Below are 57,671 nucleotides of genomic sequence, written 5' to 3'. Positions count from 1 at the left end.
GCATGAAGTTGTGAGTGCTGGTGGGGTCGCAAACCATACAACGTATAACGCCAATGGCTTTGGCTACATTAACGGTTCGGCTGTGAGTGCCGTTGTGAATTCTGGTGGTATCGAATTTGTTCAAAGCGGTGGCGTCACTACAGGCACAACGGTTAACAATGGTGGCCTTGAAGATGTTGAGGCAGGTGCTACAGCACACAATGAAACCGTAGGACGTGGTGGCACGCTCAATGTTTTCTCACAGGGTAGCCTGAATGGCGCCAATGTGTCTGGCGGGACTGTGGATGTCAGTTCGGGTGGATCTGCGGCAGATGTCAATGTTGCCAGTGGTGGCCAGTTGAACGTGCAGAGCAGTGCTGTGCTGAGTGGTACGGAGGTTCTGCAAAACGGCGGCAAAGCCACCATATGGGCTGGGGCAGGTGGCATTGTTGATCTGGAAGGCAGCACCAATACAGGGCTGACTTTGGAGGGTGTTGAGACATCTTCCGCCACAACCGTTACGACAGAAGTGACAGGTTTTGATGGAGCTTCTGCGGGAAACTCGGACGGGATTGTGCTTGCCGGGGTTAAGGCAGCCGATATTACGTCCACCAGTTATTCAGCAGATGGCAACTACGTCACCTTGTCGTTTAACGAGGGTGGGTCTGTTACGCTGCACATTGATGATGTCAGCCAGTATGGGTATGCACTTTCTTCTGATGCAGATGGCAATGCTGTTTATGAAGTCTGTTTTTTGCCTGGCTCTATGATCCGCACACCATGTGGTGATGTTGCTGTTGAAACACTGCAACTGGGTGATGATGTTCTGAAATTTGCAGATGGACAAAGCACTGTTCGTAAAGTGACATGGGTCGGTAAGGCGCATGCCACTGTGCGCGCAGGATTGCCGGATGATGAGGCAGGTTACCCTGTGCGTATCCTTAAGAATGCCATTGCAGATGGTGTGCCTTACAAGGATATGCTGATTACATCTGAACATTGCCTGTTCTTTGAAGGCAGGTTTGTGCCTGTGCGCATGCTGGTGAATGGATCTTCCATTTTTTACGATAAGTCCATCATCTCCTATGATTACTACCATGTGGAAACAGAAGAGCACTCTGTGATCACAGCAGATGGCATGCTGACAGAAAGTTATCTGGATACAGGTAACCGCCGTGCGTTCCGTCAGGCTGGTTCTGTCATGAGCTTGGGTGGAAAAATCAAAAGCTGGGAAGATGATGCCGCAGTAGATCTGTGTGTTGACCGTGCTTTTGTGGAACCTTTGTTCTGCAAGTTGGCGGAGCGGGCTGCAAGTGTCGGCGGGCAGCTAGTGGCTACAGCATCGCAGGTTCTGACAGATGAGCCCGACCTGCATCTGGTAACAGATAAAGGTGCTGTTGTGCGTGCCGTAAGGCGCAATGGGCAGCGTTATAGCTTTATGCTACGTCCTGGCACACGCTTTGTGCGTATTGTCTCACGCGCCAGCCGCCCATCTGATGTGATTGGGCCGTTTGTGGATGATCGGCGTGCCATGGGTGTTGCCGTTGCGGATGTGCATCTTGCAACAGCCGGACAGCAGCATGACATTGCAGCGCATCTGATGCAGGATAAGCCTGAAGGCTGGCATGAAACAGACTGGACAGATTGCGCATGGACAAACGGAAATGCCCTGTTGCCTTTGGGGGATCTCCTGATCAGCCATCACATGGGACTGCTGTCTATAACAATCCGGGCCGCCGGATATTATATTCTGGGTAATAAAACGTCAGAAGTTGGCACGCGTTCTGCATAATAAATGACTTACTTCTCCCTTGTATTTAATAAAGTACAAGGGAGAAGTAATCTATGAATATATCTATTAATGTTGAGATATATTTTATGATTGAAGCATCAGAAAATTTTAGGGTGAGTACATCTCAAGGTACCAAATCTCCTTACATCAACCCTTCTGCTTTCCCAGTTTTACATGGGCCTGATGGAATTTTGTTTGATTTCAATCAGGGTGCCCGTATTGTTCTGCCTGCACGTACAGAAGGAAAATGGCGGATTACATTACGTGACCTGGATACAGGGAATATTCTGTTCCAGAATGAAAATACGGGCGCTACCGTACACTCTGCCAAACGCTTTTACGTTTGCTTTGGTATTATTGTTGAAGATATTTTACCTCAAAGAGAAGCCCGCATTGTTTTCCAGCATGAATTGAATTTGAAAAACAAAAAAGTTGTCATTCAATTTCCTGTCGGTACTTTGGGCGATACGCTTGCATGGTTTCCCTACGCAGCACGCTTTGCGCATATCCATCAGGCAAATGTAACCTGCATTCTCTCTGCTTTGATTATTCCTGTGCTGAAAGATGCATACCCAGAATTAACACTTATGTCCCCAGAAATAGCTCAGGAACAAGACATACTGGCAGACAGTTATGCAATGTACTGCATGGGGTTATTTTTTGATGATAAAGAAAATGTTTTTCAGCCAACCGATTTTCGGTTGGTGGGTCTTCATCGCACTGCCGCGTATATTCTAGGTGTTGATCCTGCGGAAGAAGCACCCAAACTTGCTTTGTCCGATGAAACACGCCCGATAGCCGAAAAATATGTCTGTATTGCTGTGCAGGCCAGCACTCAGTGTAAATACTGGAACAATCCCACTGGGTGGATGGAGATTGTTGCCTATCTTAAAAAGCAGGGCTACCGGGTTATCTGTATTGATCAAAAACCTGTACATGGCACAGCTATTGTCTGGAATCATATTTCTTACCGTATTATCAATTGGCATACATGTAATTCCTGTTGGAATGATGAGCGTGAACGCTTTGATCATCATGATTTTCTCTGGCGCCCTCGTCATGCCAATACACCACGTCAGTTTGAGTGTACACGTCTGATTATGTCACAGCAGGTCATCGCTAAAATTAGCACAGCCATCCATCCACTGTCATAAAGGGTAATGCACATTCAGAAATACCATATGCTGAGAAAATTCTTTCTCAAAATCTACTTATTTTATAGGAAGATTACTGGATTACCGTTTGCATATATCTGTCATAGAATAAGGAAATTTTTCTGTTCTAATAGCAATTGTCCGCGATCCATTAACGTGCACTCACTCGTGTTATGTGACAAGCCGGATGGACATCGCACAGAAATGTGACCATGTATTTCCAAATCCTCTGGCTTTATGTGGCATCCTGAATAAACATCTGAAGAGTTATCAAACATTCAATTTCATCTTGATTTTGCTTATAATGCATTCAAGCGCCATAAAGAAAAATTGGGATAAATTAAGTATTTTTAAATATAAGAAAATATTTTATATAATATGAATTCTTCCATATTTTCTTATTCAACGTAAAAAATACAGATTTTTTTTGTAATTATTTGAAGATTGAACTTATATTTTAGGGTATAATCCAGTTTTCTGCAACCTAATTGTCAATTAAGGTTTCGAAATTAGAATATTTTCTAGAAAATATCTTAGAAATTTATGGTGACAAAATTTGCGGAAATTGTATTGAAAATTATGGAACATTTTTTATTTTTTATTCAGTTATGGAGAGAGTGGTGTTAAGATTTCTTCTTGCAATAGTGGCAATATATATATTGTTTAAAATATCAATAATTATTTTCTATTTTATTTTGGCGCACTGGATAATTTTTCTAGTATTAGCTGTTTTAGCCGCTATTGTAATTGAAGCCGCCAGTAGAGATACCGAAAAAGTATCCAATCAGAAACAGGATGCTTCAAAGGAAAAGCCATCTGAAGAAGATAATTCTTACACATTTAAATCATCAACACATCAAAGCCCTACTTCCAAATATGAATTCAGATCGTCTATAGCCCAGAGCACTGTATTTCATGGCAGGGCATCTACGCCTGAGATAATAGATATTGATGATGAGCAATCTTTTCAGGAGGAACCGTCTGCTCCTGAGAAATCGTATGCTGAAAGGAAAGGGTTTGCAGGAGAATGTATTGTTAATAAATACATAAAAGATATTAGAAAAAATAGGGGGATATTAAAAAATATATATATAGAATATAACTCCCCAACAGGTAAAAAAGTAACGCAGATTGATCATATTGTGAAAGTTCCATGGGGAATATTTGTTATAGAAACAAAATACTATAGTGGATATATTTCTCACGATCCAAAAGATGACTACAACTGGGTTCGGCAACCAGATGATCCAGAATCAGATCAAAGATATAAATTTTATAGTCCTCTCCGACAAAACCAGATGCATGTTGATGCTGTAAGATTAACAACGGGTTTAGAAGAAAAGAATATTTTTTCTCTTGTTGTTCTTGCAGGAAAAACAAGATGTGACAGTTATATCGAAAATAGAATTGTCAGGCCGTCCAGATTAAAGGAATATTTGGGTAATGATTGTAGGCCCCCATTATCAGATGTGCCTTATATAGATTATAAGGAAGTTGAAGATGCATGGTCTATTCTTTTGGGGTTTTTGAAAAAACAGTCAGAACTACAAGAGAAGCATAAAAAACAATTAAATTATTAGGGTCTGTTAGGGCTTGTTTCATTCGGCTGCGGCAGCAATGTGGATGGCGGCAAGGAACGATGTTTCTGTTTTTTCGTATCTGGTTGCGAGAGCACACCACTCCTTGAGGCAAGCCCAGAGTTCTTAACGAGATGCTAGTAGGTTCAGAAAACGCTTGTGTTCGTCGCCTATAAGACGACAGTTATGCTTTTTGCCTGCGCCAGCGGGATGTTTGACCGTTGTTGCGGCGGTCGGTTTTTTGAGAGGGGTAAGTCCCACTCTGCGAGCCCATGCTGGCAGATCGCGGCGAGCAGGTTAAAGCGTTTGACGATTGTAGCGCCGCTGTATTTCTAGGCCAGCCGGTTCCAGAAGCCATGGACAGCCGTCGTGCTCAGATCGACAGTGCCTGCTGTGCGATCTCGTCTTGAAGAATAGCGGAGATGTGACCCTTGCGATCATTATCCCGGGTCTGCATCTTCTCGCGCACATGGTGGTCGACCAGTTCACGGATGCTCTGTCGTCCCAGTGGTCGTGTATCTGGAACTGGTCAAGCTCTGGCTGGCAGACGTTCTGTCCAGTCAGCGTCGTATCAGTTTGGCTAAGTAGAAGGTCTGGTAGATATTTTTTCTGTCCGCGATGCGCTTGCTGGCTTGATACTGGCTCTTGCCGCGATATTCAATCTCGACAGGAAGTGGGCGGCCTGTGGCCAGAGCAGCGGTTTTGGCGGAAGTGATGCGATCTTTCGTGGTGAATTTCGCTTGGGCCCAGCATAGCCTTTGCATGGAACCATGTGCTTATCGTCTTTTTTGGTGGTGGCCCCAAAAACCGTCAATTATTCCATGACCAAAACTCTAAGTCATTGGAAAGATTGGCGTCCCGTACGGGATTCGAACCCGTGTTGCCGCCGTGAAAGGGCGCCATATAGTTCAGGAAAACAGCCAGGTAATCTTCTATATCATTGATATTAAGCTAATTTAGTTCATCGCACTTCATTCGAAATCACTGGAGATCATCATCCAGATTGGCTCAATTCTGGCTCATTGGCTCCGGAACGGCAAGGTCTGGTGAAAATTTCGCTGCGAAATATACTGGGGATGGTAGGATATTCCCGTAAGAAGAAAGAGGGTGGAGGAGCAAAAAGTTCACCTTACGACGACCTCTATCCGCCACATGATTTACGCGTTTTTTAGCCTTGGAAATCATACCGAACGTGCTCGGGCTATAATGTGCCTGACGCGTTCCGTCTGCACTCTAACATGACAGACCTCGTCAACATGGATCACTTCGACAGGCGCAACGCCGACATATCGAAAAAGGCGCTCTTCAATCCCTGGTCTGAAGTTTTCTGCCGCCTTGGACACTGATTTGCCCTGGCTGGTCACGGTTCCCGCTACTTCAATATAAAGAGTGGGATGACCTTTACAGAAAAGACTGAAATCAGCTTGCCCCTTGTAGTCCAGTTCTCGAATGAAGGGCTGTATTCTGAGATTGAGCGTAGCAGGAGCTTCCAGAAGCAGCCGCCGATACACGGCCAATTCGACCATGCTGCTAATTTTGTGGCCATTGATGCAAACATCCTGCTGCCACGCTGGTAGATCTGGATGGCGTTCAGTAACTTTCTGGCGAAACAGACGCCAGAGGGTTTTATCAGTATTGTAGCGGGAGACAATTTCCTGAGCGCCATCACAGAATTCAAGCATCTGTGGTGTAGGAGTAACAAGCAGTTCACGGGAGATACGAGCATAGTGGTCTATTTCTGCCGGACGGAAGAACTGCTCTGACAGCCAGTGTGGCATCCGGTTATTGAAGCGGTCATAAGTCATGGGTGATGTCCTGAAAAATTTTATGTCTGTGCAGCAACGAACTGTTCGATAGCGACACATGATGAGTGGGAAGATGAAAAGTGTGATGAGGACGTCTGTCGGGATCAATCCTGCTGCACAGATGGTCCGTCCAGAATGGCTTTCGTCACGCGATTGAATTTCTGGTTGATCACACGCGTAAGGACCACGGCCCCTTCAAGGACAGAGGTGTCAAAGCCATTTCCCCCCAGACACTCGGTCAGGGTAAAGTTCAGAAGGCGATGCAGTGCAGCAATTTGGAAGACATCTGCTTCGATGGCAGACGCTATAGAGTCATGATGTGACATGGATATTTTTTCTCTCGTTCAAAAGGAAGAAGAACGAGGTCTCACTCATTGAAAAAATCAGAAGAAAGGAAAGAAATCCAAAATCCTTTGGGGAATGGAGAGTAAGAAACCTCAAAAAGACGAGGAAAAAATGAGGTTCAATATAAATAAAAACTAAATTCATTAATAATTAGAATAAGTTCTTAACGATATAATGCACTGCTTTTAAATATAAAAAAGCCATCCGAACTGCGGGACTCGAACCCGCTCCTACATGAGGACTCAGGCTTGCAACACCTTGAAAAGACAGCGGATAATGACACGCGGTCTTCTAATTGAATTTTCTGCTTTTGATTTTTGGTCAAACACTCTGGGTGCGTCAAGTCTGAAAAGAAAATAGGGCGTCGAATGGGTGTAAATGCAGTCTGAAATCATGATGTGAGATAACGGGAGCCAGCAGTGCTCAATGGCTACCCATTGAGCAGCAGGCAAGGGGGAATACTTCCCCCGTTGACCCCCTTATTTTTTTGAAATCCGACCGCTTAGGGGAGAGGAAGTGGAATGTCGGCTATTAAGCGCGGAAACTAGCAGAGAGGAATGTCTGGCAATAGAAACAGATTGTAGGAAAAACATCTTTAAATCTCTAAAGTTATATTTGTATATGTAAGTGTTTAGAAATTTTTAGAAAGAAGGCGGTCCGTGGAAAGAGATTCAGCATCATATGCAATGACCTCGAATGCAATGACCAATATGCGGTTATCAATAGGAGATCTCACAAATCGCCCTAACAGGGCTGTGGTGCAGATCTATACGGCGATTGAATTAGTATTAAAGGCCAGATTATTCGAAGAGCATTGGTCTCTTGTCGTCGCTAAAAACCCAGACAAGGACAAGTTTGACGCGGGCGACTTTGTCTCTGTTGCGTTTGACGAGGCCTGTAAACGTTTAGATATCGTTGTCAAAGATCCGGTGCCATCTAACGCTAAAATGTCTTTTGATGCCCTTAGGAAAATCAGGAATAAAATAGTTCACTTTTATACTGAAGACATGATTGGCGATCCACAGGTTGTGAATAACACAAGGGAGGTACTTAAAGAAGCTTGGAATCACCTTCACGGAGTAATAGACGTGACGTGGAGCAAACATTTTCATTTATTCAAAATTGAAATAGAAAGAATAGAAAGTAATAGTATGTTCAAAAGGTGAGTCATTATTTTGGCTTTATATTCTCTGGATGCACAGCCGACACCTTCCAGGTTGGCACTTGGCTTCTGCCACTAAACTCGTCTCCGCCATCATTGGAATTAACTGACGACGAACCCTAACACCAACTACAATGTTGTTGGCTGCGCTTGCTTTCAGAGAATTGCGAAACTCGATGCGACGTCCGGAATGTAAGCGTAAGCGGTGATTAAATGAAACCTTACTTTTCTGCGCTTTAGGGGGGCAACGGGGGAAGATATTCCCCCTTGCTGGCTGTTGAATGGGTAGCCATTCAACACTGCTGGCTCCTTTTTAAAACGTTCCCTTTTTGAAGGCTGTTTCCGGATAGCTTATAGCCTCCACTGTCTGCCTGAGATTGGCGATTGTGATGCCGGTCAGATAGGTCGTTGTTCCTTGGCTTTTATGGGTGGCTTCATGGCCCAGAAGCCTGTCTATCCAGATTTCCCGAATGTCAGTTGTGGCATTTCTCAGTTGTGTGGAAACGGTATGCCGGAAGGAATGAAACGTGATTTCTGCTGGTAGGCCAAGTCGGGTCTTGAGCTGTGAAAAGGCCCGACTGAGTGTGGCCCCTCGGTCTTTTTGTTTAGACCCATCAAGGCCGGGTATGAGGTAGGTGCTTTCCGTGTTGTCCTTGAGGGCTATTATTCCAGCCTCAATGAGTTTTGAGTGCAGGGGAATGACGCGGATGCCAGCTTCGGTCTTGGGTGACCAGCATTCTTCTGCATGGGGTCTGACCAGAAAGCACGGGACACCTTCAACCGTTTGCAGGTCTTCTTTCCGCAACGTGCAGATTTCGCCCAGTCTCATGCCTGTGTAGGCAGCAATAAGGGTCACAAGCCGGAAAGTCGGTTCAGGCACCAAGGAACTATGCCATGAAGCAGAGGCCAGAAGAGCCAGTTCCTGTGGTGTCCAGCTTCTTCGCACGGTCTTGGGGGCACTCTCAAAATGCCAGCCAGACCAAGGGTTCTTTGTCACTATCTCCCTTTGCGCAAGCTGGTTCCATAAGGCAGACAGGCGGAGCATATGGTTCTTGACGCTTTTATTGCTCAGGGTAGGGAGGCCATCGGACTTGGCTCTCTGTGCCTCCTGCTGCAACGTCAGATTGCTTTTACCCTTGCCCAGTGTTGCGGGCAGGGCAAGAAGCAGGTCCCGAAAAGCTCCGGCCTGACTGCCGCCAATATCACTGACAGGCGTATCCCCAAAAGCCCTGATATAAAGGGCAACCGTTCTTTTGGTTGCTTCTCTGGTGTCCGTGCTGGCTTTGGGGTTGCTCAAGACAAACTGCTTAAGGGCATCGGAGAGCATGAGGGCTGGTGGTTTCTTCTTGGTGCTACGAGGCTTTCTGACCACTTTACGGGTCAGCTTCTCCCTCGGTTTCACGGTCTTCCGTTTGGGGGTAGAGGTTGCCTCTGCTTCCTGAGCCATAACCTCAGGCTCCAGCGTCACCGGGCTTTGGAAGGTAAGGAGGGAGGACAGTTCCTTGCCTGAGAACCGGCCCTGCATGGTTCTGGCTTTATGGAAGACTTCACCTGTGCGGGCATAAAGAGCCGCTGCTCTCTGGCGGGCCAGAAACTTGCTTTCGGTTTGCAGGGAGAGGGAGATTTCTGTTTTGCCAAGACAGGCTTGCAGGACGACTGGAACGGCACGGCGGAAGTGGTAGTGAGAGCCGATAAGACGCAGCATGTGAGTTCCCAGACTGGGAAGACAACCGGGAAAGTCCCGTTCACCCATCACCATCCGGTTTTATGGCGTCTTTTCAAGGGGTTGGCGTAAAAGTCTGAGGGACTCGAACCCGCTCGCTTTTGTCGCAACCAATCAGATAACCCATTGAAACAGAACAATAATTTCAGATGAAATCATCCTTCACATGATGACTGCGGGTTCAATCTGCGGGCAAACCTGTGGGGTAGTCAAGAGAGGGATTTATCTGGCCTCGGATGGCAGTATGATGTATATACGACGTATAAACCCCAACTAAGGAAAATCATCATGCAGGGCGTTGTCAGGAAATGGGGAAACAGTGCAGCCATTCGTCTTCCTGCTGGTGTGCTTGAAGCCGTCAGTCTGAAGATCGATCAGGCTGTTGATGTGCGGGAAGAAGATGGGCGCATTATCATTGAGCCAGTCAAAACAGTTCCTCTCAAACTGGAAGAATTAGTGTCAGGCATTACGGCCGAGAACCGCTATGATGAAATGGACTTTGGTCCGTCTGTGGGTGGGGAAAGCTGGTGAGTGCCAAAGGAACGGCTGTCTGGGTTCCTGATCGCGGGGACATTGTCTGGCTTGAGTTTGATCCGCAGACGGGCAGGGAACAGGCCGGGCACCGGCCTGCTATTGTGCTGAGTCCTGCCAGTTATAACGCTAAAGCCGGAATGATGCTGTGCTGCCCAACAACGACCAAAATCAAAGGCTACCCCTTTGAAGTGGCTCTAACTGGAAAAACTGCCAGTGTGGTTTTGTCAGACCAGCTTAGAAGTCTGGATTGGCGCGTGAGAAAGGCAAAGCTCAAAGGAAAAGTTTTACCAGAAGAGCTTGAGGCCATCCGGCAGCGGGTCAGATTGCTGGTCGGGTGATAAAAGTAAGTGTTCAGATAATTTTTCAAAAATAAAAGAAAAACAGGAAGCCAGCCGTGCAAACCAGCGGACACGTTGTGTCGCTTTGATTTCCAAACAGGTCAGGAGAAAGGCTTGCTCTTCCCCGTAGCCGATTTTATCGTAGACGATTGACTTGTTCGTCTAATATCCTCGATAGTGTGTCAGTTGGATAGTTGACGTGACTGCCCGCATGCTTCTGCCTAGGATTGTTGTTATGTGTGATGAAATTGAAGACCCCCGCGTCCGCAGTACCTTAGGATATCTCATTCGGAACTATAATAGTGATGACAATACGGTAGAAGTACATCTTCCGACCGGAGAAAAAAGGTATGTAAACTTTATCAATATTCAAGAAAGTCTTGCAGTTATTCTTGGGGGGCAGATGACCGATAATGGCGATCTTGTTTTAAATTTTTATATTAATTCCGATGACCAGGTTGTAAATGATTTTATTACTATAAAACTTTGGGAAACAAAATGGTGGGTTGGTGAGATAGCATAATAAAAATTGCAACAATAGAGCTATTTTATAATTATATGAATATATTTTCTAAAATATTTAATTTTTTGCATTATACCTACTCATTTTTTTTATTTAGAAAGTCGTCGTTTGATCTTTGTTTTGGATTTATGACGGTTGTGCAGAGAGAAATTTAAGCAATCTGTAAGTTTGAGATGAGGCGTATGCAGTCATTAGGTAAAACCTTATGTTTTCTGCGCTTTAGAGGGTCAACGGGGGAAGGTATTTCCCCTTGCCAGATGTCGAATGGGTAGCCATTCGACACTGCTGGCTCCCTTTTAACTCCCTTTTAAAACGGTATCTTTTTGAAGGCTGTTTCCGGGTAGTTTATTGCTTCTATGGTTTGTTGCAGATTGGCTGTTGAAATGCCGGTGAGATAGGTTGTGGTGCCCTGACTTTTGTGGGTTGCTTCATGTCCCAAAAGGCGGTCAATCCAGACCTCCCGGATATTGGCATCTGCGTTTCTGAGTTGTGTGGAAACGGTATGCCGGAAGGAATGAAACGTGATTTCTGCTGGTAGGCCAATCCGGGTTTTAAGCAATGAGAAAGCTCGTCCCAGTGCTGCACCTCTTACACCCTGTTTCGAGGTTTCCAGACCGGGAAGGAGGTAAGGGCCATTCGTGGTCTCTTTCAGCACCTGCACACCCGCTTCAATCAGTTTTGAATGGACAGGCACCATGCGGGTGCCTGCTTCTGTTTTCGGTGCCCAGCCGGTTTCGGTATGGGGGCGGATAAGGAAGCAAGGGATGCCGTCAACGCTCTGGAGGTCTTCTTTCCTCAAGGTGCAGATTTCGCCCAACCGCATTCCGCTATAAGCAGCAATCAGTGAGACCAGTCTGAAGGTCTGCTCTGGCACCGAAGTGCTATGCCATGAAGCAGAGGCCAAGAGTGCTAATTCTTTAGCTGTCCAGCTTCTCCGGACGGTCTTTTGCCCATTCTCAAAATTCCATCCGGTCCATGGGTTGCGTGAGACCAACTCCCTTTGGTGTAACTGGTTCCACAGGGCCGAGAGGCGCATCATATGGTTTTTTACGCTCTTGCCACTCAATGTTGGCAGACCTTCCTCTCTGGCCCTCTGTGCTTCTTTTTCAAGGCTAAGGCTGCTCTTGCGTTTGCCCAGCGACGCAGGAAGGGAAAACAGCAGGTCACGGAACGCTCCGGCCTTCTCGCCCCCTATGATGGACACAGGGGCATCGCCAAACGCTTGCAGGAACAGGTCTACGGCCCGCTGGGTGGCTTTCTTGGTGTCAGCGCTGGCATGGGGATTATCCAGCACAAAACGTTTCAGAGCACCCGACAGCATAAGGGGAGTAGCCTTGGCGAGTTTAGGTAATTTCTTCACTGTCCGGGGTTTTGGCATCGGTGCGGAAACTGGAGACCTCCAAAAACCCCTTGGTTTGAGAGGACAGATATGATTCTCTTTAATTCTGTCATCTGATGGGGTTTGGCGATGAAACAGCCGGGATTTTTCGATATTGACGACCGCCTGAAGGCGCTTTCGGCCAAGGGAGATGCACTGGAGAAGCTCAGCCATGTTGTCGATTTCGAACGGTTCCGCCCCTTGTTGGTTCAGGCGATCCCGCGTGCGGATGGCAGCAAGGGAGGACGTCCTGCCTATGATCCGGTTTTCATGTTCAAGGTCCTGGTCCTGCAGGCAAGCCATTCCCTTTCTGACGAACGCACGGAATTTCTGATCCGGGACCGGCTGTCCTTCATGCGTTTTCTGGGTCTTTCCCTTGCGGATCCCGTGCCCGATGCGAACACGATCTGGACCTTCCGCGAGGCTCTGACACACGCCGTTCTTGACGGCGCGCCTGCTATTGAAGCCCTGTTTTCCCTGTATGAGACAACGTTACGTGAGGCCGGATTTCTGGCCATGAGTGGGCAGATCATTGATGCCACGGTCGTTGCGGCTCCCAGACAGCGCAACACGGATGCTGAAAAGGCCATTCTGAAGGCCGGCGAGATCCCTCAGGACTGGAAGGACAAGCCAATAAAACTTGCGCAGAAAGATCGGGATGCACGCTGGACGATCAAATACTCTAAAGCAAAACCGGCAGAAGACGGGGCAAAACGGGTTGATTTTGCTGTGCCCGCGTTCGGCTACAAGAACCATGTGGGCATTGATCGGCGCTATGGGTTAATCCGCAAATGGAAAGCAACCGATGCGTCCCGACATGATGGGGCGCAGCTTCCAGCACTCCTTGATCCGAACAATACAGCCAGCGATGTCTGGGCCGATACCGCCTATCGGTCACAGGCCAATGAAGCCCATCTGGAAGAAAAAGGTCTGCGCTCGCAGATCCATCGTAAACGAAAAGCCGGCAAAGCCCTGCCTCGACATATCGCCCGTGCCAACGGGCGCAAATCAAAGGTCCGCTCCCGTGTCGAGCACGTCTTTGCTTACGAGAAGGGACCGATGGCGCTCATCATACGCACGATCGGTCTGGCCCGGGCAACAGTGAAAATCGGCATGGCCAATCTTGTCTACAACATGAACCGTGCATTCTGGCTTCATAAAAAATACGGATCTATCGTCTGATCCAGCCCAGACGACCAGCGTTGTCAGTCCTCAACACGACACACTCCCGATAAAGCTCATCAGTGTCGTAACCAGCCAGCGCATGTTTTACATACTCAGGCTCATAAATAGGGAGTTTTTAGAGGTCTCCAACTGGCACGGCCCCCGTTTCCTGAGCAGATGAAGGGTGATTCACGCTCTGCAAATCCCGCAGTGCAACCCGCAGCCCCTCAAGCCTGCTTAAAGCGTCTGGTTCAGCCAGCACAGAGTGAGCTTGCATGAACAGTTCAGTGGTTCTGGCATGGAGTAAAGAAGCGCGTTTACGGGCTGGAGGGTTCGAAAAACCCGCTGGTTTTGAGGCGCTCTCTGTGATTCCATTTCTTCTGTGTTGACTGGAAGGATAGATAATGAATCAGCCCGGTTTCTTTGATGTTGAAGAGCGGCTTGCTCGACTGAGTGGGCTTGGCGATCAACTCGAAGCGTTTTCCCGGACTGTGGATTTTGAGGTGTTCCGCCCTGATCTGGAGAAGGCTCTGGCGTATTCCGAGGGAAGCAAAGGCGGACGACCGCCTTTTGATCCGGTGCTGATGTTCAAGATCCTGGTGATCCAGACGCTGAACAATTTATCTGATGAGCGGACGGAGTATCTGATCAACGACCGTCTGTCCTTCATGCGCTTCCTGGGACTGGGCCTGTCGGATCGGGTACCGGATGCCAAAACGGTCTGGCTGTTTCGCGAGCGTCTAACACAGGCGGGTGCGATTGAAAGTCTGTTCAATCGCTTTGACGCCACTTTGAGGAACGCCGGTTATCTGCCGATGTCAGGCCAGATCCTGGACGCAACACTGGTGGCTGCTCCAAAGCAGCGCAATACGAACGCTGAGAAAGCCGATCTTCGGGAGGGACGGATCCCACAGGACTGGCAGGACAAGCCGGCAAAGCTGTCGCATAAGGACCGTCATGCGCGCTGGACGTTGAAATTCACGAAAGCAAAACGGCAGGATGACGGAACGATCCCCGCAACGGACCTCGCTATTCCGTTCTTTGGCTACAAGTCGCACATCTCCATCGACCGGAAGTTCCGGTTCATCCGCAAATGGAAAACGACGCACGCCGCCGCCAGTGATGGCGCGCGATTGAGAGAGGGGCTGTTGGATAAAACCAATACGGCCTCAAACGTCTGGGCTGACACGGCGTATCGCTCAAAAGCCAATGAAGACTTCATGGAAAAGCACGGCTTTGTCTCAAAGGTTCACAGGAAGAAGCCGCATCTCAAGCCTATGCCACGACATATCCAGAAATCGAATGCTGGAAAGTCCGTAATCCGATCCCGCGTCGAGCATGTCTTTGCCAACCAGAAATCACAGACCGGGCTGTTCGTCCGAACTGTCGGTATCGCGCGAGCCACAATGAGGATCGGCCTGGCCAATATCGTCTATAATATGCGCCGCGTCCTCTTCCTGGAACGGATCAGCGCGAATGCATAGCAATCCAGCGGGTGATAGCCCTCAATCCGCTCAAAACGCAGATCGAATGCTCCCCCAGGAACCGTCAATCAAATCGCCAAAAGCCCAAAATGACGAGCCAGGCGCATCAACCAACGGTTCTTCGATCCCTCCGGCTTCGTTCTGGTAGCCAGTTTTTAAAGAAACCCAGATTTCCCGCCGGTTTAACGCTGTTCGCAGGGCAGGGGGAACGATACGGCGGAAGTGATAGGTGGTGCCTCTAACTCGGAGCATAAAATCTTCCCTCAGTGGGGAAGGATGATGGAGCAAAGACAGCCTTTGCCCCTCATTCAGCCGAAAAATCGTGCTATTTCAGGTGTCTGTGGTGCGAACTGCGGGACTCGAACCTGCATCAACCCGCAGTGACACTTTTCTAACCCTTTGAAACAGCAAAAAGAATGCGACGTGCTGTCTTCAAGTTGGTAGTTCTTCTTTTAACATCGGTTAAGCATTCTGGGAACATCAATGTTTGAACTATGCGCAGAAATGGCGCATTTTAACCTGACATTAGTTCTTCAAACGTTAAATCTGGATTTTCTTCGAATGAATTTGGAGGGAGTGATGTGAAGTCTACAAAATACTCAACGTTATCAATTTCTATTTGATACGGATAAAAAACCTCTTCAGATGGTTTTTGTCCGGAAGCACGTTCTTGCATGTATGTGGGTGATATAGGTGGGAGATGTCGCGGATTAAAGCAGCGGACAACGGCATCCAATGCCATTGTATTATCCGGGTCATTCATAGGTTGACCAAACCATGCTTCGAAGGCCTTTCCTCTTGTCATTTCGACCGATTGTTCAACAATTGTTTGTATAGCCAGTTTTGTCAGTCGTGTTGCATTGGTAGGAGTAACGTGATTTTCTAAACGGGCAAATGAATCGTGTCTCCTGACCCGAAAACGGCCAACTATTTGAGGCATATTTTCATAATTTTCTAGATCTAATGGCCGTAGGGTAATTTTGTTAATTTCTCTCAGTAATTGCAAATAAATTTTCAATAAGGTGTGCCGTCCAGTTTTTCTTAAGGAGCATAAATCTGTAATTTCTGGTGGAAGTTGGAAAGCGTTGAAATCACCTCTCAGGAGATTGCGAGGGCCAATTATTCCTTTTTCAAGAACACAAATAAAATCAGGCCGCCATGTTATATCTTCTATATTTTCATCAAGTCTTTTAATTTGATCAGAAATGGCTTCAAGGCTTCTGTCAGCCTTATAAGCGACTACTGCGGTGACTGGATGCGGGTATCTTAAGCCTGATTTAAAACCATTTCCTCCCACCGTAAATGGTTTTCTAATAACTATTTTATGGAAAGATTCTATATTTTGATATGCTTCTTGCAACTGGGTACTATTTAAATTTGATTTTATACTGATGGCTCCGTAGACACTTTCAATTGGAAATACAGAATGAGAAGGAGATGACACAATTTTAGGGCAATAAAATGGATCATGAATAATTAAATCTATTTGACCACTAGTAAAATTTTCAGAGTTGATGACTTCTCCTCTGCCGACTGCATATCGGCTTGGCAGTTGCTTACTAAGAAAGTCACTGAATGCATCTTCACGTAAAGTGCCTTTTCCGCCTTGGTGATGGATCTCTCCGCTTTGAACGAATTCGGCCATAAGCTTGTCACTGGCTGCTTTGAATATTTTTCTGACGTCCACTTTATACCTCTTTATATATTGTCTAGTGATTTATTATTTATTTGTCAGGAAGTTTTTCCTGAATCAGCCCAAATGGGCGCGAACTGTTCCGCCTGACGTAGAATATGTTTGACTGCTTCCGCTTCCATATCGGGCGGGTATCCATAGTGACGCAGCAGGCGTTTGACTGAAGTGCGCATCTTGGCGCGGGCCTGCGCCATGACCGTCCAGTCCACTGTGGCATTTTCCCGAATGGTTTTCACCAGTGCTGTGGCGATAACCCGCAGGCTGGGGTCGCCCATGGCGTCCTTGGCGCTCTGGTTCTGGGCCAGTGCGTCATAGAACGCGATTTCTTCCTGTGTCAGACCCAGTTCCTCGCCACGATCGCGGGCAGAGGCCATGTCTCGGGCCATGCGGATCAGTTCATCCAGAATTTGAGCGGATGTCAGGGCGTTGGCATGGTAGCGGGCGACAGCCTGTTCCAGCCGTTGTGAGAAGGCTTCGGCTTCCGTGATGTTGGAGCGGGTTCGGCTGCGTATCTGGCCTTCCAGCAGCTTCTTGAGCGCCTCAATGGCAAGGTTGCGCTGGGGCATTTCCCGCACTTCCTGCAAGAACGCGTCCGAGAGAATGGAAATGTCAGGCTTTCCAATGCCTGCGGCTTCCATGATGTCGATGATGTCAGTGGAAATGACCGCTTTGCTGACGAGTTGCCTGATGGCCAGTTCGCGCTCCTGCGCACTGCGCCCATCGCTGCCATTACTTACGCTCTTGACCAGAGCTGCCCTGACAGCCTCGAAAAACCCTATTTCATCGCGCAATTTGGCGGCTTCATCACTGGCAGAAGCCAGCGCAAAGGCGACCGAGAGCGCCTTGACGGCATCCGGGTAGCGCTTCTGGGCGGCCTTACGCTCTTCGTCATTTTTCGCGGATGCCATGGCGCGTTGCTGCTGGCCCAGAATATGGTCAAGCGCTCCGGCCATGATGGAAAGCTTAGCCTTCGGTGTCGCGCCATCCTGCAAGGCAGGGCGGTAGTCAAAGCCGCCTGGCTGACCGGGATTGAACATGGCTCGCACGACTTCGTAGCGTTCCTGCAAGGCGCGGATGGCCACGCCTTCGTCGATGCCGACCTGTTCGCGGTCTCCGGCGGAGTATTCGCCCAGAGCTGTCTTCAGGTTCTGGGCAAGACCGATATAGTCCACCACCAGACCGCCGGGTTTACCCTTGAACACGCGGTTGACGCGGGCAATGGCCTGCATCAGCCCATGCCCGCGCATGGGCTTGTCTACATACATGGTGTGCATGGAAGGCACGTCAAAACCCGTCAGCCACATGTCGCGCACAATGACCAGCCGGAGCGGGTCATTATTATCCTTCATGCGCTTTGCCAGCAGTTCACGTCGGGCTTTGGACTTCTTGCCAATATGGGGCTGGAACCCGGCAGGGTCGGATGAACTGCCGGTCATGACCACCTTGATGGCCCCTTCATTGTCATCATCACTATGCCAAGCGGGGCGTAGGCGGATGATCTCGTTATAGAGCGCCACACAGATGGCCCGGCTCATGCCCACGATCATGCCCTTGCCTTCAAGGGCAGTGAGACGGTTTTCAAAATGGGTTACAAGGTCTTCGGCTATCCGGCGTAGGCGGGGTTCCGAGCCGACCAGAGCTTCCACGCGAGAGTATTTCTGGCTGAGCTTATGTTCCTCGTTTTCAGAAAGACCTTCGACAATATCGGCAAGTTCGTCGTCCAGCTCTTCCTTGAGGTCTTCATCCAGTTCAATGCGCACAAGGCGGCTTTCATAATAGATGGGGACGGTTGCCCCATCCTCGACGGCCTGTGCGATGTCGTAAATGTCGATGTACTCGCCAAAAATACCGCGTGTGTTTACATCAGCATTTTCAATGGGGGTGCCGGTAAAGCCGATAAAGGAGGCATTGGGCAGGGCATCGCGCAGGTATTTGGCAAACCCGTAGGTCATTTTGCCGGTCTTGGGGTTGAACTTGGCTTCCAGCCCATATTGGCTGCGGTGCGCCTCATCTGCCATGACCACCACATTGCGCCGGTCGGTCAGCATGGGCAGGCTGGTTTCCCCGTCTTCAGGCTGGAACTTCTGCAAGGTGGTAAAGATGACACCGCCTGAGGTCCGCCGGAGGAGCTTCTGCAAGTCCTCCCGACTGTCTGCCTGTTCCGGTGTCTGGCGCAACAAAGCCTGTGCGCCGGAGAAGGTGGCGAAGAGCTGGTCGTCCAGATCATTGCGGTCTGTCAGCACAATGATGGTGGGGTTTTCCATCTCGGGGTGGCGGGCAATTACACCTGCATAGAAGGTCATGAGCAGGCTCTTGCCTGACCCCTGCGTGTGCCAGACTACCCCGACTTTACGGTCTCCATCCGGGGCTGAGGACCGCACAGTCTGCGCCACGGCCTTCCGGCAGGCATGGAACTGGTGATAGCCCGCCAGAATTTTGATGGGGCTGCCGTTCTTCTCGCCAAACAGCACAAAGTCGCGGATCAGCCCCAAAAACCAGTGTGGGGTAAACACGCCCCGCAGAACGGTTTCCATTTCCTCATGGTTTTTGGCGATCAGGTCTTCACCGTTGATCGTGCGCCATGGCATGAAGCGGTCGCGGTCGGCAGTAAGCGAGCCAATCCGGGCTTCTCTGCCATCCGAAATCATCAAGGCTTCATTGAAGCGGAACAGCGAGGGAATAAGGCTGCGGTAAGTCTGGAACTGGTTCCATGCTGAATCCAGCGTCGCGTTCTCGGAACTGGGGCTTTTGAGTTCTACCACCCCAAGCGGCATACCGTTGACGAAGAGAACGAGGTCTGGCCTGCGGTTGGCTTCGTCCTTTTCAATGACGAACTGGCGCACGACCAGAAAGTCATTATTCTCCGGGTTCTCAAAATCCAGCAGGCGTATCCGGTCGCCAGACTGCGTGCCATCTTCGCGCACGATATCCACCGGCACGCCATTGACCAGATAGTCATGCAGGCGGCGGTTTTCGTCCACATGGTCGGGTGTGTCTTCGCGGATCAAAGCCAGAAGGGCTTCATCGCGTGAGGCTTGGGGGTGGTGCGGATTTAGCCTGTCTATGGCTGCTCGCAGGCGTTTTTCCAGAATGACGTCCGATAACGAGGCGCGTTCGGGTTTTTTACCACCGGGGGCAATATCTGGCCCCCAGACAATGGTGTAGCCACATTCGCGCAGAATATCGCAGGCCCAGTCTTCGATCTCGTTTTCGGACAGAAAACTCATGCCGCGTCTTCCACCATCTTTTCGGCATCCCGGATGCTGATTTCGCCTGACATGAGCTTGGGAAGAAGGAGGTCTCGGAGTTGGGCAAGGGTATTGGATTCATTCCGGTTGAAATTCATTTTAGCAAGCAAGGGCTGGGCGGTAAGATCAAACTGACGCATGAGGATATCGGTGGCATGCAATAAGTGCGTTTGCATAACGGCCAAAGGTTGGACTCTTTGATGACTTTTAGATGTGCCTGTGACCATTCCCTGCAAAGTTTCACGAAAAGGTTGACTAAGGCAGGCACAATATATCAATGCAAGCCAATCTTTTTGGAGTGGGTTAAGAACCATGAATTCAGTCGAGCAAATTCGCTGGTAAGGCTCTTCGTGAGCGGTGACCATCCAAACACGTGGTGTTTCAGGATTGAGCTTTGATAAAAGTATAGAATTACTTGATACGGAAAATTTTCCACTCTTAATTTCTTCTCCCTTTACCAAATCGGGCATCATACCTTTGTCGAAAGCTGGCAAGCTGAAATGTAAAAAATATTCATCAGAAAATTGAGCAGGATTGATGGAGGATTTGCTTAGAATGGCCAGATCAGCCAAAGGCCAAGACTGCCACCCCTCAGGATTCCCTTCATCATCCAGCCTATCGGGAAAGAGTTCCCACAGTTCTGGTGCGAGGTAAGGGGCTTCTCCGGCCATTTTTGCCCGTGTCGGGCCAAAATCGACGAACCAGTCGCGAAACAACGCCCGTGCCATGGCTTCCAGCGTTTCGTTCGTCCGGCGGTTGAGGTCTATTTTGTCGTCGAGAGAGCCGAGGATTGAGGCTATGGTGTGTTGTTCATCAAGGGGTGGAAGTTCTAGCTTAAAAGACGGGAATTCTTTTAGTGGAATGCGATCGACTGTTGCTCCATTGATTGTATTTTTCCTAATTTGTTCTTGGAACTGTGGAGACATAAAATAATATAGGAAAAATTTTTCATTGAGAACACTTCTGTCGGTTCGAATAAGCGCCATTCTTCTACCAAGGCAACATACTAATCCTTCTGGAATAATCGCGACTTCGCCCAAGCGGGTTTCATATGAGAAAACAATATCTCCAGCTTCGGGTTTTACGCGCTTTGTCCATTTCTTGAAATCTTCATTCGTTACATGCCTTGTCGATGAAAGATTCAATCTTCCATGATCTAACGAATCAATCCCAAGAAAAATTGCTCCATGATCGATTGTTTTCGGTGTCGCGTGTGGGCCATCGAAAACGTCCGCAACTGCGCTAATGGTAGATAAAGGCCATTTTTTCATAATTATAACTCTAAAATTATCCAATTTTTTCTAATAATATTTTGGAAATCAGTGTCTATTTTTAACCAATCTATTACATCCACTTTCCACGGTAGTTGTGATTCTGAAAAAGCTTCCTCCAGTCGTGCTCGTGTTCCCAAAGATAAGGGTGCATCACCCATAATCGCCAGATCAAGGTCAGAAAAAGGCTTGGCCTTGCCGGTGACACGCGAGCCAAAAGCTCGCACTTCACGGTCAGGCACAATCTCGTTGAGTATCCGCAGCACGATAGCCCGCTCTTGGGGCGTCATGTCGATCTGTCCTGTCACGCCGTGCGCTCTTTCAGCGTGGCCAGCAGAAACTCGGCTTCCGCAATAAAGTCTGGAATGGTGGCCACAACCTGTTTGGCCGTCATTTCGTTGTAAGTATGGCTGGTCAGGTTACGCATTTTGCGGAATACGCTCCACTGGGGCCATGCGCTTTTGAGCAATCCGGCCTCGTTGGCGGAGCGGATCATGTCCGGAAAGCCCATGCGGTCATATTCCTCGGGCGAGGCAGAATTGGCTTCCAGAAAGCGTTTCAGGGTCTTGTGGCTGAGTTCATAGGTAAATTCGAAACGCTGGATCAGACCGTCTCGCAACTGCTCATCGTCAGGGTGGGCAAGGTGACGTGTCCAGCCTTCCTTTAATCGGTTGAGCGCACGTTCCAGTGGGGTAAGATACAGCATCACACGCTTTCCTTCTGCACGATCAGCTTCAGGGAGGCGGTAATTTTCGCGTTCAGTTCTTCACCCTGCGCAAACTGTTCTTTCAGGGTCTTCTCAAGGGCTGCAAAGCGTTCGGTAAACGGTACGCTGTCTTCTTCGGCTTCCTCAGCTCCCACGTAGCGGCCCGGTGTCAGCACAAAGCCGTGCTGTTCCACTTCATCCAGCGTGGCGGATTTGCAGAAGCCCGGACTATCCTCATAGGTGCCAGCGTCCTTTTCTCCACGCCATGCGTGGTAGGTGTCGGCAATACGAGCCACGTCCTCATCCGTCAGTTCCCGGCGCGTGCGGTCCACAAGCTTGCCCAGCTTGCGGGCGTCAATAAACAGGATTTCTCCGCGCCGGTCTCGCCAGCCTTTTTGCTTCTTGGTGCGGGTGAGGAACCATAAGCAGGCCGGAATCTGGGTGGAATAGAAAAGCTGACCGGGCAGGGCTACCATGCAATCTACCACATCGGCCTCCACCATCCGGCGGCGAATTTCGCCCTCGCTGTTCTGGTTGGAGGACATGGAGCCATTGGCCAGCACCACGCCAGCGGTACCGTCGGGGGCCAGATGCCACAGGATATGCTGGAGCCACGCATAGTTGGCATTGCCCGCAGGCGGCTTGCCATATTGCCAGCGCGGGTCTTCCTCAAGTGACGCATTCCACCAGTCCGACACGTTAAAAGGCGGGTTGGCCAGAATATAGTCAAAGCGCAGGTCTTTCAGCTCGTCGCGCAGAAAGCTGCCTTCATTGTTCCAGCGAATATCCGCACCGATACCCCGCACGGCAAGGTTCATACGGGCCAGACGCCATGTGGTGTGGTTGCTCTCCTGCCCGTAAATGGCAATGTCACCCAGCTTGCCACCATGGGTTTCCACAAAGCGTTCGGACTGCACGAACATGCCACCAGAGCCACAGCACGGGTCATACACCCGGCCCTTATAGGGTTCGAGCATGGAGACCAGCGTGCGTACCACGCTGGATGGGGTGTAGAACTCGCCTCCGCGCTTGCCCTCAGCTCCGGCAAACCCGCCAAGGAAGTATTCATACACCCGGCCCAGCACGTCCCGCGCCTTATCGTCCGTATCGCCCATGCCGATGTCGGAGATCAGGTCGATCAGTTCTCCCAGCATCACGCTATCAAGGGCAGGGCGTCCGTAATCCTTGGGGAGAACCCCCTTGAGCTGGTCCGGGTTGGCCTTTTCAATGGCCAGCATAGCCTCATCAATGAGTTTGCCGATGCTGGAGGAACGGGCATTGTCCCTCAGATGTGACCAGCGGGCGTTCTCGGGCACCCAGAAGATGTTTTCAGCCAGATACTCGTCCGGGTCTTCCGCTGCTGCCGGATCATCCAGCATCAGTTCTGCATGACGCGCTTCAAAGGCTGTGGAGATATAGCGCAGGAAGATCAGGCCAAGGGCCACATGCTTGTAATCTGAGGGTTCAAGGTTCTTGCGCAGCTTGTCAGCCGCCAGAAACATCTGCTGTTCAAAGCCCAGTGTTGCACTCGCAGCCTTGGCCTTGCTCGCCTTGGTGGTTTTCTTGGGAGCAGGGGCAGCATCAGGGTTCTTGCGAGGGCGACCGCGTGGCATGAAAGAAAGCCTTGTTTCTCAGAAAAATCAGATAATCCAGTTTGACGGAAACTGGCGACCTGGTCGAGAGGCAATGGCGGGATGGAGGGCTGTGAATCTCTGTCACTTAGCGTGTAGGGATGGTGAACGGGGATGATATGACTGGACTCAGCATTTCTGTTTAGCGCTCGAATCCCTTTGAAGGCTTATGGAGAAGTGATTGATTTGCGGTTGAAGACTGCCTTGCTTTTTCTTCTCGTCGTTTTTGTTCTGTTATTTTGAGTTCCTCAACTTCCTTACGCCTTTTTTCGACGGTCTGGCGGAGATCCTCGTTCTTCAAGCGAAACCCGTGCTCGACCGCAAGATCCACAACCCGCGCCTTGAACTCATCGGTCCCGGTAATTTTGACCTCATCCCATCTGTTGGCCGCCAGTCGCAGGGATGCCAGAATGATTGCCCGATCTGTGGTGTCGCAGACATCGATCCGATCACCACGATCAGAGAAGGCGATATGCTCTGGATCGGCAAGCTTACAGTAATGGACATAGGCGCCCAGCGCGACAGACCTGAAGCCCGGAATGTTGTAAACCCGCATCTCTCTGTCGGAACGTGTCCCATGTCCCTCCAGACGCATGAAACGTTCCGGATGCGTCCACAGCACCGCCAGAAAGGGATCTCTGTTTGTCCTCAACCACTCCTCTACAGTGGGGAAGGGAGGCAATCTCTTTCGATTGGCAAGGCGTTCTTCCTTCTGCTGCTGAAGAAGAAGGCGGAGTGCTGTCCTATGTTCGTCAGCCAGCGCGTGTCGTAGGGCGTTGAGCGCCAAGCCACGTCTCCGCCATTTACCCTTCAGCACGGTCTCGCGTTCCCGGCGCTGCATTTCCCTCAGGCTGGTCCTCTGGTCTGCATGCTGGCGGATAAGGTCTGATAACGCTTTCGTTCTCGCGGCTTCGTAATCTTTGCGTTCCTGATGATAGTCGCTCAAATTGACATCATTCGGTCTTACTACAAGAGGCATGGTAAGTTTGCCGTCAGCGGGTATGTCCGCAGCCTGATCGGGCTCTTCGTAAGACCCAAGCCTGTGTTGTAGCCTGATGAGACTGATCTGCCGATCTGCCGCACTGGCTTTGACGGCTGAATTGCCAACCATGATGACAGCACCATTGCCACGTCGGCGATACTTTATTCCTTTCCGTGCCAGACCTTCGTGAACCTCAGCCCAGCAGGTGGCTGTTTTGATCAGGGGAACCGCCTCTTCAACGGCGATATCCAGTGCAGACCGTTTACCAGTTCTGCGTTCCACTTTTTTGCTACCGGTTTTGACGGGTGTAGTCTTATCTCTGTGCCTGTTGCAGCGAACCAGTTTTTCGTCCCGGTCGACCTGATAAAGACCATTTTGCTCGCGTGACCACCCTTGGTGGTGCTCGATCAAAGCGATGGCCCTATGACCAGCCTCAATGTCAAATCCCTTATTGATTTCGGTGCATCGGAATGTCTCGGGATCAACACGGTTGACGACAACATGCAGATGACGATTGTCGGTGTCTGCGTGCAAGCCATACACAATCTGATACTGTTTCAGCCCCATCTCTTTTTGCAGGAGTGTGACGGCCTCATCTACCTGTTCTGTCGTGGGACTTTCTCCACGTTTCCAGCTCAGCACGTAGTGGTTCACGGTGTCAGCAGACCGCGCGGCTTCAGTTGCAAGTGCGATCATCTCCGCGATCTGACTGTCAAGGAGATCCGTCAGAAAACCCCGTGCTCCGAAATAGATACATTTTTCTGACGTGTCTGTTTTTTCCGGACTTGCCACGTAGAGAATCAACCGTCTGATCCGTTCAGATTTTGACGTCGACTTCTTCGGGTTTTTAACTTTTTTGATGATCACGGCTGATCGCCTCGATTGCCCCTTTCAGGGCGTGCAGGGTAGCCAGTGTTTCCTGAGCATGTTGACCGTTGCTTGACAGGTAGAGATGTTTGAGAAGTCCGCCCAGACGACGCAACTCCCGAATCATGACGATATCAGCGTGGGGAACGATCGGACGACCAAAATAACGGCGTCGGATCAGCTCAGAGACACTCATTCCAGCAAGGTCAGCGTCCTCTTTCAGGCGATCTTTTTCATCCGTCGTCAGTCTCACATTGACGATCGCATCCAATGGGAACCGACCTCTGATTTCAAAAGGCATTACATGGACTCCTTCTTTGGGAAGAAGAGAAGAAAAAGAAGCAGGAATGAGCCAGCCTGTGAGACGCGGAGCGCCGAACGGCCTGGCGTGGTTTGTCACACCATGCGGCGCATGTGTGTGACAAACCCCATCCTGTAAATCGAATCAGTGATAGTTTACCACAAATAAGCGCCATTTTAGGCATGTCAAAAATTGCGATTTTAGCGCCATCAAAAATATTGCCGATAATGTATAATGAAATCACAACAGCGAATCAGTTTGCTGATTTGAAGCGGGGACGACAATGCGCGCACATCACACACGCTCAAAAATAGATGACATACGCAAAAAAATGTCAGACTTGCCTGAACTAAAGGCAGATGAAATTCAGCTTAATAATAAGGAAAGCATTGCCGTTCTCGCTGACGATATCGCTGCATTGCGAAAACGAGGATATGGGTTCGAGCAGATTGTTGAGTTTCTTCGTGAAAACGATTTTAAGATCACGGCGTCGACACTCAAAACGTATCTGAGAGAACCAGAGCGAAAGCGTGAAAACACACCTATAAAAAACAAGAAAACAACTAAAAAACCTACGACTGAAAACAAAAAAATAACCAGAGTGACGGAAAAAACCGCAATAAAAAGACAGAAAAAAGAGCAGACGACGAAGGAGGATAAAAATCAGGCTGAATTTCTGATCGCGCCAGATCGCGATGTATTATGAAAAGGATGAGTCTCATGGAAAATATTTATCTGGTTGGCGGTGGAAAAGGGGGCGTCGGCAAATCAATGGTGAGCATGAGTCTCATCGATTTGCTGATGAGTGAGGGTAAAGACGTTTTGCTCGTGGAAACGGATACGTCGAACCCGGATGTTTTGAAATGTTATGGCGGCGTGACAACTGCAGTCGCCTTGAATCTTGATCATGTCGACGGCTGGATGGATCTCATCACTCAATGTGACAACCGTAGAAATCATGTCGTGGTCATTAATTCGGCGGCCCGGAATGATCATGCGGTACAGACGTATGGGGATCGCCTTCAACAGGCCTTACCATTGCTGAAGCGCAAACTGATCACGTTGTGGGTTATCAATCGCCAGCGTGATTGCGTGGAATTACTAAGAAATTTTTTAGAACAAATACCTGAATCCAAAACAAACGTTCTCATGAATTCTTATTTTGGGAACAAGGAAAAATTTGAAACCTACAATAATTCGCAAACCAAGAAATATATTGAAAAACTCGGTGGAAAGTCACTTGTTTTTCCGGAGGTTGCGGACCGGGTTGCTGATCAGTTGTACATAATGCGGATGACGATCGAGAAGGCGTCGGAAGATCTTCCGATTGGCAATCGGATTGAACTTATGAGATGGCGGGCTGAGGTCAAAAAGATGTTTGAGGAGGTTGTCGAGTGACAAAATTCGAGACCGTTTTCCAGGGATTTTATGGACGAAATCCCACGGACGCCGAGATCCAGGAGCATTACAGAATTAAGAATGCAATGGATATCCGGGACAACGATGCGTTGTGGCTGATCCTGATACCATTTCAATACTACACGAAAAAACTGCAGGACATTCCGCAGGCCATTGAAGTCATCTCTGATGAGTTTAATCAGAATTCACGTCAGGCAATGCAGAGATATGAGGCAAAGATAAAATCAGATTTGAATTCCGCTGTCGCTGTTGCGGGACAGGACGTTGCGTCTACAATCCTGCGGCGAAAGATCCAGATGTGGAGTGCAATTTCAATTACGGTGTTTGCACTTGTCTGTGTAGGTCTGGTTACGGTCTTGTGGACCGGAAGAACACAGTTTCATGACGCCCATTATGAGGCAGGCTATAGCGCAGGATACAACAAAGGATCTGCGGACGGGCAAAAAGAGGGATACATCTCCGGGACTAACGCGGGGCAGAAAGCTGGCTATGAAAAAGGGTCAGCAGATGCCCGCGACACGAATGCTCTGGCGATGACGTCGTGGGCGACGGGTGATGCCGGGCAGAAAGCCCGACAACTCTATGAGCATGGACTAATCGATCCAATTTATGTGCTCTACCAAACAGGTGACCTTGCCAAGATACTGAAATGTGCAGGGAGCGGATGGCGCGTACAGAACGGTTATTGTGTTAGTTCAGTGACGACCGATGGTGGGAGCGGAACTGTCTATGATGGCTGGAGGCTACCCTGACGATGGTTGCGTGTAGATAGAAATTCTGTGGTCATCTGGACCGAGCTATCTGTACGCTTGTTCGGTGCTAAGCCGACCTACGGCTTTCGCCTCAATGCGGACAATAGCTCCCCTTGTTTGAAGGTCGGATAGCTGACATCATCTCGCTCAAGAATGACAATGTTTCAGGACGGAGGTTTCTTGCTGTTTCGCCGCGCGACATTGGCTGATGTTCCCGTTTATGCTCGGCTCCGAAGGGAGCTGTGGAACGATGATACCCTCGCCGACCACGAACAGCAGATTATCGATCTGCTGCAAAAGCCCGAGACGCAGAGTCTAATTCTGCTCGCTTTTTCTACGAACGCTGCTTGTTGCGGTTTCGCTGAAGCTTCCATGCGGTATGACTACGTCAACGGTTGTACGTCTTCGCCGGTCGCTTTCCTGGAGGGGATCTACGTCGTTCCAGCTGAACGCCAGCGCGGAGTCGCACGCGGCCTTGTGGAGCAAATCACCCATTGGGCGCGCCAGAACGGTTGCACTGAATTGGCTTCCGACGCAGAGCTTACAAACACTGACAGCCTCGCCATGCATCGAGCGCTTGGGTTCGATGAGACTGAGCGTGTCATCTTCTTTAGTAAGGGCCTTATTTGAGCGTGGCGTCCCATACGCCTTACAGCCGCTTCCGCCTCAGTCTGGACAGACAGCGGTACAGATCGTTTTCCGCAAAGCGGACACGACAAATGCGAGCGTGTGTTGCAACACCTCCACCGAGAGCAAACAAGCATGCAGACACGGTTTTCCATCGTGATCTTTACGCCCCGTTAAGCAAGAGTAATTTGAGCCGGCGTCCGATCGCAGAAGGCAAAGTTCTCACACATAACACCAGTATGGGTAATTCTAAGGGTATGCTATTTTCCGCTCACATCTATCAGCGTTTTCGGTGAGGGTTCAATGCGCCTAACGGGTTTCAGAGTGACGAATTTTCGCTCAGTTGTGGATAGCGGGTGGATTACGGCATCGGCGGTAAACGCTCTGATCGGAGTCAATGAATCAGGTAAATCGAACCTTTTACTGCCGTTATGGAAGCTAAACCCCGCGCGTGACGGTGACATCCAGCCGACTTCCGACTACCCGAAGACGCAGTATGCCTCCATCAAAGATGATCCTACGTCTGTAGTCTTTATTGAAGCAGAATTCCTGGCCGAAAAGCTCGGGGCAGAGATCGCCGAGTTGACAGGGCGCCCCGTAACCGAGATGGAACGTTGCCGGGTCACGCGTTCGTTCTCCGGTGATTACTGTGTCTCATTCCCTGATTGCAAGGTAGTCCGCACGTCCGAGCCTTCAGTGCTGCGAAGCACACTCGAAAATGCCCGCAGGGAACTCGACGGAATGGCTGGTAGAAGAAACGAGGTTGCATTTAAAGCCGCGCTTCTTCGAGCGATCGACGATGCCATAGCTACGCTGGAGACAAAAGATCATGTCACTTTCGAGGCCGTCTCAGAGGTATCTGACCAAATAATTAACGCATTATCTACATTTACTGACCACGGCGGATCGCTGCGGCAACGTTATACTGAGCTAATTGAAGAAGTAGAGGAGATCAAGGCCGGTCTGGATTCAACCCCGCCCGAGGACGTTGACGGCGTGAGCGACCTAATCATCAGAGGCATGCCCAAGTTCGTCTACTATTCGAATTACGGCAATCTTGATTCAGAAATCTACCTGCCGCATGTTGTGGAAAACTTGGGCAGCAGGAAGCTCGGATCTAGAGAGGAAGCCCGAGCACGCACATTGCGGACGCTGTTTAGCTTCGTAAGACTCAAGCCGGAAGAAATTCTTGAGCTTGGCCAAGAGGTCGAGATGACGGGGAAGGCGACGACAGACGAGGCAGAGATAGCACGGGTCGCCACACGAAAGCGCGAGAGGACAATCTTGTTGCACTCCGCCGGGGCGGACCTTACCCGCAAGTTTGCGCAATGGTGGAAGCAGGGCGATTACGTTTTCGACTTTCAGGCGGATGGTGACCATTTTCGGATATGGGTAAGCGACAGCCGACGTCCGGCCAAAGTAGAACTCGAAGACCGAAGCACTGGCTTACAGTGGTTCCTTTGCTTCTATTTGGTCTTCTTGGTCGAGAGTGAAGGTGCTCACAGCGGAGCTGTGCTTCTGCTCGACGAACCAGGCCTTTCCTTACATCCGTTAGCACAGCGCGATCTCTTCAAGTTCTTCGAAGGGCTTTCGGCCACTAACCAGATATTTTACACGACGCATTCACCGTTTCTTGTCGATGCCGACATGCTTGATCAGGTCAGGAAGGTGTATGTTGCGGAGGACGGTTCCACAAAGGCATCGGCGGATTTGCGACGAGGCAATGCGGACCCACGCGGGGCTGGTGCTGCCTACGCCATTCACTCTGCTCTAAATATGAGCGTTTCTGAAAGCCTACTCCTAGGCTGTCTTCCTGTGATTGTAGAGGGCCCCTCGGACCAGCATTACTTAACCGCCATCAAACTCCTTCTGATCAGTCAGAAGCGGATCACGCCTCGGCGAGACATTGTATTCCCGCCTTCACATGGTGCAGCAAACGCTAGGGCGATCTCAAGCATACTGGCCGGCCGGGATGAGGATGTCCCATTGGTACTGCTCGACGGTGACGCTGCGGGGCGGAAAGCTGCCCGCGAACTGCAGAACGGTGCGTATCAGTCGAGCAAGGAACGGGTTCTCTCGACGGATACTTATTCTGAGATTGACGGCTCGGAAGTTGAGGATCTCTTTCCAGCAGCTTTCGTCGCAAACGCGTTAGACCGGATGTATCGCGGACGCACGAGTGATTTTGCTGACGTCCTACGCCCGGGCGAGCCAATCGTACCACAGATGGAAGCTTGGGCTAAGGAACAAGGAATAAAGCTTGATCCCGGCTGGAAAGTAGAGCTGTCGAAGTTGGTCAAGAGCAGATCGCTCGTCGCCCAGCCGGATACTTTCGATGAGGCTTGCCTAGCGCGATGGGAGAAACTGTTTGTGAATCTATTCGGGAACTAGAGAGCGATAGTGAACAGCGGAAGTAAAAAGGAGGCATCGGCTTTTGACATATCTCGTGCAAAAGCGGGCCTTCCCATTGCGCTTTCATGTCGGTCACAAACGAACCTGTTCATAAATTCCGAACAACGGACTATTTTTAATGTAAGACTGTATCTTGAAAAAGAAAAATACATGCTTAGTTTGGCAAGGTTGAAAAGTCGTAGGATACTACTATTGCAAAATTGAAAACAGATTTTTATAATTGAGTGATGCCTAATATTTTCTCTGACCCAGATGATTTTTCCGACAGCATAAAGTCCTTTTCTTCGTATTCTGTCGCGATAGATTACTCGTTTAAGATACTAGAACGCACTGTTCTTTTAGTTCCTATATTTGCATTTTGGCAGAAGGGACATAATTATTTTTTTCTTTTAATAGGAATTATTTTCGCGTCTCTTCTTATTTTAGATCTTTGGATTAAATTTTTTTGTAAAACGATCAATTACCCACATGCTCATATGAAAGGTTTTTTCTTCTCTAGATTTGGAAGAATTGCCCAATTTTTAATTTTGAGCGTTTCAGCTATTGCAATTATGTATTTTGGTTCTCGTTTTCTTGCTCTTTTTATTCAGTTACAAATAAGAAGCTGAATATCATGCATCGCGCTCTTGTTGGACGTAAAAAATCCGGGCACAAAGCCTGTCGTGCCGAAAACCAGAAGATAATGATAATCCGCCGCTGACTGCCGTTTTTGTCGATAAAAAATCCACTTAATCGCGATAAAAGTGCAGAAGTTAATGATGAATCTGCCAATCAAGCAGAAGCTCCGTCAACCACGCGGACAGATCCAGACATTCCGCTTACGCCTCGTTGCGGACATGCAAGACACGTGAACAACTTTCCGAAAGCGGACATCACTATTACATGCCGCTATTGTCACTTTGGTTCAAAAGAGGCTCGACCGCTAGCGGTCGGCTTGCGCACGTTGACGACCATTTGATCGAATTTTTTGTCAGCCATTTGCACTCCGGTCCCTGATGGCGCTCATCATCCCTTGGCAGTCAGCCTCAGCCTCTTGCAAGCTACTTGGTAGAGAGAACAGCACAATAGCCAACAAAAGCGTGTAAGGCTCTCGTGCGATGGTATCATATCTGGGTAACCAAAGCCTGCTATGGACCATATCCTTCTCGTCGCGTAGTTTCATCAACTTATTTTCTGTTAATCTCAGGCTATTTCAGGTCAGGATATTGCAATGCCTCTTCCACTTATTCTTGGTGCTGCGGCTCTGGCCTCGGCAGCCTACGGAGCCAAGAAGGGCTACAACGGTCATCAGAAGCACTCAGAAGCTGATACGATCGTCAAAGACGCCAAGAATCGTTATGATCAAAAAAGAAAGATCTTCGACGCACAAGAAACAGCGACCAGTTCAGCGCTTGAAGTGCTTGGAAAGGAAGAGCTGAGCATCGGTCAGCGTTTTAATGAGTTCAAAACTCTTGCTGATGCATTGCTACAAAAATTAAATGTTGGCCGTCAGGATAAATTGGAAATCAACATTCCTCAGCATAAGCTGGAAAGCGTTGAGAGTTACAGCTACACCGCCATTGGCGTGTTGGGGGCGGCAGCGGGAGCCGGTCTGACCGGCGCTGCTACCGGGTTTGCCATATACGGTGGTGTAATGGCACTGGGTGCTGCCTCCACTGGTACCGCTATTTCCTCCTTAGCTGGTGTAGCTGCCACTAACGCCACATTGGCAGCGATTGGCGGTGGCTCGCTCGCGACTGGTGGCTTAGGTATGGCCGGTGGCACGGCAATTCTCGGTGCTGCAGTAGCTGGTCCAGTGCTGGCCATCGTTGGCTGGGCATACAACACTCATGGCGAAGGAGCATTGAAAAACGCCCACAAGGCCAACGATGAAGTCGACAGCGCAGTGGAAAAGCTGGAAAAAGCCCAGCATCAGCTCGAAAAAACTGAGGATTATGCATCCGATATTCTTAACGTATTGAAGTCGGTTTACGTTCAGTTTGATAATTACTTTGATATTCTAAAGGCTGTTGCCAGCCAAATCGATTCTGCCAAAGTGCTTAAGCAGGATCCACAAGCCGTTCTGACGCAACTAAATGACACTATCATGCGTGCGATTAGCAATGGCTACGCTCTGGCGGCTATCCTTGTCGACCTGATCACCACGCCGATTTTCAAGGCTAAGCATGTTAATGGTGAGGCTGTAAAAGATGAAAATGGCTTGCCTGAGATGGAAACGGACGCAGACGGTTCGATGATCCTCAATACCGATGAATTGGATAGGGAGATCCACAAAGCCACGGCAAGTGCTGCCTGTGTAGAGCCTGCTTGACTTATGGCAGGGCCTAACAGCCCTGCGCTTACCTTAAATATTATCTAAGTCTTATGGACGCCATTATGCACACCGCCGCACAAGATTTCCCCTGGGCTGCAGAGCTCGAGAAAACCATAATAAACAGCTTGGTAACCAGCTTTGGTCTGGATTTTCTGCTTTTCGAAGACAAGAAAGGCGGCAAAGTCGATACCATAAACAACGTACGTAATGGTGTGTGGGCAACAGCCACTGAGCAACAACGCTATGAACAACGCGGTGAGTATGACAGCACAGCTTACCATAAAAATGCCAATTACATAGCTACAGGCCAGAAGAATAAAACTCAGCAGGCCAACGCAACTTTACACGATTCTTACCGTAACACAGAGATGGGAACGCATGAGAAGCGCAACCTCGATCACGTGATTAGCACTAAGGAAATTCATGATGACGCGGGGCGCGTGCTGGCAGGACTGGATGGAGTAAAACTGGCCAACCAGGACAGTAATCTGCAACCTACGCACGAGACTGTTAATAAATCGAAAAAACAACTATCGATCAATGAGTATCTACAGAGGCTTCCAGGCCTGATTACTTCACATGAAACAACGTTAGCTAAAGACCGCAAGCGCCTTGAGGCCATGCCTCGTGAAACGCCGCAGCAGCAGAACAAAGCGCGAGAGCTGGAAAGCAAGATTCATGCAACTGAGAAGAAGCTTACCGAACTGAAAGCGATCGATCCCGAAGCCATGCGTAAACGTGATGAAAAAGCACGTGCGCCATATGAACAGCAAATAAATTACACCTATTATACCAGTAGTAAGTTTTTGCACCAAACAGCTCGTGCTGCGGGCATGGCTGGTCTAGCCATGGGCACTCGGCAGATGCTTGGGGTTATCATGGCAGAGATCTGGTTTGAGTTGCGTGAGCAACTACCGATATTACTTGAGAATCTCAAAAAAAACTTTAAATTTGAAGTGTTCGTTGAAAGCATCAATAAGTCTCTCAAAGGTATCTGGGAACGGGTCAAGGCACGCTTTAGTTCTTTTCTGCAAACATTTAAGGACGGTGTTTTTGCGGGAATCTTCGGAAGTCTAACAACGACAATATTCAACATTTTTGCCACCACCCAAAAAACGACGATCAAAATCATTCGTGAGGTATGGGGGCAACTGGTTCAGGCCATCAAATTGATAATATTCAATCCTGACCAGCTCAATTTTGTTGAACTCTGTCAGGCGGTGACTTCGCTATTATGCATAAGTGTCGCTACGGTAGTTGGGTCAATAACCTATACTCAGTTGCTGCCAATTTGCACTTTTCCATTTGGCGCTGAGTTAGCCGGGTTTGCTGGTGCCCTTGTAACCGGAGTGCTAACTTTGGGGCTCAGTTATTTTTTGCTATATAGCGCGATAGCGGAAAAAATCTGGACTTATATGGGCTTATTAAGTCCTTATGCAGAAACGATCAAACAGTTTCAGGCTATTAATGCGAAACTGGATCGCTACCTAATTGAGTTAAGTCAGATAGAATTCAATCTGGATCCAGGAGAACTGCAAACCTTCACGCTGGAGCTGAAGGCTTGTAACGATGAGCTGCAGCGCACTGTAATGCTAAAGCAAGAAGTGGAAGCTCGTGGCATCGTATTGCCGTTCGAAATGGATAATGTGGCGAGTACCCGGAATTGGTTGACCTCGCTACTGTGATGCTACAATCGTTTCCCTGTACGCAGTGCGGGCTGTGTTGTCGTCATGTGCATCTGGCAGAGCAAACACGGTATTTAGACCGGGGAGATGGAGCATGTCGTTACTACGATGATGCGAACAAGCACTGCCTTATTTATGAAACGCGGCCAGATATCTGTCGAGTGGACCAACAATATCGAATACATTATGCAGAGCAATACAGCTGGGAAGGATTTGTTGATGCAAATATTGCTGTTTGCAGGTTACTGCAAAATACCGCATCTGTTCCAACTCGGCTGCAACTGGATGGAGATGGTCGTCTAAATAACGAATAAAATCTTCTTTCCCGCATATTTTCCGTGTAGTGAAGGCAGCGAAGCTATGGGTACAGCAGACTTTACTACACAGGACGACCAGTTATCTTGGGGCTACGCGAGAAGAAGCCAGTCAGGTATCGCCTACATGTCAGACATACACACTGCCAACTGGTTTTCCACACAGCGGACATCATCTGTTCGAATCTGAACTGTCGAATGAGCCCAGAAGCCAAATAATAAATTTATTGCCTTCGTGACGATGATGTAGCATGGCAGCTTCCTTGTGGCCGACATTGGAAAGCATAAATTTTCGACTTAAAATCGACCTAGATCATTAGAAGCAGGACATACCCATGACCTCTGATTTAAGCTTTTTTAAAGAGCAACTTTATGGAAATCAGCCCCAACGCTCAGGAGCCCCTCGTTCACCATTTCAGAGAGACCGCACACGCATGTTGCATTCAGCTGCGTTTAGGCGGCTACAAGGCAAGACACAGGTGATGGGTACCGGAGAAGGTGATTTTCATCGCACACGCCTAACTCATTTTATTAAAGTGTCCCAGATCGGTTACGGTCTACTTCAATTATTCCAATCCAGGAAAGAGATTCTCTCTGAGAACGACCAAAAGTGGCTACCTAAGCGGGATCTGATTGAAGCCGCCTGTCTCGCTCATAATCTTGGTCTTCCTCGTCTTCGCAGCTCTTGCGGAATTTGAGCGCACTCTCATCCGTGAGCACACTGAGGGAAGCCGACCAATGGACAGCAATGAACGAGTTGACTATGTAATCAATCCTGCTTTTTGGTTAAACGGGCAAGCGCTTGGGTTTCCGGTTAACTTTGACCTTGTGCTAAAGCATTTGCGTCAGGATATGCGCGACGACTGGTATTTTGACTGTCTTCAGTATGACGATTTATTCAATAATCCAGCTGAAGCAAAGCGAATCATCATATCGCTTTTGCAGGAGTGGAACGGTGTATATTGTGGCACTCGCAGCGTCGTTCGGAATATACCGAAGAAGGGATTCGGAGAGCGATATGGGCTAGAAACCGACTTCTTTGATCGGTTTGTTTATCAATCGATATGTAGCTTTCTCATACCTTTTTATGACCCTCTCCTCGGCCACAGAGTGCTGAGCTACCGCTATGATCCAGCACCTCTGGATGCGAAGTATCTGTTTAAAAACAAGATAGACCGTTGGTTTACTTTTGAGGGTGTGACGCTCACTTTCCGTAGATCAGGTCGCCATCTACTAATTACCGATTTAAGTAATTTTTTTGAGAATGTGTCGCGGGTTCAGATCGTAAATGCACTCGAAAAGGCTGTTCCTGACATCGAGGCGACCGGCCCGGAAAAGCTTCAGATTCGCAATGCGATCGCCACGCTTGACCGGCTACTAACGCAATGGACGTTCAGCCGCGATCATGGCCTTCCTCAGAACCGCGATGCTTCCTCGTTTCTGTCAAACATTCTCCTGTCTTCTGTAGATAAGGAAATGACGAGGAAAGGTTATGACTACTTCCGTTACGTGGACGACATACGCATCATTGCCGACTCTGAACTCCACGCTCGGCGAGCTTTACAGGACCTCATTAGGGAGCTGCGGACGGTCGGGCTAAACATCAACGCAAACAAGACCGAAATTCTCTCCCCGGACGTTTCGAGCGAAAGAGTTGCTGAGTTTTTCCCCTCGCAAGACAGCTCTACAATCGCGATAAACCAAATGTGGCAGTCTCGCAGTCGTCGCATCGTGACCAAGTCGGTGACTTATATTTTTGGCATTCTTAGTCGGTGCATTGCCGATGGAGATTCGCAGACAAGAACCTTCCGTTTCGCCGTGAACCGGGTAGCAAAAATCGTTGAGTCCGGCCTCTTCGATGTAGGTGACTCATTATCGATTGATCTGCTTGATACCCTGTCGCGCTCGTTATCTGAGCACGCAGTTTCAACTGACCAATACTGTAGGCTAATAGCGACGTTGGACCGCGATGGCCGCTGCATGCCAGCGTTGGAGGCGTTTCTGCTCGCAGAAGACGGAGCAATCCATGACTGGCAAAACTACAATATCTGGATGTTACTGGCTGTTCGAAAATATCGATCTGATCAACTCGTGACGCTAGCCGAAAGTAAGCTACGTGAAGACGTAAAGTCGGGAGAAGCAGCGGCCATCCTGATATGGCTACGATGCGTAGATGAAAAGGTCATCATAGAAAGATGCATCAAAGAGTTTGTATCTTTGCCATATCAAAACGCTCGGTACCTACTGATAGCCTCTTCAATACTAGATCAGGATGCGCTGCGCCCACTATATGGCAGTGTGCCGATCTCTCTGAAGGGAACTGGTCGCAGGGCTGAGCAACACTGCAACGAGGACGGCCTTCCTTTTGCTGTCCGCGAGAGCACAGATCTTCTGAATCTTGTCGATGAGGTCAGCGGATATGACTGACGGCTCGTTCAGGCTTATGCTTTTTGTAAAAGATTTTACCGACAGAGGAGGCGACTCTTACTATTGGTTCCGAGATGGTCAGCTTCAGGAAACCGATGCCGCCACCGTAGTCAGCTTCACAGAAGTTGTGGTTTGCCATGATTTCTGGATGATTCGCGACGCCTTGTTCGACAGAACGGGAACTTTGCCAGCAACGATTGTTGACGTTGACGAGTTTCGTATCTCGACCAGCGGCATTCCCGAAGACCGGCTCTCACGGGAAAAGCGCGATGTTACGACTCAACTTGGACATTACGGAGCTGAGCAAGACGTTTGTGACAGATACAGAAAGATGTTCAACAAAGGCGCGCCCTTTGATGCAGAAGTTGTCTGCAAGGCCGCTACCGCGATCGAGGCGATGTATCTCAAGCTCTGCGAGCAAGCATCTGCAAACGGCGAGTTGGAACGCTTTTTCACCGTCGAAGTCCCCGCATATCGGCTGCTTCAGCTCTCCATGTCAGCTGGAATTTCAATTGATACAATCGGGCTTTCAGAAAAGCGGTCACAGGCGGAGCATGACTACTTCCTAGCGCTCAAGGCTTATTCTGCGAAGCATGATATGCCGCTTGAGACGCCAAGTAGACGCGCTTTGGAGTCCAAGCTCGTTTTGGAAGGCTTCGAACTTGATGAAGTATCTATAGAGTATCTTCTGGAATTCGTACCTCACGATCGCGACTTCGGCGGAGACACTATGGCGCTTCTTGCCCTTGACGTTACGCGTCGAGTGTTGGGTTCTCTAACATTGGCTACCAACATCACTCGACCGGTCGTAGATGTATTTGGGTCACGCACGTCGCGCGTCCAGCTGCGCAGCCCCAGCCTCCAGAATATTCCGAAGCGATATCGATCCATCATCTCCGCACGCACCGGTGCCAAACTTTGCTACGTCGATTTTGACCAATTCGAGGTGGGTATAATGGCCGCTCTCTCCGGGGATGAAGAGCTTAAGCGTCTTTACGCTGCAGGCGACATGTATGATCTATTTGCGAACACACACTTAGGTTTGGTCAATAACCGGAAAGCCGCCAAGCAGCTGTTCCTGTCCTATGCGTATGGGATGAGCAGAAAAGCTTTGATCGACGCCGCCTATTCACTTGGAGTGGAAAGGCAAAAGGCAAAGGAGGCATTCCGGCTTTTCCAGCGGTATGAGGATTGGAAGAGGTCGATATGGGCCGAGTTCCAAGGTACTGGCCGCGTTGCTACGGTATTAGGTAACCACTACCGAAGGATTGGAAAGGGACAGTTGAGCGGTAAGGAGCAACGATCAGCGGTCAGTCAGGTTGTTCAGGGGACGGCATCTCTGATATTTAAGCGGGCACTCTTGGCGGTCGCTTCCATCGATGATGTGAAAGTAGTTTTGCCAATGCACGACGCCCTGCTGTTCGAGCACAGGTTAGCCGGAACGCCGGATAAGGTTGTTAGAGCCTTCGAGACAGTGATGACTGAAGTGCTCAATTCAATAGTTTCAGGAAAGGCGTCGATCAGCGATTTTGTTGAACGTGAACAAGCCCTTTCATTTTCGGACACAGTGAAAGCTGAAGTCCTTCAAATGGCGGGTTAGCAGTGAAAGTTGAAAGAATTTTTCCTTTAGAGCACGGCATGAACAGGGGGCACCCTCATCAGGCTAGGACGGGGTGTTTTTCATGGCATTGTATTGATGGATATTGTTAATTATCTGATTTACACGAAAAACTCTAATTTATAATCGAGCGGGAATTATAAATAGAACTACTAAACGAATGTCCGGTTTTCCAGTTCCTATCCGAAACCTGACATTCGGCTTCCCCCCGAAGGCCGCCTTTCCTGAACGATTTTTTCATAAGGAGAAGCGGCGCTTGATGGAAGCACTTTTGGCTCAGAAAATAGGGGTATCATTCTCGGCCGGTTTCTATCCCTCGCTGGCGGTTTCAGAATTGTGAGTTATCATTAAAGGAGAAAGTGATTCGTGAGTGTCACGGATCTGGCCATCGCAGAGGGTCATCATGTCACGAAACGCTACACGCTTGCCTCAACAGGATAGTCTGGAACCGGCGTCCGCCTCACAACGTATTTCCGCCTATGTAAGGCGGGGATTGATGCGGTATCAAGAGGCAGCAGATTATCTTGGGATCGCCAAGGGAACGCTGGCCAACTGGGTTTCGCAGCGAATTGGCCCACGGTCCGTCAAGATCGGCAGCATGCGGCTGTTTCGCCAGGAAGATCTCGATCTCTTTATTGAAGAAAAGCTTTTTGAAACCGAACGGTTTGAAAAGCGTCGCCGCCGTCAGCGCGGACGAGGTGCACTGGTTCTGACCTGCCCGCATCCTGATCTGTTTCTCTTCTCCGTGATGGCGTTGGCAGCCTTCCTCTTCACCCGTGTTATCGGCTTCCAGTAAAACGCGCTCTGGTTACCTTTGATTATCCTGGCTGGCAGTTAGCGCGTCTTGTCCGCAATATCTCCTGGCACAGGCTGATAGTAGCGATTGAGCGACTTCAGGTCTCGATGGCCTGTGACCCGGGTCAGTTCAATTGGGTTCAGATAGCGCGCCAGACGCGATGTCGCTTCATGGCGCAAGTCATGAAAGGTCAGGCCCTGAATTCCGGCCTGCCGGGTCATGCGACCAAACAGGACAGAAAAGATTTTTCTCTCCCCCACCGAAAAGACAAAATCTTTTCGGTCTGGTACCGTTTCCATGGTGGCCCGCTTTTCCATCAGGACACGTTGTGCACCCTTGGTCATGGGGCGGATCTCGGGACCGAGCTCTTCTCTATGCCGGTCACTCTTCACACGGGCGAGGGAAATGGTCTGCCTGCGGAAGTCGATATCCTGCCAGCGCAGACTGAGAGATTCCCCTAAGCGGCAGCCTTGTTCAATCGACCACCTGATGAGCCACACCACATCAGGGTAATGCCTGAAAACCCCGTCTGGCCGAGAAGCAGCCCGCAGAAGTTCGTCTTCTTCGCCGTCCTTTAATCTCCGGTTTCTCTTGCGATCCGCTCCCTCGGGCCGTTTGGTCCTTTTGGCGGAAGCATGATTGAGGATGGTCGTGTCCCATTCCGAGTTGGCGTACTCGATGATGGCCGCAATCATGTTCAGGCGTTTGACGACGGTTCCCTTGGCCAGTCCCGCTGCCAGCATGGTGTCACGAAAATCCCGGACATCGCCATTGGTCCATTTGTCGATTTTCAATAAGGCAATGTCGGAACTAAGAAGGGCTGGAAGATGGCCCATACGATCGGCATCGCGTTCTGTCATGCGCTCCCGGCCGAAGCGCTCAAAGAGTTCACCAAAAGTGATCTGGTTTCTCTTGCGTGTGGGTGGCTCAAGTTGGCCCACATGCGCCTTGGCCCGTACGTCCTGAAGCCAGCGGCGGGCGAGGCTGGCTGACGCAAAGGTTTCGCGGTGACGTTTGCCGTTCACCATCTTGCGGGCCTGATACTGGCCGGGGCCACGATACCAGACGCCCTTGGGCAACGGCTTCCCTGTCACAGGGTCCTTGAGGGTCTCTTTTGGTGGTTTGGTCATCGTTATTCGATCCTCTCCCAGTTTGGCTCGGGATTGGCTCAAAAATCAACGATTTTCAGATTAACCTGCTGCAAGTCCTTGAAAAACTTGGCGTCCCGTACGGGATTCGAACCCGTGTTGCCGCCGTGAAAGGGCGGTGTCCTAGGCCTCTAGACGAACGGGACAAGAGGCTGATGCGGCTTCCTACGAGAAAAATATCTTCAGCACAAGCAGATTCTTTGGAGGTGTATACGTTTTGGTGGAAAAACGCAGGCAAACGTTTGATTTTTGGCAGAATACGGCCAATTACAGGGGAGAGCTAACGCAAACATTCAAAAGTATATGATAATAATAGGGAAGGTTCATAAAGGTCATGTAGCAAGGGTGAAGTTGGTAAGCTGGGTCAACATCGAGCTTCAGAGAATATAACTTTTCCAAATATTGAATAGGTGCGTTTCAATTTATGTCAGCAATTTTCATACATTAAACAGGCGGCTTTTTGCCCATAAAGGTAGGGTCTGGAAATCTTTTTCGCGTTTGAGGTGTTTGGGCTCTTGCATCTAGAGCAGAAGCCTGCTTGCAGAGGCGCTATGCAAGGTTTGTCAGAAAATACAGGTTGGTTTCCCGTCGTGTTTCGCATGGAAGGCGAGCGGGTTCTTGTTGTGGGTGGCGGAAATGTTGCCGCTAGCAAGGTGCAGCTTCTTGTATCCACAGGTGCGCGGGTTGAGGTGCTTTCGGCTTCCTTGTGTTCCGAACTTGAACGGATGGTGGATAAAGGCACCATACACCATTTTCCGCAGGATACATCTGCACAGGATTTGCAGCCGCGCCTTGCTGGCTGTCGTCTGGTTTATCTGGCAACCAATGATCGAGATCTGAACCAAGCACTTGCCACTCTATGCAAAGCGGAGAATGTGCCAGTTTGCGCCGTGGATGATCCGGCTATTTCCACATTTATTACGCCTGCATTGGTCACACGAGGGAAAGTGCAGGTTGCTATTTCTACTGGAGGAGCCGCTCCCGTTCTTGCCCGTAGGTTAAGAACAATGGTGGAGCGTGTTCTGCCAGAAGGCCTGCACCGTCTGGCAGATTTTATGTCCACTATGCGGGATGAATTGCGCCAGCGTATCCCTGATACTTCGGCACGTCGGCAGTTGTGGGAACATTTTCTTGATGGAGAAGGTGCACGCGTTGCTTTGGCAGGCAATACGGTTGAAGCCACACGCAGCCTGCAGGAGCTGGAAGAGGGGAACGCTGCCCGCGGTGAGGTCTGGTTGGTTGGGGCAGGGCCGGGTAATCCTGATTTGCTAACTCTGGCTGCTTTACGGTTTATGCAGGATGCGGACGTTATTCTGTATGACAATCTGGTTGGTCCAGAAATTTTGAATTATGTGCGGCGAGATGCCGAACGTGTTTTTGTAGGAAAAAAGCGCAATCGTCATACATTGCCACAGGAAGACATTAATCATGAACTGGTGCGGCGTGCACAGGCTGGCCAGCGGGTTTTGCGTCTGAAAGGCGGAGATCCTTTTATATTTGGCCGAGGCGGGGAAGAACTGGAAACATTGGTAGAGGCCGGTGTACCGTTCCGGATTATTCCGGGTATTTCTGCTGCCAATGGATGTGCGGCATATGCTGGTATTCCACTTACACATCGTGATTGCGCGCAGGCCTGCCTGTTTATTACGGGACATGCACGTGCAGACGGCGTGCTGAATCTGGAATGGGAAACCATTGCTCTTAAAAATCAGACAGTGGTGATTTATATGGGGCTAACAATGCTTTCTCAGCTTTGTGCCCAGCTTGTTAAGCACGGATTGCCTGAAAACTGGCCTGTCGCTGTTGTGGAAAAAGGTACTTTGCCAGAGCAGAGAGTATGCGAGGGCACATTAGCGACCCTACCAGCACTGGTGGCCGAACAGCAGATACAAAGTCCGGCACTGGTGATTGTTGGAGAGGTTGTACGCCATCGTGTGATCTCACCGCGTTACTAATTTAAGATACAAGACCAAGCCGTTGATATTTGCGGCACCTTTGCCAGCCGATTTAAAAAGTCGCCGCTTATCGGAAAGACAGGACAGAACATGATAAACACTTCATTACCCCATGCAGACGCTGCCAAGCGGGCTGAGGCTGTGCTGGCGGAACTAAAAGCACAGTTTAATGAACGTGTTTCGTGCAATGAGTCTGTTTGTGAAGCCCATAGTCATGGAGAGGCTTTGCAGGTGGCCCGTATGCCCACTGCCGTGGTGTTTGCTGAAAGCACGGCGGATGTGTCCGAAGTGCTCAAGCTTTGCCATCATTATCAGGTTCCAGTGGTTGCATTTGGGGCAGGCACATCGGTGGAAGGGCATGTTACGCCCCCAGAGCATGCCATTAGCCTTGATCTTTCCCGTATGACAGAAGTGCTGGAAGTTAATCCGGCTGATCTGGATTGCCGTGTGCAGGCGGGTCTGACCCGGCAAGTGCTGAATGTTCAGTTGCGGGATACGGGCTTGTTTTTTCCGGTTGATCCGGGTGGGGAAGCAACATTGGGCGGCATGTGCGCCACGCGTGCTTCTGGCACAGCCGCTGTGCGTTACGGCACCATGAAAGAAAATGTGCTTGGGTTAACTGTTGTGCTGGCAAATGGAGAGGTTATTCGTACTGGTGGGCGGGTGCGCAAGTCTTCCACCGGGTATGATCTTACGTCTTTGTTCGTAGGGTCTGAGGGCACGCTAGGGATTATTACAGAAGTGCAGTTGCGCCTCCATGGTATTCCCGAACAGCTTTCGGCTGCCATTTGCCAGTTTGAAAATCTGCATGATGCCGTCAGCACAGCTATTGAAATCATCCAGATGGGGGTGCCTATCGCCCGGGTGGAACTGATGGACGATGTGCAGATGGCTGCCAGTATCAGTTATTCTGGCCTGACAGATCTACAGCCTCTTACAACCCTGTTTTTTGAATTTGCTGGTGCGCCAGAATCCGTGCGTGAACAGGTGAGTGTTACGGAAGACATTGCGCGCGAAAACAATGGGTTGCGCTTTATGTGGGCCGATACGGCGGATGAGCGCGCACGCCTTTGGAAGGCGCGGCACAATGCGTTTTGGGCTGCCAAGGCGATTGATCCTGCAGCGCGTGTTATCAGCACGGATTGCATTGTGCCCATTTCTCGCTTGGCAGATCTGATAGATGGCGTTCGACAGGATATTGCGGCCTCTGGCTTGCAGGCTGCTATTTTAGGCCATGTTGGTGATGGCAATTTCCATACCCTGATCATGACAGAAGATAGTGATACTGGGCATGCCCGCGCGCTTGATCTTGATCGCAAGATTGTTGCACGAGCCTTGGCGATGGGGGGCTCATGCAGTGGTGAACATGGTGTGGGTTTGGGCAAGCTGGAATTTCTTGAAACCGAGCATGGGGCAGGGGCTCTGGCTGTCATGCGGGCGTTGAAAGCAACGCTGGATCCGTTGAACATTCTAAATCCCGGCAAGCTGTTGCCAGAAGGGCCTGTGTTCAAAGGGTAAGGAGCGTACGGGTGGCTCTCCCGTATAAACTTGACATTTACGTGTTATTTTCTGTTTATACACACAAAATCGTATTTATCTGGAATGGACTATAAATCATGTCTTCGTCCTTTTTATCCCGTAGGGTAATGCTTGCCGGAATGGGCGTGGCCATGATGGCCCCCTACGGTGTTGCGCGTGCAGATGGTCAGGTTTTGCGGATCGGCATTATTGCCGGGGAAGATGAAGATGTTTGGCGTGTGGTGGCAGAAAATGCCGCCAAGGAAGGGCTGACACTCAAGATTATTCCGTTTTCAGATTACAATGCGCCGAATGAGGCATTGGCTGAGCACGAACTGGATGCAAATGCGTTCCAGCATGGGCCATTTCTGGAAGCACAGAACAAGGCCAAGAATTTCCATATTGTGTCTGTCGGCAACACGTATCTGTCTCCCATAGGTTTGTATTCTCGGCGCTGGAAGTCTGTTGCAGAACTGCCCAACAAAGCAGTTATTGGTGTGCCTAATGACCCAACAAATGAAGGGCGTGCCCTTTTGTTGCTGCAAAAACTGGGGCTGATTAAAGTGGCAGAAGATGCTGGTTTAGTGCCGACTGCATTGGATATTACCGAAAACCCACGCCAGATTTCTGTAAAAGAAATGGATGCTGGAATGGTGGGGCGCGCACTGCCAGATATGGATGCTGCTGTGGTAAATACAGATTGGGCCAACAAAGCAGGTATTGATTTACAGAAAGAGCGGATTGCGCAGGAAGCTCCACAAAATAACCCGTATGTCTGCTTTATTGCGGTGAACGAAGCAGATAAGGGTGCACCATGGGTGAGCAAGCTGGTTTCAGCTTTTCAGCAAGATAATGTCAAACAGGCGTTGGCACAGGCTTTTCATGGTGCAGTTGTGCCGGGTTGGTCATGAGTCTTTTACAGGTTGAACATCTTACCCGCTCATTTGGCGGGCAGCCTGCCCTTAAGGATATTTCGTTTACGGTTGAAAAAGGCGATAGTCTCGGCATCATCGGGCGCTCTGGGGCGGGCAAGTCCACCCTATTACGGTGCCTGTGCGGGCTGGATCGTCCTCAATCGGGGCGTATTTTGTTAGAAGGGCAGGATCTGGCGGTTCTTCCAGAATCTCAGATTATTCCTTTACGCCGGCGTATTGGGCTTGTGTTCCAGCATTTCAATTTGCTGACATCCCGCACTGTAGCGGCCAATGTGGCTTTGCCATTAGAAATTGCAGGCATACCACGGGATCAGCGCGTGAAGCGTGTATCGGAACTGCTTGATCTGGTGGGTTTGGCCGATCATGCTCATAAATATCCGGCTATGCTCTCTGGTGGGCAAAAGCAACGTGTTGGTATCGCCCGTGCCCTTGCAGCACAACCTGCCTTGCTGTTGTGTGATGAGGCCACTTCTGCGTTGGACCCTGAAACGACAGAGTCGATATTGGCTTTGTTAAACAGCATCAATCGTGAATTGGGGCTGACTATTGTTTTTATTACGCATGAAATGGACGTTGTGCGTGCATTAGCCAAGCATGTTCTTGTGTTGGATCATGGCCGGGTTGTGGCACGAGGCCTTCCGGCGGATATTTTGGAAGAAACCAGCCTACAAGCTGCCTTACCCCCGAATATGGAACGCAGCCCACAAGAAGGGAGTCATGCAGTGGTCAGGTTAACGGTGGACCAGAACCTAATTATGGCGCCGTTACTGCAAAACGTGCAGCAGATGTGCCAGACACAGGCCTCTTTGTTGCGCGTTATTCCTGCTGAGGATGCGGAATATCAGGTGTTGGATGTTTTGTTGCAGATTGGAGATGTTTCCGTTGCGACCATGAACTTTCTTCAGCAAAATTGTCATGCAGCAGAAGTGGTAGGATATGTCCCGGCTCATTCTTGATCTGCTATGGCACGCTACAGTCGAAACGCTGATAATGGTGCTGGTATCTGGGATTATTGCAGTATTTTTTGGGCTGCCATTAGCTGTTTTTATGGTTGTTGCAGGGCGTGGTGGCCTTTACCCATTGCCTGTGCTGCCACGTTTACTTGGTGTGGTGATTGATGCCATCCGGGCTGTGCCATTTATTATTCTTCTGGTGCTGCTTATTCCATTTACGCGGATAGTTGTTGGAAGTGCGTTGGGCACAACGGCTGCCATTGTCCCGCTTTCCATTGCTGCTATTCCGTATTTTGCACGCATTGCCGAGGTTTCGTTGCGGGAAGTTGATCATGGATTGGTGGATGCCGTACGTGCCATGGGCGGAACACGGTGGATGGTTATCCGTTATGTTTTGCTACCAGAAAGCATGCCAGCGCTTGTATCTGGCATAACGGTTACACTGGTGACCTTGGTGGGTGCATCAGCTATGGCTGGCACTATTGGGGCTGGCGGTTTGGGGGATCTGGCTATTCGTTATGGCTATCAGCGCTTTAACACTACCGTGATGTTAGGAGTGGTCGCCGTATTGATTGTGTTGGTGACGGGGATGCAGGCTTTGGGCAACTGGCTTTCCCGCATATTACGCCATTCTGAGCGCATCAGAATAGCCGACTAAAGTTTAAAAATGGCCTCTCTATTCTTCATCAAATAGAGAGGCCAACATTGTAAAATTAAGCGCCTACAAGTTCTGCATCAGCCGCAGACCCAAAGAATTCATAATGAATCTGGTTTTCCGGCACACCAGCTTCTGTAAGAGCTTTAATCATATCTCGCATAAAGCTATCGGGGCCACAGATATTGTAATCTGCGGTTATATCTACACGAGGTTTAATCCATTCTGCGCTGATTCTGCCTTCATGCAGCGTCACGTTCTTGCTTGAACGGTTTGTGGGCACGGGGAGTGGCTATAGAAAATATCAGCTTCAAGAGCATCTTTTTCAGCCAAAGTAGAGATATAATCCGTAAATGCTTCATCCTGTGCAGTGTGAACACCGTGGATGTAGTGGATATTGCGCTTGGTGCCATCTTTCAAAAATGCACCAAGGGTAGAAATAAAAGGTGTTTGTCCAACACCTGCACACAGCAGAACGATTTTGCTGTTTTTTTCTGTTCCGGGGGTAAAATCTCCTGCTGGTGCAGAAACGTCCAGAACCTGTCCTTCTTGCACAGTATCATGCAGCCATTGAGAAACCACACCCCCATCTGCCCGACGAACACTAATGCGGTAATGATCTGCGCCGGGTTCGGAGGAAATACTGTAGTTGCGTCGTTGTGAGCCATGCTCAGGAACATCCAGCTTAAAGCTGAGATATTGCCCGGCTTCGTGCTTCATAATGGGTTTGTTATCAACAGGCACCAACTCGAAGGATGTAATGGTATCACTTTCCCGCACTTTGCGTCGTACCGTAAAGGGCCGCCAGCCTACCCATCCACCTGGTGCTGCGGCATGGGCCTCGTAAATCTGTTCTTCACGGCCAATTAGAATTTCTGCCAGGAACCAGTAAGCTTTCCCCCATGCTTCCAGAATTTCGGGGGTGGCGGCATCACCTAATACCTGAGCAATCGCTCCCAAAAGTGCATCAGCTACGTAGGGATAGTGCTCTGGAAGAATGTTCAGTCCAACATGTTTTTCAGCAATACGTTCAACCATGCCGCCTAGTGCGCCTAGGTTCTCTATATTGCGGGCATAAGCCAGCACAGCCAAGGCAAGGGCTTTGGGTTGTTCTCCATCTTTTTGGTGAGACATATTGAAAAGATCCCGAATATCGGGGTTGGAGAGCAGGCGTTTATACATTTCCTGCGTAATATCCAGCCCGTGTGCTTCAAGCGCAGGGACACAGGCTTTTATGATTGAGATTGTTTTTGCATCAAGTGGTGAAGGCATGGAGAGGATTCCGTATAAAATGTATTTCAGTTACATCTTATAGGCACATAGAAAGATGTCAATAATGCACATCTTTTGTGCGGAGATGGCTGCATTGTGATGCATGCAATATTTAAGTGTATGGATGCACTATATTTGGGGTGTTATGTTAGATAATGGCTAATATTAAACGATTTATGGAAAAAGACATTTTTGATTTTGCATTTCTGTAAATCTAAGACTACTTATTGCATATAACAAAATATGTTATCAGGTTATTAAGTTTGCAATGATCTGCCATACTTTGCAGAGCATGAAATATGGCAACCATAAAATATTGGGCATACTACAAGAACCACGGTAACTCTGGAGCAATGGATATAAAGAGCAATGGCTGACCAGGACGACGTTATTTCACCCGGGATAGATCTTGGGCAAAGGATCAAGATCCTGCGTAAATCCGCTGGACTTACGCAGCAGCAGGTTGCAGACGCGCTGGGGGTTTCAAGGCCAGCTATCGCTTTTTGGGAAACCGGACGGGAAGGAAGCGCCAGAAAGCATATTCCCAAACTGGCGGCACTTTTTAATGTTGACCCAGAAATTTTTCTGACCGGCTACGTGCAGGAAGATATTGAGTTGGTGATTACACCCGATGAGCATGATGTGATCCGGCTTTACCGTATGCTTGATCCATCTCGCAAAGTATCTGCTCAGAAATGGTTAGAACGGCAGGCCCGGATGGCCCGACAGGAAGACTAAATTTATCGGGTAAATTTTTATATGTTAGGCAACTTCTTTTCGGTGTTTATAGGTGAGCACCTTTATGAACACTGAAAAGAAGTTGCCTGTATAAAGTTGCTGTTCAAAGGCGCTCTAAAGCCAAAGCTGCCGCAGAAGCAACATCATGCCGTAAGACAATAACATTGCCCTTTCCGTAAGGGTGAACCCTGTTTGTTAAAATCAGAACAAAGCTATCTGTTTGCGGCACTAACCACAGAGATGTACCCGTAAAACCGGTATGGCCAAACGATCCTATGGGAAAGTAATCACCTCGCGGGGTAGAATAATGAGTGGCAATATCCCACCCTAAACCTCGTTGATCGGTTTTGCCCGCAGGTTGCTGCGGGGATGACATCATGACCAGTGTTTCTGCCTTAAGTGGAAAAGGAGAAGAACGCCCGGCGCGTTTGTTGAGCAGCGCAATGGCGTAGCGTGTCATATCATCCGCGCAGGAAAATAATCCTGCATGACCTGCGATACCTCCCATCCGGCGTGTTGTGGGATCATGCACGATACCACGAAGAAGGTTTCCCTTTTCATCATACTGAGTAGGGGCAATTGTGCTGGAAAGTGTGGGAGCTGGAGTAAAAAAGGTTCTTTTTAGGCCCAGTGGTTTGAAAATATTTTGTGTTGCGTAGTCTTGTAGGGTCAGGTCAGAGAGCTTTTCTACAATCAGCCCAAGCAGGATAAAGTTGATATCACTATAAACAAACAGCTTTCCCGCAGGATGAATGGGCGTGCAGGAAAATGCCATCTGTATAGCTGTATTACGGCCTATCCACGGTGTTGAAAGATCCAGATCTGGCGGTAAACCGGAATAGTGCGTGAGCAACTGGCGAACAGTAATTTCCTGTTTGCCTTGTCCGGAAAATTTAGGAAGATAATGGCAAACCGGCACATCTAGTTGGACTAATCCACGTTCATACAACTGCATGATGGCCGGAGCAGTAATGAGCACTTTGGTAAGAGACGCCATATCAAACAGCGTATCCCATGTCATGGCTTCTGGATGAGGTACAAGTGCGCGTTGCCCAAACACACCTTTCCAAACCACTTGGCCTTTATGGGCAATGGCGGCAACGGCTCCCGGTGTTTTACCGTTTTTGATGGCATCCTGAAAAATGCGTTCCACTTGTGTAAAGTTGTTTTGGGTATCGGATGCCATGCTTTTCTTTGTTGAGGAATAGAATAGGCTTGCTGCTCCCGTAAGCAAAATACGACGGCTAAAAGAAGAGGGCATATATTTCTGCCTTATAAGAAAACACCATGAGAAAATTCAATTGGTTCAAGTCGCCACAAATCTAAAGGTAATATTCAGGCGGGTTTCTCCTGTTCTGGCATGTGTGCCAGCCCGAATGGGTTTTATGCCATGAAAGCGTAAGCGATCAGGCCCACCCCACACCAGAACATCTCCATCCCTGAGCAAAATTTGTCGAGTAGGATCTGATCTTTTAAGCCCTCCCCACAGAAAAACCGCTTCCAAGCCAAATGAGAGAGAAACCACAGGCTGTTCCGTACATCCTTCATCGCGGTCTTGATGAAGGCCCATGCGTGCACCAGGGCTGTAAGAATTGATAAGGCAGGCATTGGGCTGGAATTGTGCAAAACCAGCTTTTTGGGCAGCCTTGTGCGCCAAAGTTTGAAAAATGGTAGGCATATTTGGCCAAGGTTGGCCAGTAAAAGGGTTTACTCTGGTATAGCTGTAGCCTTGTGATGTGCTAACCCATCCAAATGTGCCGCAGCACGTCATGGCAACAGACATCTGCCCTCCGCCCGGGGTGTACATTTTTCTAAATGGCGCTTGCTGCGTAATGCGGTGAACAGCCAGCATATAGGCTTCAGCATCATGCAAAGCGAAACCGGGCAATAATACGGCTCCGGCATCCAACTGCACGGAGTTTGGCCGGATATCTGGCAAAAGAAAATCCATTTGCACGGAACGATTGTCTTTCATGGTGAAAGCTCTGTGTGGAAAGTGTTTGCGGTGATGTGCGCTCTCTGGCACAGCATGGAAAGAGTATAGCAGCACCTACGTTTGAAACAGAAGGAGCAGATCCCCAGCAATGTCGGTTTCTGGTCGGGATATGATGTTTATCGGCGGCATTCCGGCTGTTATCAGCTTTAATGCCGGTAGCCGTATGTTTCGTGGGGTTTTTATAGGCCTGAACGCAGAGGTGGATTTTCTGGCGCGTTCTCCCATGGACTTACAGCCCCAAGGTGAGGCGGCTTTAAGTGTGTTTTTGGAAACATGTCGCCAGCAGAATCGTTCTCCTTTGCTTGCACGACAAGTAGGACAAAAAGGTTATCTGCTTGAAGATATCTACGCAGAACTGGAAGAGTCCGCACGCCAGAAAGGGATAGATCTCTATCAGCTTGTGCGTGACCAGACACTGGAATTCCAGAAAACGGAAAATCGAAAAAAAGCTTCAACCGTTTTTCTGAATTTTTAATGGGAACGGCAGATTTTCTAAGAAAAAGGAAGGCTTGGGATAAGCCTTCCTTTTTTAACACCTGTTGTGCATCAGGCAGTTGTATTAGCTGGGATATTCTGTTTGGCGGGGGCCATTACGGATACAAGTGCAACTATGGCAATATTGATAACCAGAGAAAGAAGGCCAGTAGAAATATTGCCAGAAAATAGCCCCAGATTAACGGGGTGAATAGGTTTTAGGCCGTCCATCCAGCAAATACTAACACCAAAAACTGTGCCTACAGCCCACCCAGTCAGCATAGCGACGGCAGAAAAGCGCACACGAAACAGGCCCAGAATAAGCGCAGGGAATGTTTGTAGAATAAACACGCCTCCCAAAAGCTGGAAATCAATGGCAAACTGCGCGTTCAGGAACAATACGCAAATCAGTGCGCCAATTTTTACTATAAAAGCTACAATGCGGCTGGTGCGTACTGGATTTGCCTGTGGGGGAAGCAAATTGTTGGTGACCAGATTGGCCGCGCCAATTGCCATAACGGCCGCAGGCACCAATGCCCCTACGGCAATGGCAGCAAGGCAAAAACCGGCAAACCATGCAGGAAATACACTTTGGAACAGCATTGGCACAACCATGGAGGTATTGGTGGTGTTAATGCCAGCCGCATGCGCCATAAAGCCCAGCATGGCTATAAGCCCCAATACAATGGTGTATGCGGGTAAGAAAACAGCATTCTGTTTGATGGTATCTGCTGAACGAGACGCCAGAATACCCGTAAGTGTATGAGGATATAAAAATGCAGCTAAAGCGGAAGAAAGCGCAAGGGTAGCATAAGGTAAGCTTTGCCCAGTTTTAAGCACCGTATCTGTATGTACCGCAGAGGCAAACAGGGCACTGTAACCGCCGGTGTGTAGGGGTATAACAGTTACCGCTACCAGCACGGCAATATAGATCATAATATCCTTGATAAAGGCCGTAAGTGCCGGAGCATGTAGCCCTCCCAACCATGTGTAAGCGGCTAGGGAAATAAAGGCGATAATGAGTGGTAGATCGCCCGGTAATCCTAAAGCCTGCACCACAGTACGGATACCAATAAGCTGGAGCGCAATATAAGGCATAACCGCTACCAGCCCGGTTAAGGCAATAATCACTTCCAGTGCCCGGCTGTTAAAGCGTGCTTTTACAATATCTGCTGCTGTTGCGTGCCCGCCTGCGCGCGCAATCTTCCAAAGCTTTGGCATAACAAGAAAAATGAAGGGATAAACAATAATGGTATAAGGCAGCGCAAAAAAGCCATATGCTCCCGCCGCATATACCAGCGCAGGTACTGCAATAACCGTATAAGCGGTGTAAAAGTCTCCTCCCACCAAAAACCATGTTACCCACGGCCCAAATTCTCGCCCACCGAGTGACCATTCCTCATGGCTGTCGGTATCACGTTTGGCATGAAACAGGCCGCGTATCCATTGTATGGAACTGCCAACAACAATGGTCGCGGCAAAAAAGAAAACAAAAACGCCAAGCGCCCAAGGGTTTATGGTGCTCATGTGTTTTGCCCCTTTTTCCAGACAATCCAGATAAGAGCAGACGTTACTGGTACCCATGCGAATTGGTACCAGTAGAAAAATGGAAAACCCCACAAAACAGGATCGTGCCTATTATACAGGGGCGTCCAAAGTAACCCTAAAAAGGGCAGGGCGAGTAGGAGGTTCAGATATTTCATTACAGAAAACCCGGTCATTTTGTTTTTTTTGTTCGCGACCGGGAGAAGGATGGCGATGAAAGTTACCGCCTGTCAATTATTCTGTATGTCTTTTTGGTTCGAGAAACCAAGTTGTGTCTTTTCCACTACAAACAGGGGTGCTGTTTGTAGTGGGGCAGAAAAAACAGCTTGATGTTTTAGCGTGTGGCGCTGTGCTTTTTATTCTGTAAAACTTGGTTTAGCTTATCGCCATATTGCCGATAGCTACCCTCTGGCACGCAACCCATTTCTTCCAAATCTGCCAGATCCGCTCCGTGATTGATCCACAGATTTACTTCACGTGAATCAATAGATGGTGGGATTTCACGAGGTTCATAAACAATAGGTGCGTTTTCACCTTCCGTAGCACCAAACAGCATAAAGCTATCGGGTTCTGGTGTTTTACTGGAACTCAGGCTGATTTCCCCACACACAACCTGCTTCTTTTCTGCATTGGGGTGCGTAGTTATTGCGCGGAAAAAAGGGTGGGTATCCGGAAAGCGTTTTGTAAGCGTCTTGAGTGTATTTTTTACAAAAGGGGATGCCTTTTTATCGCTGCCGTCAATAACGGTTTGCGCACTTGCAGAACAGGCTAGTACCGGCGCGCCAAGGGCAGCAAGCAACAGGCCGAATGCCAGAAAGCGTTTCATGGTTTTGAGTCTTTCCTGTTCAATGAAATGTATTAGGCAATATTATACTGCAATTTCGTGTTTAAAACAGCTTTCGCCTTCCATGGTGTAATGCCGCCGCAACTTAACCGACCACCTTGTTGAGGGGCAGGTACACCTGTGGTGGATGGAAGTGATAAAGGGAACCCATACAGGCTTCTTACAGCCAAAAATCCAAAGCACTCGGCTTCCAGCGCATCCCCATTCCATCCAAGAATTTCTGCCGGAGAGACTTGGCCGGGTAACCGTTGAGTAAGTGCTTCCATAATAGCAGAGTTATGTCGACCGCCGCCACATACAAACCATGCTTGAGGCTGCTCTGGTAAAGGCGTGCGGGCAATGGTTTCCGCAGTAAAGGCAACCAGTGTGGCAGCTCCATCTGCCGGGGAGAGCGCAGCAATATTTTGCAAGGCTGTATGAAAGCTTAGCCTGTCGAGAGATTTAGGGGCTGGTTTGCTAAAAAATGGATGTGCCACGAGCTGCTTCAGAATAGATGCAGACACTTTACCGCTGCGTGCCAAGCGCCCATCTTTATCGTAGGGGATGCCAGTATGGCGGAAAGTCCAGTCATCCAGCAGAGCATTGCCGGGGCCTGTATCACAGGCCAGAATCTCACCTGTTGAGGTCAGCAGAGTAAGATTAGCAACGCCTCCAATATTCAGGATTGCAACGGGGCGTGGCTGATCGTGCAAAAGGGCTGCATGATATAAAGGGGCCAGCGGAGCACCTTCTCCGCCTGCGTGTACATCAGCGCTGCGAAAGTCATGGATAACAGGCAAATCTGTAGCAGAAGAAAGCGCAATGGCATTGCCAATCTGCCATGTGCGCCCAGGCTGGTGCAGAATGGTCTGACCATGAAAGCCAATAAGATCGGCTGGCATATCAGGTGCCATTTGGCGCAGTTTTTCAACAGCTATGGCATGCACCTTTGTCAGATCATGTTCTGCAGACAGTAATGCAGGATCAGAAGACGCAAGCTGAGGAGCTTCATCCAGTATGCGGCGCAGGCCTGCCCGTAATTCCGCCGTATAAGGCACGGTCAGCGCTGGGCCGTGCCGGAATATACGTGTGCCATCAGTTTGTATGAGAGCTGCATCTACGCCATCAAGTGATGTGCCACTCATAAGCCCAATGGCGGTAAGGGGAGAAAGCAAAGACATAGTGTTAATGTGCCGCGTTTATATCCAGCCCGGTACGCAACTGGCCGGTTGGCACATCCCATAACAGAATCCGGTCTTGCCCCTGTTCTGTAACATGCAGGGCCAATACGTTATCCCGCACGCGTGTTACGCTTAACAGGTATTCACCAGCAGGTAATGTAGCATGTGCCGTGGAAAGATTGGCAGATGGAGCCGCATCCGATAGCGCAACCGGCGGAAGGTTGGGCGGAGTGGGTTTACTACTCATGCGATGAATAAGTACGCCTGCCAATACCACAACACCCACCACAATCAGCACACCCATGCCAATAACGGCTACAAGTAAGGCTTTGGGTGTTTTGTATTCCTGTGGTTCTTCCATCTTAAAGGGCCGTGCCTTCTGCAATATGGCGTTTCATGCTTTGCACAACGGCTGCCAGACCATCAAAAATGGCCTGTCCAATCAGAAAGTGCCCAATATTGAGTTCTCGCAGTTCTGGCAGGCTGGCGATGGGGCCAACATTTTCAAATGTCAGCCCGTGGCCAGCATGCACTTCCAACCCAAGAGAGGCTGCTTGCATGGCTGCGGCACGCAGGCGTTCCAGTTCTCCCGCTTTCCCTTCTGCATAAGCGCCAGTGTGGAGTTCGACAACTTGTGCGCCTGTTTTGGCGGCAGCTTCTATTTGTGCGGGGGAGGGATCTATAAACAGTGAAACACGGATGCCTGCCTGTGCGAGTTTTTGCACCTTTGGTGTAAGTGTTTCTAGTTGCCCCGCTATGTTCAGACCGCCTTCTGTAGTTAGTTCTTCACGCCGTTCGGGCACAAGGCAGCAGGCATGGGGGCGCAAGCCAAGGGCTATGCCAACCATTTCTTCTGTTGCAGCCATTTCCATATTAAGGGGAGCCGCAATTTCTGCACGCAGGCGTTCTAAATCTTTATCACGGATATGGCGTCTATCTTCACGCAGATGGGCGGTAATACCATCTGCACCAGCCTGAATAGCTAACAGGGCCGCAGCAACGGGGTCTGGATATGTGCCCCCACGTGCATTGCGAATGGTGGCCACATGATCAATGTTGACGCCAAGCCGGATAGCTGAAGTCATGCTGTGTTCCTTCTGTTTTGCGCAAGCTGTGCGGCCAACCGAATGGCAGCAACAAGGCTGCTTGGGTCTGCCTTGTTCTGGCCCGCAATGTCAAAGGCTGTTCCGTGGTCGGGCGATGTGCGGATAATGGGCAGCCCTAGCGTTACGTTCACACCTTCTGCCATATCAAGTGTTTTAAGAGGGATCAGCCCTTGATCATGATACATGCACAAAGCCACATCATAATGGCTGCGCGCTGCGGGTGTGAACATGGTATCTGGCGGCATGGGGCCGGTAATATTAAGCCCCTCCTTCTGTAAGGCTTTAATGGCTGGGATGATAATCTGTTGTTCTTCATGCCCCATCAAGCCGTTTTCTCCCGCATGAGGGTTTAATCCGGCCACGGCAATGCGCGGGGCTTTCAGGCCAAAATCGCGTTTTAGCCCAGTGGTAACTGTGCGGGCTGTTTTAATAATCAACTCTGTATTTAACTGCTCCAGTGCGTGCCGGAGGGAGACATGTACGGTAACAGGCACAACCTTGAGAGAGGGCCCAGCCAGCATCATCACTTCCTGTCCAGGCACATGGCATAGTTCTGCCAGATAGCTGGTGTGCCCCGGATGTTTGAAGCCCGCGCTTTGAATAACCTCTTTGCTGATAGGGTTGGTGATAATAGCGGAGGCTTCACCATTCTGGGCTAATTCTACGGCCAGACGGATGCTTTCAATAACACTGGATGCATTCTGACGGTCTGGTTCTCCGGGAGAGGCAGGTGTTGCCAGTCGGAGGGGGAGCACGGGAATAGCGTGGGAGAAGATATCCGATCCCTGTTCCAGATAGCGCACGGCCTGTACTGGGGCATGTTGCTCCAGAAGGGTAGGGTCTCCCACAAAAACAAAGGGGAGCTTGCTTTCGCGCAATATGCGCCATGCTTTTACAGTAATTTCAGGCGCAATACCTGCCGGGTCACCTTGTGTTAGAGCAAGCATGGGCTTCTTCCTTCAGCGCAGGAAAATACGGGTCTGTAAAGCAGAAAGGAAAACTTAGAAACGATCAGGCGTAAAGGTGCTGAGGAAATGATAAAGCACATTAGGTGCAAAACCATATTCCACAGCCATAACTGCATCCGGGCTGAGAGCACGATACCATGCAGGATTAAAGTGATCAGACAGCATAATGGAATTGGGTAGTGTGTGTGCTGAATAAAGTAGGTTCATAAATGGCGTAAGGCTGTTCAGGCTTGGGTCAGTCGGTCTGTTTTGCATGTAGACGTTTGGATCAAAAAACAGATGGCCCGAGCGCTTTTCCTTATCGCCGGATCGGAGGAAGTGGTCATACCCATTTACAAAACCGCCAGCTTGCAAATTTTGCTCCGAAATATCGGGGTAGCGCT

At 49.4% G+C, this 57,671-nt stretch carries 51 protein-coding genes, 1 tRNA gene and 4 pseudogenes (2 of these 56 only partly in view); 28 read left to right on the top strand and 28 right to left on the bottom strand.

The window, feature by feature from the left end:
• From DS739_RS14685 to DS739_RS10900, 3 genes and pseudogenes are all read left to right on the top strand, one after another.
• Positions 1–1,771 (top strand): annotated as a pseudogene (locus DS739_RS14685) (Hint domain-containing protein); it begins 1,482 nt to the left of the window's first position.
• Between the two features lie 53 nt (positions 1,772–1,824).
• Entirely contained in the window at positions 1,825–2,925 is a 1,101-nt protein-coding gene (locus DS739_RS10910) for an autotransporter strand-loop-strand O-heptosyltransferase (RefSeq protein ID WP_096884283.1), read from the top strand.
• 488 nt (positions 2,926–3,413) lie between these two features.
• Positions 3,414–4,505, top strand: coding sequence for a nuclease-related domain-containing protein (locus DS739_RS10900; RefSeq protein ID WP_006115873.1), 1,092 nt, complete (start codon positions 3,414–3,416; stop codon positions 4,503–4,505).
• 557 nt (positions 4,506–5,062) lie between these two features.
• Here the strand turns inward: DS739_RS10900 and DS739_RS10890 are convergent.
• The 3 genes from DS739_RS10890 to DS739_RS10880 all read right to left on the bottom strand — a co-directional run bounded on the left by DS739_RS10890 (position 5,063) and on the right by DS739_RS10880 (position 6,633).
• Entirely contained in the window at positions 5,063–5,266 is a 204-nt protein-coding gene (locus DS739_RS10890; RefSeq protein ID WP_035352404.1) for a hypothetical protein, read from the bottom strand.
• Between the two features lie 417 nt (positions 5,267–5,683).
• Positions 5,684–6,307, bottom strand: a complete 624-nt coding sequence (locus DS739_RS10885; RefSeq protein WP_035352402.1) for a hypothetical protein — start codon at positions 6,305–6,307, stop codon at positions 5,684–5,686.
• 104 nt (positions 6,308–6,411) lie between these two features.
• Positions 6,412–6,633 carry a hypothetical protein gene (locus DS739_RS10880; RefSeq protein WP_006115875.1) on the bottom strand — a complete coding sequence of 74 codons (222 nt, stop codon included), beginning with the start codon at positions 6,631–6,633 and terminating at the stop codon, positions 6,412–6,414.
• A 678-nt stretch (positions 6,634–7,311) separates the two neighbouring features.
• Between DS739_RS10880 and DS739_RS10875 the strand changes: the two genes are divergently transcribed.
• Positions 7,312–7,818 (top strand): DUF3644 domain-containing protein, encoded by a 507-nt coding sequence (locus DS739_RS10875; RefSeq protein ID WP_139018862.1) that lies wholly within the window; start codon positions 7,312–7,314, stop codon positions 7,816–7,818.
• Positions 7,819–8,127: 309 nt separating this feature from the next.
• On the opposite strand, the gene DS739_RS10870 is transcribed toward DS739_RS10875, so the two are convergent.
• Entirely contained in the window at positions 8,128–9,519 is a 1,392-nt protein-coding gene (locus DS739_RS10870; RefSeq protein ID WP_035352412.1) for a site-specific integrase, read from the bottom strand.
• 306 nt (positions 9,520–9,825) lie between these two features.
• On the opposite strand from DS739_RS10870, the gene DS739_RS10865 reads away from it, so the two are divergent.
• The 3 genes from DS739_RS10865 (at position 9,826) to DS739_RS10855 (ending at position 10,932) form a co-directional block, all read left to right on the top strand.
• Positions 9,826–10,068 carry an AbrB/MazE/SpoVT family DNA-binding domain-containing protein gene (locus tag DS739_RS10865; RefSeq protein ID WP_006115877.1) on the top strand — a complete coding sequence of 81 codons (243 nt, stop codon included), beginning with the start codon at positions 9,826–9,828 and terminating at the stop codon, positions 10,066–10,068.
• Complete coding sequence (gene mazF / locus DS739_RS10860; RefSeq protein ID WP_006115878.1) at positions 10,065–10,409, top strand: endoribonuclease MazF; 345 nt, start codon at positions 10,065–10,067, stop codon at positions 10,407–10,409. Before DS739_RS10865 ends, mazF begins: the two co-directional genes overlap by 4 nt.
• Positions 10,410–10,608: 199 nt before the next feature.
• Positions 10,609–10,932: a hypothetical protein gene (locus DS739_RS10855; protein WP_139018863.1), complete on the top strand. Its 324-nt coding sequence runs from the start codon at positions 10,609–10,611 to the stop codon at positions 10,930–10,932.
• 307 nt (positions 10,933–11,239) lie between these two features.
• On the opposite strand, the pseudogene DS739_RS10850 reads toward DS739_RS10855, so the two are convergent.
• Positions 11,240–12,322: pseudogene (locus tag DS739_RS10850) on the bottom strand (site-specific integrase); the annotation flags it as partial.
• Positions 12,323–12,400: 78 nt separating this feature from the next.
• Here DS739_RS10850 and DS739_RS10845 point away from each other — a divergent pair.
• Positions 12,401–13,492 (top strand): IS5 family transposase, encoded by a 1,092-nt coding sequence (locus tag DS739_RS10845; RefSeq protein ID WP_035352416.1) that lies wholly within the window; start codon positions 12,401–12,403, stop codon positions 13,490–13,492.
• Positions 13,493–13,610: 118 nt separating this feature from the next.
• Here DS739_RS10845 and DS739_RS10840 read toward each other — a convergent pair whose 3' ends face one another.
• On the bottom strand, positions 13,611–13,751 hold the full coding sequence (locus DS739_RS10840) for a hypothetical protein (protein WP_006115880.1): 141 nt from the start codon (positions 13,749–13,751) through the stop codon (positions 13,611–13,613).
• Positions 13,752–13,875: 124 nt separating this feature from the next.
• On the opposite strand from DS739_RS10840, the gene DS739_RS10835 reads away from it, so the two are divergent.
• Entirely contained in the window at positions 13,876–14,958 is a 1,083-nt protein-coding gene (locus DS739_RS10835; RefSeq protein WP_170315297.1) for an IS5 family transposase, read from the top strand.
• Positions 14,959–14,988: 30 nt separating this feature from the next.
• Here the strand turns inward: DS739_RS10835 and DS739_RS14660 are convergent, their stop codons facing one another.
• The 9 genes from DS739_RS14660 to DS739_RS10790 all read right to left on the bottom strand — a co-directional run bounded on the left by DS739_RS14660 (position 14,989) and on the right by DS739_RS10790 (position 25,657).
• Positions 14,989–15,210, bottom strand: coding sequence for a DUF6538 domain-containing protein (locus tag DS739_RS14660; protein ID WP_081937159.1), 222 nt, complete (start codon positions 15,208–15,210; stop codon positions 14,989–14,991).
• Positions 15,211–15,472: 262 nt separating this feature from the next.
• Positions 15,473–16,645: a DUF6602 domain-containing protein gene (locus DS739_RS10825; protein ID WP_006115883.1), complete on the bottom strand. Its 1,173-nt coding sequence runs from the start codon at positions 16,643–16,645 to the stop codon at positions 15,473–15,475.
• Between the two features lie 44 nt (positions 16,646–16,689).
• Positions 16,690–19,878, bottom strand: a complete 3,189-nt coding sequence (locus DS739_RS10820; RefSeq protein WP_006115884.1) for a type I restriction endonuclease subunit R — start codon at positions 19,876–19,878, stop codon at positions 16,690–16,692.
• The gene (locus DS739_RS14525; RefSeq protein WP_050793116.1) at positions 19,875–21,170 is read right to left on the bottom strand and encodes a restriction endonuclease subunit S; all 1,296 of its coding nucleotides are present in this window, start codon (positions 21,168–21,170) and stop codon (positions 19,875–19,877) included. Before DS739_RS14525 ends, DS739_RS10820 begins: the two co-directional genes overlap by 4 nt.
• A gap of 2 nt (positions 21,171–21,172) precedes the next feature.
• Complete coding sequence (locus DS739_RS10810) at positions 21,173–21,478, bottom strand: nucleotidyltransferase family protein (RefSeq protein WP_006115886.1); 306 nt, start codon at positions 21,476–21,478, stop codon at positions 21,173–21,175.
• Positions 21,475–21,876 (bottom strand): nucleotidyltransferase substrate binding protein, encoded by a 402-nt coding sequence (locus DS739_RS10805; protein ID WP_035352168.1) that lies wholly within the window; start codon positions 21,874–21,876, stop codon positions 21,475–21,477. Before DS739_RS10805 ends, DS739_RS10810 begins: the two co-directional genes overlap by 4 nt.
• Positions 21,876–23,489, bottom strand: a complete 1,614-nt coding sequence (locus DS739_RS10800; RefSeq protein ID WP_006115888.1) for a class I SAM-dependent DNA methyltransferase — start codon at positions 23,487–23,489, stop codon at positions 21,876–21,878. The genes DS739_RS10805 and DS739_RS10800 overlap by 1 nt, the downstream gene beginning before the upstream one ends.
• A 160-nt stretch (positions 23,490–23,649) precedes the next feature.
• The gene (gene traI, locus DS739_RS10795) at positions 23,650–25,356 is read right to left on the bottom strand and encodes a TraI/MobA(P) family conjugative relaxase (protein ID WP_006115889.1); all 1,707 of its coding nucleotides are present in this window, start codon (positions 25,354–25,356) and stop codon (positions 23,650–23,652) included.
• Positions 25,337–25,657: a plasmid mobilization protein gene (locus tag DS739_RS10790; protein ID WP_035352165.1), complete on the bottom strand. Its 321-nt coding sequence runs from the start codon at positions 25,655–25,657 to the stop codon at positions 25,337–25,339. The genes traI and DS739_RS10790 overlap by 20 nt, the downstream gene beginning before the upstream one ends.
• A 283-nt stretch (positions 25,658–25,940) precedes the next feature.
• On the opposite strand from DS739_RS10790, the gene DS739_RS10785 reads away from it, so the two are divergent.
• The 12 genes and pseudogenes from DS739_RS10785 to DS739_RS10720 all read left to right on the top strand — a co-directional run bounded on the left by DS739_RS10785 (position 25,941) and on the right by DS739_RS10720 (position 40,021).
• On the top strand, positions 25,941–26,363 hold the full coding sequence (locus DS739_RS10785; RefSeq protein WP_139018864.1) for a hypothetical protein: 423 nt from the start codon (positions 25,941–25,943) through the stop codon (positions 26,361–26,363).
• Between the two features lie 14 nt (positions 26,364–26,377).
• Positions 26,378–27,055: a P-loop NTPase gene (locus DS739_RS10780; RefSeq protein WP_035352171.1), complete on the top strand. Its 678-nt coding sequence runs from the start codon at positions 26,378–26,380 to the stop codon at positions 27,053–27,055.
• Positions 27,052–27,828 carry a hypothetical protein gene (locus DS739_RS10775; RefSeq protein ID WP_006115892.1) on the top strand — a complete coding sequence of 259 codons (777 nt, stop codon included), beginning with the start codon at positions 27,052–27,054 and terminating at the stop codon, positions 27,826–27,828. Before DS739_RS10780 ends, DS739_RS10775 begins: the two co-directional genes overlap by 4 nt.
• A 159-nt stretch (positions 27,829–27,987) precedes the next feature.
• On the top strand, positions 27,988–28,458 hold the full coding sequence (gene aac(6'), locus DS739_RS10770) for an aminoglycoside 6'-N-acetyltransferase (RefSeq protein ID WP_050793117.1): 471 nt from the start codon (positions 27,988–27,990) through the stop codon (positions 28,456–28,458).
• A gap of 321 nt (positions 28,459–28,779) precedes the next feature.
• Positions 28,780–30,846 (top strand): ATP-dependent endonuclease, encoded by a 2,067-nt coding sequence (locus DS739_RS10765; protein ID WP_157772573.1) that lies wholly within the window; start codon positions 28,780–28,782, stop codon positions 30,844–30,846.
• A gap of 1,231 nt (positions 30,847–32,077) precedes the next feature.
• A complete protein-coding gene (locus tag DS739_RS10750) occupies positions 32,078–33,178 on the top strand; it encodes a hypothetical protein (RefSeq protein ID WP_006115895.1) in 1,101 nt (366 codons plus the stop codon).
• 65 nt (positions 33,179–33,243) lie between these two features.
• Positions 33,244–34,866: a hypothetical protein gene (locus DS739_RS10745; protein ID WP_035352169.1), complete on the top strand. Its 1,623-nt coding sequence runs from the start codon at positions 33,244–33,246 to the stop codon at positions 34,864–34,866.
• Positions 34,866–35,180, top strand: coding sequence for a YkgJ family cysteine cluster protein (locus DS739_RS14655; protein WP_081461425.1), 315 nt, complete (start codon positions 34,866–34,868; stop codon positions 35,178–35,180). Before DS739_RS10745 ends, DS739_RS14655 begins: the two co-directional genes overlap by 1 nt.
• 401 nt (positions 35,181–35,581) lie before the next feature.
• Positions 35,582–35,729 (top strand): annotated as a pseudogene (locus tag DS739_RS14310) (deoxyguanosinetriphosphate triphosphohydrolase); the annotation flags it as partial.
• A gap of 189 nt (positions 35,730–35,918) precedes the next feature.
• Positions 35,919–37,607: an RNA-directed DNA polymerase gene (locus tag DS739_RS10730; protein ID WP_035352154.1), complete on the top strand. Its 1,689-nt coding sequence runs from the start codon at positions 35,919–35,921 to the stop codon at positions 37,605–37,607.
• Entirely contained in the window at positions 37,600–39,207 is a 1,608-nt protein-coding gene (locus DS739_RS10725) for a DNA polymerase (protein WP_035352150.1), read from the top strand. The genes DS739_RS10730 and DS739_RS10725 overlap by 8 nt, the downstream gene beginning before the upstream one ends.
• A gap of 421 nt (positions 39,208–39,628) precedes the next feature.
• A complete protein-coding gene (locus DS739_RS10720) occupies positions 39,629–40,021 on the top strand; it encodes a helix-turn-helix domain-containing protein (RefSeq protein ID WP_232517466.1) in 393 nt (130 codons plus the stop codon).
• A 38-nt stretch (positions 40,022–40,059) separates the two neighbouring features.
• Here the strand turns inward: DS739_RS10720 and DS739_RS10715 are convergent, their stop codons facing one another.
• On the bottom strand, positions 40,060–41,151 hold the full coding sequence (locus tag DS739_RS10715; RefSeq protein ID WP_035352148.1) for a site-specific integrase: 1,092 nt from the start codon (positions 41,149–41,151) through the stop codon (positions 40,060–40,062).
• 88 nt (positions 41,152–41,239) lie between these two features.
• Positions 41,240–41,315: transfer RNA gene (locus DS739_RS10710), tRNA-Glu, on the bottom strand.
• Between the two features lie 405 nt (positions 41,316–41,720).
• Here DS739_RS10710 and cysG point away from each other — a divergent pair.
• The 5 genes from cysG (at position 41,721) to DS739_RS10685 (ending at position 47,188) form a co-directional block, all read left to right on the top strand.
• Complete coding sequence (gene cysG, locus DS739_RS10705) at positions 41,721–43,124, top strand: siroheme synthase CysG (protein ID WP_035353304.1); 1,404 nt, start codon at positions 41,721–41,723, stop codon at positions 43,122–43,124.
• Between the two features lie 90 nt (positions 43,125–43,214).
• On the top strand, positions 43,215–44,642 hold the full coding sequence (locus DS739_RS10700) for an FAD-binding oxidoreductase (protein WP_006115901.1): 1,428 nt from the start codon (positions 43,215–43,217) through the stop codon (positions 44,640–44,642).
• Positions 44,643–44,740: 98 nt separating this feature from the next.
• Complete coding sequence (locus DS739_RS10695; RefSeq protein WP_006115902.1) at positions 44,741–45,553, top strand: MetQ/NlpA family ABC transporter substrate-binding protein; 813 nt, start codon at positions 44,741–44,743, stop codon at positions 45,551–45,553.
• Complete coding sequence (locus tag DS739_RS10690; protein WP_035353307.1) at positions 45,550–46,533, top strand: methionine ABC transporter ATP-binding protein; 984 nt, start codon at positions 45,550–45,552, stop codon at positions 46,531–46,533. Before DS739_RS10695 ends, DS739_RS10690 begins: the two co-directional genes overlap by 4 nt.
• On the top strand, positions 46,514–47,188 hold the full coding sequence (locus tag DS739_RS10685) for a methionine ABC transporter permease (protein ID WP_006115904.1): 675 nt from the start codon (positions 46,514–46,516) through the stop codon (positions 47,186–47,188). Before DS739_RS10690 ends, DS739_RS10685 begins: the two co-directional genes overlap by 20 nt.
• 55 nt (positions 47,189–47,243) lie before the next feature.
• On the opposite strand, the pseudogene hmpA reads toward DS739_RS10685, so the two are convergent.
• Positions 47,244–48,457: pseudogene (hmpA, locus tag DS739_RS10680) on the bottom strand (NO-inducible flavohemoprotein).
• A gap of 369 nt (positions 48,458–48,826) precedes the next feature.
• Here hmpA and DS739_RS10675 point away from each other — a divergent pair.
• Positions 48,827–49,195, top strand: a complete 369-nt coding sequence (locus DS739_RS10675) for a helix-turn-helix domain-containing protein (RefSeq protein ID WP_003626381.1) — start codon at positions 48,827–48,829, stop codon at positions 49,193–49,195.
• Positions 49,196–49,298: 103 nt separating this feature from the next.
• Here the strand turns inward: DS739_RS10675 and DS739_RS10670 are convergent, their stop codons facing one another.
• Entirely contained in the window at positions 49,299–50,456 is a 1,158-nt protein-coding gene (locus DS739_RS10670) for a serine hydrolase (RefSeq protein WP_006115906.1), read from the bottom strand.
• A gap of 45 nt (positions 50,457–50,501) precedes the next feature.
• Positions 50,502–51,170 (bottom strand): DNA oxidative demethylase AlkB, encoded by a 669-nt coding sequence (gene alkB, locus DS739_RS10665; RefSeq protein WP_035353310.1) that lies wholly within the window; start codon positions 51,168–51,170, stop codon positions 50,502–50,504.
• 109 nt (positions 51,171–51,279) lie between these two features.
• Here alkB and DS739_RS10660 point away from each other — a divergent pair, with 109 nt between their 5' ends.
• On the top strand, positions 51,280–51,666 hold the full coding sequence (locus tag DS739_RS10660) for a hypothetical protein (protein ID WP_006115908.1): 387 nt from the start codon (positions 51,280–51,282) through the stop codon (positions 51,664–51,666).
• Positions 51,667–51,737: 71 nt separating this feature from the next.
• Here DS739_RS10660 and DS739_RS10655 read toward each other — a convergent pair whose 3' ends face one another.
• The 8 genes from DS739_RS10655 to DS739_RS10620 form a co-directional block, all read right to left on the bottom strand.
• Positions 51,738–53,192 carry a sodium:solute symporter gene (locus tag DS739_RS10655; protein ID WP_035353313.1) on the bottom strand — a complete coding sequence of 485 codons (1,455 nt, stop codon included), beginning with the start codon at positions 53,190–53,192 and terminating at the stop codon, positions 51,738–51,740.
• Entirely contained in the window at positions 53,189–53,386 is a 198-nt protein-coding gene (locus DS739_RS10650; protein WP_081461426.1) for a DUF3311 domain-containing protein, read from the bottom strand. The genes DS739_RS10655 and DS739_RS10650 overlap by 4 nt, the downstream gene beginning before the upstream one ends.
• 158 nt (positions 53,387–53,544) lie before the next feature.
• Complete coding sequence (locus DS739_RS10645) at positions 53,545–54,036, bottom strand: hypothetical protein (RefSeq protein ID WP_006115910.1); 492 nt, start codon at positions 54,034–54,036, stop codon at positions 53,545–53,547.
• A 32-nt stretch (positions 54,037–54,068) separates the two neighbouring features.
• Positions 54,069–55,214 carry an anhydro-N-acetylmuramic acid kinase gene (locus DS739_RS10640; protein WP_006115911.1) on the bottom strand — a complete coding sequence of 382 codons (1,146 nt, stop codon included), beginning with the start codon at positions 55,212–55,214 and terminating at the stop codon, positions 54,069–54,071.
• A 4-nt stretch (positions 55,215–55,218) separates the two neighbouring features.
• A complete protein-coding gene (locus tag DS739_RS10635) occupies positions 55,219–55,575 on the bottom strand; it encodes a DUF6476 family protein (protein WP_035353316.1) in 357 nt (118 codons plus the stop codon).
• A 1-nt stretch (position 55,576) separates the two neighbouring features.
• A complete protein-coding gene (locus DS739_RS10630; protein WP_006115912.1) occupies positions 55,577–56,299 on the bottom strand; it encodes a pyridoxine 5'-phosphate synthase in 723 nt (240 codons plus the stop codon).
• Positions 56,296–57,267 (bottom strand): 4-hydroxythreonine-4-phosphate dehydrogenase PdxA, encoded by a 972-nt coding sequence (gene pdxA, locus DS739_RS10625; protein WP_006115913.1) that lies wholly within the window; start codon positions 57,265–57,267, stop codon positions 56,296–56,298. Before pdxA ends, DS739_RS10630 begins: the two co-directional genes overlap by 4 nt.
• Positions 57,268–57,321: 54 nt before the next feature.
• On the bottom strand, positions 57,322–57,671 hold the 3' portion of the coding sequence (locus tag DS739_RS10620; protein WP_006115914.1) for a hypothetical protein. 313 nt of this gene lie beyond the right edge of the window; the window shows 350 of its 663 coding nt (coding positions 314–663); its start codon lies off the right edge, out of view; its stop codon occupies positions 57,322–57,324.

Origin of the sequence: Acetobacter sp. JWB (assembly GCF_003323795.1) — a bacterium.
Taxonomy (GTDB): Bacteria; Pseudomonadota; Alphaproteobacteria; order Acetobacterales; family Acetobacteraceae; genus Acetobacter; species Acetobacter oryzifermentans.
Note: the sequence above shows the minus strand (reverse complement) of the source record. Positions and strands in the feature narration are given on the sequence as shown.

Coding starts and splice junctions, on each gene's coding strand:
- DS739_RS10910 (WP_096884283.1), top strand. CDS start 1,825: ATGAATATATCTATTAATGTTGAGATATATTTTATGATTGAAGCATCA.
- DS739_RS10890 (WP_035352404.1), bottom strand. CDS start 5,266: ATGCAAAGGCTATGCTGGGCCCAAGCGAAATTCACCACGAAAGATCGC.
- DS739_RS10885 (WP_035352402.1), bottom strand. CDS start 6,307: ATGACTTATGACCGCTTCAATAACCGGATGCCACACTGGCTGTCAGAG.
- DS739_RS10880 (WP_006115875.1), bottom strand. CDS start 6,633: ATGTCACATCATGACTCTATAGCGTCTGCCATCGAAGCAGATGTCTTC.
- DS739_RS10870 (WP_035352412.1), bottom strand. CDS start 9,519: ATGCTGCGTCTTATCGGCTCTCACTACCACTTCCGCCGTGCCGTTCCA.
- DS739_RS10865 (WP_006115877.1), top strand. CDS start 9,826: ATGCAGGGCGTTGTCAGGAAATGGGGAAACAGTGCAGCCATTCGTCTT.
- DS739_RS10845 (WP_035352416.1), top strand. CDS start 12,401: ATGAAACAGCCGGGATTTTTCGATATTGACGACCGCCTGAAGGCGCTT.
- DS739_RS10840 (WP_006115880.1), bottom strand. CDS start 13,751: ATGCAAGCTCACTCTGTGCTGGCTGAACCAGACGCTTTAAGCAGGCTT.
- DS739_RS14660 (WP_081937159.1), bottom strand. CDS start 15,210: ATGCTCCGAGTTAGAGGCACCACCTATCACTTCCGCCGTATCGTTCCC.
- DS739_RS10820 (WP_006115884.1), bottom strand. CDS start 19,878: ATGAGTTTTCTGTCCGAAAACGAGATCGAAGACTGGGCCTGCGATATT.
- DS739_RS14525 (WP_050793116.1), bottom strand. CDS start 21,170: ATGAAAAAATGGCCTTTATCTACCATTAGCGCAGTTGCGGACGTTTTC.
- DS739_RS10805 (WP_035352168.1), bottom strand. CDS start 21,876: ATGCTGTATCTTACCCCACTGGAACGTGCGCTCAACCGATTAAAGGAA.
- DS739_RS10800 (WP_006115888.1), bottom strand. CDS start 23,489: ATGCCACGCGGTCGCCCTCGCAAGAACCCTGATGCTGCCCCTGCTCCC.
- DS739_RS10790 (WP_035352165.1), bottom strand. CDS start 25,657: ATGCCTTTTGAAATCAGAGGTCGGTTCCCATTGGATGCGATCGTCAAT.
- DS739_RS10785 (WP_139018864.1), top strand. CDS start 25,941: ATGCGCGCACATCACACACGCTCAAAAATAGATGACATACGCAAAAAA.
- DS739_RS10780 (WP_035352171.1), top strand. CDS start 26,378: ATGGAAAATATTTATCTGGTTGGCGGTGGAAAAGGGGGCGTCGGCAAA.
- DS739_RS10750 (WP_006115895.1), top strand. CDS start 32,078: ATGCCTCTTCCACTTATTCTTGGTGCTGCGGCTCTGGCCTCGGCAGCC.
- DS739_RS10745 (WP_035352169.1), top strand. CDS start 33,244: ATGCACACCGCCGCACAAGATTTCCCCTGGGCTGCAGAGCTCGAGAAA.
- DS739_RS14655 (WP_081461425.1), top strand. CDS start 34,866: ATGCTACAATCGTTTCCCTGTACGCAGTGCGGGCTGTGTTGTCGTCAT.
- DS739_RS10730 (WP_035352154.1), top strand. CDS start 35,919: ATGGACAGCAATGAACGAGTTGACTATGTAATCAATCCTGCTTTTTGG.
- DS739_RS10725 (WP_035352150.1), top strand. CDS start 37,600: ATGACTGACGGCTCGTTCAGGCTTATGCTTTTTGTAAAAGATTTTACC.
- DS739_RS10720 (WP_232517466.1), top strand. CDS start 39,629: ATGTCACGAAACGCTACACGCTTGCCTCAACAGGATAGTCTGGAACCG.
- DS739_RS10715 (WP_035352148.1), bottom strand. CDS start 41,151: ATGACCAAACCACCAAAAGAGACCCTCAAGGACCCTGTGACAGGGAAG.
- cysG (WP_035353304.1), top strand. CDS start 41,721: ATGCAAGGTTTGTCAGAAAATACAGGTTGGTTTCCCGTCGTGTTTCGC.
- DS739_RS10700 (WP_006115901.1), top strand. CDS start 43,215: ATGATAAACACTTCATTACCCCATGCAGACGCTGCCAAGCGGGCTGAG.
- DS739_RS10695 (WP_006115902.1), top strand. CDS start 44,741: ATGTCTTCGTCCTTTTTATCCCGTAGGGTAATGCTTGCCGGAATGGGC.
- DS739_RS10690 (WP_035353307.1), top strand. CDS start 45,550: ATGAGTCTTTTACAGGTTGAACATCTTACCCGCTCATTTGGCGGGCAG.
- DS739_RS10685 (WP_006115904.1), top strand. CDS start 46,514: ATGTCCCGGCTCATTCTTGATCTGCTATGGCACGCTACAGTCGAAACG.
- DS739_RS10675 (WP_003626381.1), top strand. CDS start 48,827: ATGGCTGACCAGGACGACGTTATTTCACCCGGGATAGATCTTGGGCAA.
- DS739_RS10670 (WP_006115906.1), bottom strand. CDS start 50,456: ATGCCCTCTTCTTTTAGCCGTCGTATTTTGCTTACGGGAGCAGCAAGC.
- alkB (WP_035353310.1), bottom strand. CDS start 51,170: ATGAAAGACAATCGTTCCGTGCAAATGGATTTTCTTTTGCCAGATATC.
- DS739_RS10660 (WP_006115908.1), top strand. CDS start 51,280: ATGTCGGTTTCTGGTCGGGATATGATGTTTATCGGCGGCATTCCGGCT.
- DS739_RS10655 (WP_035353313.1), bottom strand. CDS start 53,192: ATGAGCACCATAAACCCTTGGGCGCTTGGCGTTTTTGTTTTCTTTTTT.
- DS739_RS10650 (WP_081461426.1), bottom strand. CDS start 53,386: ATGACCGGGTTTTCTGTAATGAAATATCTGAACCTCCTACTCGCCCTG.
- DS739_RS10645 (WP_006115910.1), bottom strand. CDS start 54,036: ATGAAACGCTTTCTGGCATTCGGCCTGTTGCTTGCTGCCCTTGGCGCG.
- DS739_RS10640 (WP_006115911.1), bottom strand. CDS start 55,214: ATGTCTTTGCTTTCTCCCCTTACCGCCATTGGGCTTATGAGTGGCACA.
- DS739_RS10635 (WP_035353316.1), bottom strand. CDS start 55,575: ATGGAAGAACCACAGGAATACAAAACACCCAAAGCCTTACTTGTAGCC.
- DS739_RS10630 (WP_006115912.1), bottom strand. CDS start 56,299: ATGACTTCAGCTATCCGGCTTGGCGTCAACATTGATCATGTGGCCACC.
- pdxA (WP_006115913.1), bottom strand. CDS start 57,267: ATGCTTGCTCTAACACAAGGTGACCCGGCAGGTATTGCGCCTGAAATT.